We start from the raw sequence: 54258 nt of genomic DNA, 5'->3' as shown, positions 1-54258 counted from the left end.
TCGACCTGCCGACCAGGACAGCGAGGTGCTCCGTGGTCCCGGTGCGGGCGAGGTGCCGGGCTGACGTGGCCGCCGAGGGCGCCGGTGCCGCCCGTCACTGTAACAGGGCGGTGCCGGTCGCCACGGGTCGCGCCGGCGCGGCGGGGCCCGACGCGAGCCGCCGGACGTGGCAGCCGGTGTCGCGCAGCGCGATCTGGCGTCCTCGTCGCCCGCGCCCGCGAGGCAGTCGGTGAGGGCGCGCAGGACGGGTCCGGTGAGCTGCTCCGGCAGGTCGACGAGGCCGCCCCAGTGCGGCCGGCCGCCTCCAGCCCCATCACCCGCCCGGTGCCCACACCATGGCCTGCGCGGGATCGGCCGGTTCCGTCTCCTCGACGGCCACGCGCCGAACGTGACGAGCCACAGTGGGCGCGTCGACGCCCGCGTCGCCGAGGGCCTGGTGGAGGGTGAGGACGGCGGTGACGGCGCGCAGGTCGTCGGGCTCGGTGGGGACCGTACCGCTGGAAGGTCCGGTGGTTCCGGTGGTCCCGGAGGTCCCGGCGGCCCCGGCGGCGGAGATCCCGGAGGGCTGGTCCGGGTCCAGGGCCGACAGGGAGATCACCGCTGTGACGTCCTGTGCCTGCTCCACCAACTCCTCAGCCTCCGGGCGAGTTCGGTCCGGTCTGCGGCCGTCCGCGGATCGGTCGTGAGGTGCAGCACCGTGCCGCCGGCCTGCTCGACGGCGCGTCGGTCACCGCCTCCCGGCGCGGGTCGGTGCCGGATCCGACGACCAGGTAGCGGCGCCGGGAGAGCGGGGCCGCGGCCGGGCGAAGCGCCACTCGACGCGGCGCGCCAGCTCGGCCACGCGCGGCATCTCGGGCGCCAGCCAGCAACGCCGGTGCTCGAACGGGTAGTCGGCAGCGCGACCGGCGCCCTGCCGGGGACGACGGCGGACCAGTCGACTTTGGGTACGCCAGCCGCAGCGGCGCGGCCGAGCCTCGCGGACGAGGTGCCGTCTCACCGGTGTCCCGGTGGAGGGTGCCGAGGACCAGTGCCTCGGTCCCGACCGTTCGGCGGTCTCCTGGACACCGCTGGTGAGTAGCAGGGTGCGGGCCGACTCGACGAACGTGTCGCAGCCGTCGGTGAGGCGGCGTCGACCGCCTCGTCGAAGCGGACCCGGTTGCGGAGTGCTGTCGTACCGGTGCACAGCGCGCGTCCATGGCGCCGGTGTCGCAGCGTTCGCCGCGCAGCGTGGAGTGCACAGCGGTGGCGCCGTGGACGGCCGCGCGGCCTACGTCGGCCAGGTCGGTGAGGACGCGCTCGCGCACCCGTTCCATGTGGGGCGAGTGGGAGGCGTAGTCGACGGGGATGCGCCGGGCTCGGACGCCGTCGGCGGCGCAGCGCTCTCGAACGCGGTCAGCGCCTCGGGGTCACGAGCCACGACGACCGAGGCCGGGGAGTTGACCGCGGCGACGTCGATGCGGCCAGGCCAGTCGGCGATCAGTTCCCGTGCCCGGTCCTCGGCAGCGAGACGGAGGTCATGGCGCCGTCCCCGGCGAGTTCGGCAAGGGCGCGGGCGCGCAGCGCCACCACCCGCGCCGCGTCCTCCAACGACAGCGCGCCCGCCACGCAGGCAGCCGCGATCTCGCCTTGGGAGTGTCCGACCACGGCATCCGGCTCGACACCGCACGCCCGCCACAACCGCGCCAGCGAGACACCATCACCGCGAACAGCACCGGCTGCACGACCTCGACCCGCTCCAGCGAAGGCGCACCCTCCACCCCACGGATCACATCAACAACGGAGAACCCGGCCACCTCCGCCAGCGCCGCATCAGCACTCCGCCAACGCCTCCGCGAACACCGGCACTCTCGAGCAGCCTCGCGCCCCATCCCTTCCCACTGCGATCCCTGGCCCTGGGAACACCCACACCACACGCCGACCGCCACCACCACCGATACCGGTGAGGAGGTCGGGGGCCGGGAGTCCTTCCCGGAGGCGTCGCAGGAGGTCCTGGGCCGTCCCGTGGTCAGCGGCGAGGGCGACGGCGCGCCGTTCGTGGTGGGTGCGGCCGATGGCGAGGGAGCGGCCGACGCCCTCCAGCGCGTCCGATCCCGCCAGTACCGTCGCCATGCGGTCGGCTTGTGCGGCGAGGGCGGTCTCCTGTACGGGCGGACAGCACCAGCGGCACCACACCAGCCGCCTCCAACACCCCCACAGAAGCCACATCCGAGCCGACCGGCGTCGAAGGCGGCTCTCCACGATCACATGCGCGTTCGTACCGCTCACCCCGAACGCGACGACACCCCCGCCCGCCGCAACCGACCCGCCACCTGTGGCCAGTCCCGCGCCTCCCTGCAGCACCTCCACCCCACCCGACGACCAGTCCACATGCGACGACGCACCCGCGCATGCAACGACGCCGGCACCACACCACGCCCCAACGCCAACACCATCTTGATCACACCGGCCACACCTCGCAGCCGCCTGCGCATGCCCGATGTGCTCGACTTCAACGACCCCAACCACAACGGCCGTTCACGGTCCCGGCCCCGCCCGTAGGTCGCCACCAGTGCCTGGGCCTCGATCGGGTCGCCCAGCACCGTGCCCGTCCCGTGTCCCTCCACCACGTCCACATCAGCCGTGCCAGCGCCAGCGGCCGCCAACGCCCCGCGGATCACCCGCTGCTGCGCCACTCCGCTCGGCGCGGACAGGCCGTTGCTCGCCCCGTCCTGGTCTCACCGCACTCCCGCGCAGCACCGCCAGTACCCGGTGCCCGTGACGCCGGGCGTCCGACAACCGCTCCAGCACCACCAGACCCACGCCCTCGGCGAAGCCGAAGCCGTCCGCCTGCTCGGAGTAGGCCTTGCAGCGGCCGTCGGCGGCGAGCGCGCCCTGCGTGGCGAACTCGGTGAAGACCTCCGGGCCCGCCATCACCGACACACCACCGGCCACCGCCAGGGACGACTCGCCGTCCCGCAGCGAACGCGCCGCCAGATGCAACGCCACCAGCGACGACGAGCACGCCGTGTCCACCGTCAGCGCCGGACCCTCAAGCCCCAGCACGTACGCGACGCGGCCCGACGTGACGGCGGGTGAGCCGCCGGTGCAGCAGATAGCCCTCGCTGCTCTCGGGGAGCTCGACCCCGTGGCCGTACCCCTGGTAGGCGGCGCCGAGGAAGACGCCGGTGGCGCTGCCGCGCAGCGCGCGCGGGTCGATGCCGGCGTTCTCCATCGCCTCCCAGGTGACTTCGAGGATCTGGCGCCGCTGCGGGTCCATGGCGAGGGCCTCGCGCGGCGAGATCCCGAAGAACGCCGGGTCGAAGTCCCCCGCCGCGTCGAGGAAGCGACCCGTAGCGGGGTCCCGCGCCGTGCCGTCGGCGGCGGTGTCGCTCAGGCGGTCGAGGTCCCAGCCCCGGTCGTCGGGCAGTTCCGAGACGGCGTCGCGGCCTGCGGAGATGAACTCCCAGAGGTCGGAAGGGGAGTTGATGCCGCCGGGGAACCGGCAGCCCATCCCCACGATCACCACCGGGTCGTCGGCGCTCTCCGCACTCCGTGCGGGACCGGCCGCGGGTGCCGTGCCCGCGTCCTGCTCGGTGTCCGTGCCGTGTTCGGGGGTGAACAGGCGGTCGAGGAGGTAGTCGGCGAGCGCGGTGGCGTTGGGCCGGTCGAAGACGAGGGTGGACGCTTCGCGCAGGCCGGTCGCCGCGGTGAGCCGGTTCGCGCAGCTGCACGGCGGTCATCGAGTCGAACCCGGCGTCCCGGAAGGCCCGGTCCGGTTCGACGGCCCGGGCGTCGGGGTGTCCGAGCACGGCGGCGGCCTCGGCCCTGACCAGGCGCAGCAGGTGGTCCCTGCGCTCCTTCGCCGACAGCGGCAGCAGCTTCTCGCGCAGCCGCGAACTGCCCTCCGGAGCTTCCGCCTCGGGCCGCCGTCCTGCCCGGCCGGGGGCCGGGCGGGCGCCAGCTCGTCGAACAGCGGCCGGTGCCGGGCAGCGCCCATCAGGTCGAGGAACGCGGGCCGGTCGAGGTCGGCGACGGAGACGCAGGTCTCGCCGCGGTCGAGGCACGTGTCCAGCTCGGCGAGGGCCTGCTCGGGCGGCATCGGCCGGACGCCCTGGCTGCGCAGGAAGTCCTGGCCCGCGTCACCGGCCATGCCGGGACCGGCCCACAGACCCCAGGCCACGGACACGGCGGGCAGTCCGCGGTGCGCACGCCGCTGTGCGAAGCCGTCGAGGAAGGCGTTGGCGGCCGCGTAGGCACCGGCCCTGGCCGCGCCCCACACGCCGGCGTTCGACGAGAACAGGACGAACGCCTCCGCGTCCGTGCAGAGTTCGTCGAGGTGCGCCGTGCCGGTGGTCTTGGCGGCGGTGACGTGCGCGAACTCCGCCTCGGTGATGTCGTCGAGAGACGTGGACTGGGGACGCCCGCCGTGTGGAAGACGGCGTCGACGCTCCGGCCAGCGGCCCGTTCGGCGGCGAGCAGTGCGGCGAGCGCGTCCCGGTCGGTGACGTCGCAGGCGGCGAGGGTCACTCCGCAGCCCGACTCGCGGATGTCCGCGGCCAGTTCGGCGGCGCCGGGCGCGTCGGGTCCGCCGCGACTGGTGAGAATGAGGTGGGTGGCGCCCGTGCGGGCCAGGCGGCGGGCGACGTGGGCGCCGATGCCGCCGGTGCCGCCGGTCACCAGGACGGTGCCGTGCGGCGACCAGCCGGAGTCAACGGAGGGAGTGTCGGCCGGGGCGGGCACGAGGCGGGAACCCTCGCCCCGGTCGCCCGAGCGCCACCTGGTCCTCGTCGCGCGGTCCGGCGAGCACCGCAGTCAGCCGGGCGCCGAGGTCGTCGTCGGGTCCGGGCAGGTCGATCAACCCGCCCCAGCGCGTGGGGTGTTCGAGCCCGATGACCCGGCCGAGGCCCCACACGGCGGTCTGCGCCGGGTCGAGCTCGCCGTCGGTCTCCGTCACGGTCACGGCGCCGCTCGTCAGCACCCACAGGGGTACGTCGGCGCCCGCGTCACCCAGCGCCTGGGCGAGGGTCAGGGTCCGCAGCGCAGGCAGCTGCGCCGGGTCGACGGGCCCCTCCCCGCGGTGGCGTCCGGAGCGAGCAGGGACAGCAGGGACAGCACTGCCGTCGGCTCGTGCTCCGCCGCTTCCGTGGCCGCGCGCAGGGCGGTCGCGGTGGCGGTGCGGTCCCGGCCGTCGCCCACGTCGACGGTCGTGACCGTCGCGCCGGCGCGTTCGAGGGCCGTGCTGGCCATGTACGCCCCAGGCGTCCGGGACTTGGGATCCCGTCACGAGGAGGACGGGGCCGGTGAGCGGGGTTGTTTCAGGCGGCGTCCCGCCACTCCACACGGTAGCGGCGCCCTGCGTCGGCCGCCCCGGTCCTGCGGACGGGTGCCGCGTGCCAGAACAGGCGGTGCTGGAAGGGGTAGGTGGGCAGGTCGGCCACGGCTCCGGCGGCCGGCAGCGCGGGCCGCCAGTCGACGCGTACGCCGTGCACATGGGCCTCGGCGAGTGCGGCCAGGAACCGGTCGGGGCCGCCCGCGTCCCGGCGCAGGGTGGCCAGGACCACGGCGTCGGCGCCGACCGCGTCCACGGTCGCCTCGATGCCGGGGGTGAGGACGGGCTGCGGGCTCACCTCGACGAAGGCGTCGAAACCGGCCTCGGCCAGCCGTCGCGTACCGGTCTCGAAGCGGACCTGCTCGCGCAGGTTCCGGAACCAGTAGTCGGCGCCCATCAGGGCGGTGTCGATCGGTGCGCCGGTGGTCGTCGAGTACAGCGGCACGGATGCGGTCCTGGCCACGACGCCGGACAGGGCGGCCGTCAGTTCCTCGCGCAGCGGCTCGACCATGGGCGAGTGGGAGGCGTAGTCGACCGGGATGTTCTTGGCGCGGACGCCGTCGGCCGCGCAGGCCGCCAGGAGCGCGTCGAGTTCCGCGCGGGGACCGGCCACCACGACCGACCCGGGGCCGTTGACGGAGGCCACCGACAGGGCGCCGGCGTAGGGGGCGAGCAGCGCCTCGGCCTGCTCCTCGGTGCGGGCCAGGGAGACCATGCCGCCGGTGCCCGCGAGCGAGCGCAGCGCCTTGGCGCGGACGGCGACGACCGTCGCGGCGTCCTCCAGGGAGAGGGCGCCGGCGACGCAGGCGGCCGCGATCTCGCCCTGGGAGTGACCGATCACCGCGGCCGGTTCGACGCCGTACGAGCGCCAGAGCGCGGCCAGCGACACCATCACCGCGAACAGCGCGGGCTGCACGACGTCCACCCGCTCCAGGGGCAGGCCGTCGGCGATCACCTCGGTCAGCGACCAGTCGACGTGCGGGGCGAGGGCCTGCTCGCAGGCGCGCAGGGAGCGGGCGAACTCCGGATCCGACGCGAGGAGTTCGGCGGCCATGCCGGCCCACTGGGAGCCCTGTCCGGGGAAGACCATCGCGACCTTGCGGCCGGGCCTGGCCGGGCCGGTGCCGGTGACGGCCCGTGCGTGCGGTTCCTGCGCGGCGACGGCCCGCAGGGCGGCCACGGCGGCCTGGACGTCCGCGGGATCGGTGACGGCGACGGCGACGGCGGCGCGGTGGGCGAACACGGTGCGCCGGGTGGCGAGGGTGCGGGCCGTGTCCGGCAGGGGTGCGGCGCCGGGCCGCTCCAGGTGGGCGGCGAGCCGGGCGGCCTGGTCGCGCAGGGCGCCGTCGGTCCTGCCGGACAGGAGCAGCGGGTACGGTCCCGGCGTGGGGCGTTCGGGGTCCTGGCCCGCTTCGGACGTCGGGTGTCCGGGGTCCCGGCCCTGCTTCGGACGTCGGGTGTCCGGGGTCCCGGCCCACTTCGGACGGGTCGTCCGCGGCGGCGTCCGGCGCCTCCTCGACGAGGACGTGCGCGTTGGTGCCGCTGATGCCGAACGAGGAGACGCCCGCGCGGCGCGTGCGGCTGCCGGGCGGCCACGGCGTGCTCTCGCCGAGCGGGACGACGGCGCCGGTCTCCCAGTCGATGCGCGACGAGGGCGCGTCGAGGTGAGGAGGCGGGGCAGCCGGCCGTGCCGGAGGGCGAGCACCGTCTTGATCAGGCCCGCGACACCGGCGGCCGCCTGGGTGTGCCCGATGTTGGACTTCACGGAGCCGAGCCACAGCGGCCGCTCGGCGGGCCGTTCCGCGCCGTAGGTGTCCAGCAGGGCGTGCGCCTCGATGGGGTCGCCGAGGGTGGATTCCGGTGCCGTGCGCCTCGACGTAGTCGACGTCGCCGGGGCCGAGCCGGGCGTCGTCGAGGGCCTGCCGGATCACCCGTTGCTGGGCGGGTCCGTTGGGGGCGGTGAGACCGCTGCCGGCGCCGTCCTGGTTGACGGCGGAGCCGCGCAGCACAGCCAGGACGCGGCGGCCCTCCTGCCGGGCCGTGGACAGCCGTTAGCAGGACGAGAGAGAGGCCGGCGCCCTCGGCGAGCGCGAAGCCGTCGGCGGCCTCGGCGAAGGGCTTGCACACGGCCGTCCGCGGCGAGCCCGCCCTGGCTGCTGAACTCGGTGAACGCGCCAGGGGTGCTCATGACGGTGACGCCGCCCGCGAGCGCGGTCGTGCACTCCCCGCGGCGCAGCGCCTGCATGGCCAGATGGGTCGCGGTGAGGGACGAGGAGCAGGCCGTGTCCACGGTCAGCGCGGGACCTTCGAGGCCCAGTGCGCACGCCACCTCGGCCGGAGGCCACGCTGGATCGCGGTGCCCGCGCCCAGGTAGCCGAGGACGCCGGGCGACGCCTCGTCGGGGCGCGGCCCGTAGTCGACGGCGCCGACCCGGCGAAGACGCCGGTGGCGGTGCCGGCCAGCGACGCGGGTCGAGGCCCGCGCGTTCCAGTGCCTCCCAGGCGACCTCCAGGAGCAGCCGCTGCTGCGGGTCCATGGCGAGGGCCTCGCGCGGCGAGATGCCGAAGAAGTCCGCGTCGAAGCCGGCCGCGTCGTGCAGGAACCCGCCGGTGCGCCGGTCGGCGGAGTCGGTGTCCCAGCCCCGGTCGGTGGGCGGGCCCGACACGGCGTCGCCATCCCCGTCGATCAACTCCCAAAGTTCTTCTGGGAGTTGACGCCGCCGGGGAACCGGCAGCCCATGCCGACGACCGCGATCGGCCCACCGGCCCGGTACTCGGTCTCCCACGCGGCCGTGCGCTGACCGCCTCCAGGTCCCGACGGTGCGCCGCAGATAGCGGCGCAGCTTGCCCTCGGTGGTCTCCTGCTCCCCTGCTCATCGTCCCTCGTTCCCCTCACCGAACCGCTGATCGAGAAGTTCGAACAGTTCCTCGTCGTCGGCCTCGTCGATGACGCCGACGGCACCGGCGGCCGTGCCGGTCTCCGTGCCGCCCGCAGCGCTCCACCTGCCGAGCAGGGCGCTGTCAACCGCGCCTCGATCGCCCGGCGTTGGCCGGCGGTCTCCGCGGTGGCCGGCGCGTCCCTGAGTGCTGTCGTGCCAGCCGTCCAGCGCCGCCTCCAGGGCGTTCAGGTGCTCGATGACCGGGCGGCGCGGGTCCGTCTCCGCCCCGCCGGGCGCGCGTCCGCGAACAGCCGGCCGTCGACGTACGCGGCCACCGCCTCGGGCGTCGGGTGGTCGAAGACGAGGGTGCTCGGCAGCCGCAGGCCGACCGCGGTGCCCAGCCGGTTGCGCAGCTCGACCGAGGCCAGCGAGTCGAGCCGAGGTCCTTGAACTGCCGCCCCGGCGCCACCGATTCGGCCGTGTCGTACCCGGCGACCGCGGCGGCCTGCGCCCGTACGGCCTCCGTGAGAGGCGGCGATCCGCTCGGTCCTGGGCAGCGGCGCGAGACGCGCGGCGAGCCCGGCGCCGGTCGGCGCGGCGGCGGCCCGGCGCAGCGGCGCGTGCAGCAGCCCGCGCAGCACCTCGGGCACCGCGTCCGGCTCCTGCTCCCGTGACGTGTCCAGGTGCAGCGGGAAGAGGACCGGGTCGCCGCGCCGGATCGCGAGGTCGAACAGGGCCAGGGCGCGGGCGGTCGGCAGGGGCCGCATGCCGGACCTGGCCATCCGCCGGGTGTCCCGCTCGTCGAGGGCGCCCGTCAGACCGCTGGCCTCCTCCCACAGGCCCCAGCCGAGGGACGTCGCGGGCAGTCCGCGCGCCTGCCGGTGGCGGGCCAGCGCGTCCAGCGCGGCGTTGGCCGCCGCGTACGCGCCCTGTCCCGGTCCGGCCAGCACGGAGGCGCCGGAGCCGAACAGCGCGAAGAAGCTCAGCTCCCGCCGTGCGGTGAGGTCGTGCAGGTGCCAGGCGGCGTCGGCCTCGGCGCGAGGACCGCGGCCAGCGCGTCCGGCCGCAGGTCGGCGGCGAGGCCGTCCGCGAGGACGCCCGCGGTGTGCACGACGCCGGTCAGCGGGTGGTCGGCCGGGATGCCGTCGATGGCCGCCGCGAGCGCGGCACGGTCGGCGACGTCGCAGGCGAGCGTGGTCACGGTCGCGCCGAGCGCGGCGAGTTCCTCCTCGAACCGGGCGGCTCCGGGGGCGGCGGGCCCGCGGCGGCCGAGCAGCAGCAGGTGGCGTACGCCGTGCTCGGTCACGAGGTGGCGGGCCAGCAGCCGGGCCAGGGTGCCCGTGCCGCCGGTGACGAGGACGGTGCCGTCGGGGTCGAGGGGGGCCGGCTGGACGAGCACCAGCTTCCCGGTGTGCCGTCCGGTGCTCATGTGCTGGAGCGCGGCGGACGCCCTGCTGCAGCGGCCACGCCGTGACCGGGAGGCGGCCGATGCTGCCGTCGGCGACGCGGGCCGCGATCCCGGTCAGGATGGCGCCGAGCCGGTCGGGGCCCGCGTCGGCGAGGTCGAACGGCAGATAGCGGCCGGGAACTCGTCCGGGTCGCGCGGGTCGGTCTTGCCCATCTCGACGAACGCCCCGCCGTCCGCGAGGAGCCCGGCGGACTCGTCGAGCAGCGCGCCGGTCAGCGAGTTGACCACGACGTCCATGCCGCGGCCGCCCCGGAAGGACCGGAACCGCTCGCCGAACCCGGGTTCCCGGGAGGAGGCGATGTGGTCGTCGTCGAGGCCGAGTCCGCGCAGGACGTCGTGCTTGGCGGGGCTCGCGGTGGCGAAGACCTCCGCTCCGGCGAGGCGGGCCAGGCGGACCGCGGCGAGGCCGACGCCGGTGGCGGCGGCGTGCACCAGGACCGCCTGTCCCGGCCGCAGGCCCGCCAGGTCGTGCAGCGCGTAGTGGGCGGTGGTGAAGACGATGGGCAGGGCGGCGGCCTCGGTGCTGCTCCAGCCCCGCGGCACGGGCACCACCAGCCGGCGGTCGGTGACGGCCACCGGTCCGAAAGCGCCCTGGAACAGGCCCATGACGCGGTCGCCCACGGCGATGTCCGTGACGCCGGGTCCGGTGGCGGTGACGACTCCGGCGCCCTCGGTGCCCATGACGGCGGCGCCGGGGTACATGCCGAGGGCGATGAGGACGTCGCGGAGTTCACGCCGGTGGCGCGGAGCTCGACCCGTACTCGCCGGGGCCCGGCTGCCGTCCGGCGTCCGGGGCCGCCGCGAACGCGAGGGCGTCGAGGGAGGATCCGGTGGGTTCCAGGCGGGCGGGCGTCCGGGGCGGCAGCAGGGCCGCCGCGCCCCGGGTGGCGGCCAGCCGCGGCACCAGCGCGAGGTCGCCGCGCAGCGCCACCTGCGGGTGGTCGAGCACGGCGGGGAACCGGACGAGGGCCGCCGGGTCCGCGGCGCAGTCGACGAGCGCGAAGGTGCCCGGCGACTCCGCCTGGGCGGAGCGGACCAGGCCCCACACGGCGGCCTGGGCGGGGTCCAGCGTCCGTGTCGGCGGGTCCCGCGGCGACGGCGTGCCGGGTGAGGAACACCAGGCGGCCGGTGCGCTGCGGCGCGTCGAGCCAGGCGCGGACGAGTCCCGCCGCGTGCAGCACGCTCTCGCGCACGGAGCCGGCCGGGTCGTCGGCCCGCCACGGGAGGCAGCGCACGAAGACGGCGTCGGGTTCCGGTTCGCCGGTGGCGACCGCCGCGGCCAGGGCCGCCAGGTCGGGGTGGTCCTTGCCGAGTCCGGGCAGGCCGCCGCCGACGGTCGCGCAGCGCACGACCGCGTCGTCGGTCCGCGGCAGCGGCCGCCAGGACAGCCGGTAGAGGTCGTCGGCGCCCGCTTCCTCGGCGTCGCCGTGCCGCGGCGCGCCGCCGGCCGGGCGCACGGTGACGGCGCCGACCTGGGCGACCGGCGCTCCGGTGGGGTCGGTCACCGTCAGGCTCATCGCGGCGCCGTCGGCCGGGACCGCCGTCACGCGGACGGCCGTGGCTGACGCGTACAGGGTGGTGCCGCTCCAGGAGAACGGCAGGAACGACCCTTCCCGGTCGGCCAGGGAGCTCAGGCCGAGCGTCCGCGCCGCCGCGTCGAGGAGGACGGGGTGCAGCGGGTAGCCCGCGTCACCGGTCCCGTCGGGGCCGGCGGCGGCGGGGAGTTCGGCCTCGGCGAACACCTCGTCGCCGCGCTGCCAGGCGGCGCGCAGCGCCCGGAACGCGGGGCCGTAGGCGTAGCCCCGGTCGGCCAGGCGGGCGTAGGCGGCGTCGACGTCGAGGGGGCGGGCGTCCGGCGGCGGCCAGGCGGCCGGGGCCTCGGGCGGCGCCGCGGTCCTCGCCGAGGACACCGGTCGCGTGCCGGGTCCAGGGCGTGTCGGGGCCGCTTGCGTCGCGGGCGTGCACGTCCACGGTGCGGGTGCCGTTCGGGTCGGCGGCGCCGACGGTGACGCGGACGGCGGTGGCCGGGCCGAGTTCCAGCGGTGCGGAGAGCACCAGTTCCTCGACGGCGGGGGTGCCCGCGTGGCGGCCTGCCGTGAGGGCCAGGTCGACCAGTGCGCTGCCGGGCAGCAGCGTGCGGCCGCCGACGGCGTGGTCGGCCAGCCAGGGCTGGTTGCCGAGCACGATCCGGCCGGTGAGGACGTGTCCGCCGTCGGGCGTCTCCAGGGCCGTGGACAGGACGGGGTGCGCCACCGGGTCCATGCCGAGGGCGGCGGCGTCGCCGCGGGCGCGGCGGGGCGCGGCCAGTAGGAGGTGTGCTCGAACGGGTAGGTCGGCAGTCCGGTCGCCGTGCCGGCGGGGCCCGTGGCCGGGGTGAGGTCGACGGGCAGGCCGGCGGCGCGGGCCTCCAGCAGGCCGCGCAGGAAGGTGCGCGGTCCCGGGCGGTCGCGGCGCAGCGAGGCGAGGGTGACGACGTCGTCGCGGCCCAGGTCGTCGGCGGTGCCCTGGATGCCGGGAGCAGCACCGGGTGCGGGCTCACCTCGATGAACGTGTCGAAGCCCTGGGCGGTCAACTGCCGTACGGCGTCGTCGAGCCGGACCGTGCCGCGCAGGTTGCGGTACCAGTACGCCGCGTCGAGCCCGGCGGTGTCGAAGAGGTCGCCGGTGACGGTGGAGAAGAAGGGGACGGCGGCGGACCGGGCCTCGATCGTGCCGAGTCTCGTCGGCGAGCCGCCGCTCGATCCGCTCGACCTGCGGGGAGTGGGAGCCGTAGCCGACGGCGATCCGCCGCGGGGACAGGCCCTCGGCCCGCGGCGAGCGGACGAACGCGTCGAGGGCGGTGGCCTCTCCGGCGACGACGAGGGAGCGCGGCCCGTTCACGGCGGCCACGCTCAGCCGGCCGTCCCACGGTGCGAGGGCGGCCTCGATCTCGTCGGGTGTACCGGTGACGGAGGCCATGCCGCCCTGTCCGTCGAGTGCGCGCAGCACCTTGCTGCGCAGGGCCACGACCTTCGCGGCGGTGTCGAGGGTGAGGGCGCCGGCTATGCAGGCCGCGGCCATCTCGCCCTGCGAGTGGCCGACCACGGCGGCGGGTTCGACGCCGTGGGCCTGCCACAGCCGGGCCAGCGACACCATCACGGCGAACAGCAACGGCTGGACGACGTCGGGCCGTTCGTACGCGTCCTCGGGGCCCGCACCGCGCAGCGTGGCGAGCAGGTCCCAGTCGGTGTACGGGGCGAGTGCCGTCGCGCACTGCTCCATCGACGCGGCGAAGACCTCGGAGCGGTCGAGCAGGTCGCGGGCCATGCCGTCCCACTGCGAGCCCTGGCCGGGGAAGACCAGCACGGCCCTGCGGTCGGCGGCGGTGCGGGGCGGCACCACGTCGGCCGCGGCCTCGCCCGCCGCCAGCGCGTCCAGGGCGGCGCACAGCGCTGCCCGGTCGTCGCCGACGACTCCGGCCCTGACGTCGAACCGGGCGCGGCCGGCCGCGAGCGTACGGGCCGTGTCGGCGAGCGGGATCCGCGGTGCGGTGCGCAGGAGTTGGGCCAGTTCCCTGGCCTGGGCCGCGAGCGCGGCGGGTGTCCTGGCGGCCAGCGGGAGCGCCACGGCGTCGGCGGCGAGTCCGTGGCCGGCGGGCAGCCGGTCCGGCCCGGCGGCGTCCGGTGCGGGTGCGTCGGGGGCCTCTTCGACGAGGACGTGGGCGTTGGTGCCGCTGACGCCGAACGAGGAGACTCCGGCCCGGCGCACGCGGGGCCCCGCGGCCAGTCCGCGTTCTCCCGCTGGACCTCGACGGCCCCCGCCGACCAGTCGATCTCGGGGGAGAGTTCCTCGGCGTGCAGGCTGCGCGGGAGCACGCCGTGCCGCAGGGCGAGGACCGTCTTGATGACGCCGGCGACGCCCGCGGCGGCCTGGGTGTGGCCGATGTTGGACTTGACCGAGCCGAGCGCCAGGGGCCGTTGGCGGTCCGCCCCGTACGTGGCCTGGAGCGCGCCGGCCTCGATCGGGTCGCCGAGCCGGGTACCGGTGCCGTGCGCCTCGACCGCGTCGACGTCGGCGGCCGACAGCCGGGCGTCGGCGAGCGCCTGCCGGATGACGGCTTCCTGGGCCGGGCCGTTCGGGGCGGCCAGGCCGTTGCTCGCGCCGTCCTGGCTGGACGGCGCTGCCGCGCAGCACGGCGAGTACGGGATGCCCCGCTTCCAGGGCCTTGGAGAGGGGTTCGAGGAGCAGCGCGCCGGCGCCTTCGGCGAGGCCGAGCCGTCGGCCTCGGCCGCGAACGCGTTTGCACCGGCCGTCGGCGGCGAGGCCGCGCTGCCTACTGAAGTCCACGAACGTGTACGGGTCGGAGATCGACGGTGACGCCGCCCGCCAGGGCCATGGTGCACTCGCCGCTGCGCAAGGCCCGATCGCCAGGTGGATGCCGACCAGCGACGACGAGCAGGCCGTGTCGACGGTGAGGGCCGGGCCCTGCCAGCCGAAGACGTAGGCGAGCCGCCCGGACAGCACGCTGGCCGAGTTGCCGAGGCCCTGGTAGCCCTCGACGCGGGCGGCCTCGCTCTCCAGGAGCGGCATGTACGACTGTCCGTTGGAGCCGACGAAGACGCCGACGCGGCTGCCGCGCAGCTGGTCGGGGTCGATGCCGCGCGCGCTCCACGGCCTCCCAGGCGACTTCGAGCATGAGGCGCTGCTGGGGTCCATCGCGAGGGCCTCGCGCGGTGATGCCGAAGAAGTCGGCGTCGAAGCCGGCCGCGTCGGTGAGGAATCCGCCGCGGTCGCTGTAGCTGGTGCCGGGGTGGTCGGGGTCGGGGTGGACGAGGGCAGCCAGGTCCCAGCCGCGGTCCCGGGGCAGGCCGCCGGTGAGGTCCCGGCCGTCGGCGACGGCCCGCCACAGGTCGTCGGGCGACGCGATGCCGCCGGGAAGCGGCAGCTCCCATGCCGACGACGGCGATCGGTTCCTGCGCGGCGAGCGGCGCGGGGCCGGTCGTCGTCCCGGCGGGGTCGTCCGGGCGGGGTCCGGTGGCCAGCAGGGACAGCAGGTGGCGGGCGAGGCGGGTGACGGTCGGGTGGTCGAAGACGAGGGAGGCGGGCAGCCGCAGACCGGTGGCGGCGGCGAGCCGCTTGCGCAGTTGCACGGTGCCCAGGAGTCCAGGGACCCAGTTCGGTGAACGCCCGGCGGCCGTTGACGTCGTGGGCGCTGTCGTGGCCGAGGACGGCGGCGGTGGCCTCGGCGACCACACCGACCAGCAGGTCCTCCCGCTCGGCCGGGCTCAGGGCGGCGAGCTTGGCGGCGAGTTCGCCGGCCGGGCCGCTGTCGGGGCCGGTGACCGGTGCCGCGGGCTCCGGCGTCTCGCGCGCCTCGGCGATGTCCGCGAACAGCGCGGTCGGCCGGACCGCGCGCCGGCCCGCGGCGAAGGTGGGCCAGTCCACGTCGGACACGGCGACGGCCGTCGCCCGCGCGTCGAGGACGGACTCCAGGACGGCCAGGGCGCGGTCGGCGGCTCAGGGCGCGCAGTCCGCGCTGTGCCACCGGCCGGGCGGCGTCGGGGACTTCGGGGGCGTCGGGAACTCGGGGGACACCGGCGGCACCGGGGGCGTCGGGAGCGTCGGGCAGGGCCCAGGGCTCCAGGCCACGGCGACGCTCGGGTGGCCCGCGGCGCGCCGGTGCGCGGCGAACGCGTCAGAGCAGGCGCTGCCCGCCGCGTATCCGGCCATGCCCGCGCCGCCCCAGACCCCGGCCACGGACGAGCAGTGGAGTCTCCTGTTCCACCGGCTGTCCCGCCAGGACGCGGGCGAGCGTCAGGGCCGGTCCCGTCTTGGCGTGCACGGTGGCCGCGAAGTCCTCGGGGCCGGTCTCCAGGACCGGCCCGAACTGGAGTGCGGGTCGCGGCGTGCAGGACGGTGCCGACGGCGTGCGGGGCCGCTTCGACGGCGGCCCGGAGGGCGTCCTCGTCGGCCGTGCAGCGGGTGACCGTGGTGCCGCCGTCCCGGAGCGCGCCGATGAGTTCCTCGTCCGCCTCCCCGACCAGGACGAGGTGGCCGGCTCCGGCGTCGGCGGCCCACCGGGCGAGCCGCTGGCCGATCGGGCTGTCGGCCCCGGTGACGACGACGGTCCCGTGCGGGCGCGGGCCGGCTCTGGCGCCGGCCGGCAACGCGGTCCGCACAAGGCGTCGACCGTACACGTGGTCGTCGCGCAGGGCGAGTTGGTCTCGGCGGCGGGTGCGCCCTGCGAGGATGCCGGGCACCCGGGCGACGAGGGGTTCGGCCACGGCGCCGGGCGGCAGGTCGAGGACGCCGCCCCAGCGCTGCCGAGCTCAGACCGGCGACCCGGCCGAGGCCGTGCACGGCGGCCTGCGCGAACGACCCGTGGCGGCGTCGTCGGCGGGGGTCCGGGCGGCGCCCTGCGTGAGGCACCACAGCGGTAGCTTCGACGCCCGCGTCGCCGAGGGCCTGGAGGAGCGTCAGGGTGGCGACCGCTCCCGCCGGTACGCCGGTCAGGCCGCGGTGGTCCGACTCGTCGGCGGCGAGCAGAGGACACGACACCGCACAGTGCGGTACCGCCGGCCGTCGCGGCGGTGACGGCCGCGGTGACCGCGGCGCGGTCCTGGTCGGGTCGAGGACGCACGTCGGGGTGTGCCGCCTGCCTCGCGAGCGCGGCCGTCAGCGGTGCGGCGAAGGCGGGCGCGGTCGGCGGGTGACGACCAGCGAGTCCCGCGCGCGCTCGCGTCGGGTTCCGCCCGGCCCGGCGCGGGCAGCGGCGCTGCCACGCCTCGCCGTAGGTGACGTCACCGGCACCGCGGGCGGAGCGCGGCGACGGACGTCCAGTAGTGCTTGCGCTGGAAGAGGGTACGTGGGCAGCGGGACGTGCCGCGCGCCGGGGAAGAGCGGGCTGCCAGCGCGCGTCGACGCCCGCGACGTGGGCGCTCGCCGAGGACGCGAGGAACGACTCCGGGCCGCGGCGCGGCGCAGCGTGTGCCGACGACCACGGAGTCGCCCGGCTCCGGCCCCGCGCGTCGAGGGTCTCCTCGACCGTCGCCGCCAGCACCGAGGTGCGGGCTGATCTCGACGAAGGCGTCGTGGTGCGCGGCGGCGGCGAGCTCCACGACGTCGATACCGCAGGCGCACGGGTTCAGCGCAGGTTGCGGTACCAGTAGGAGGCGTCGAGCTCCTCGCCGCGCATCGGCGATCGGTCAGCGTCGAGTAGAACGCCACCTGCGCGCGGCCGGGCTTCAACTCCCTTGTGGCGTCGGCGAGTTCGTCGCGCGCACTGGTCCATCTGCGCGGAGTGCGACGCGTAGTCGACGTCGATGGCGCGGGCCTGAGCGCCCTGCTCGGCGCAGGCCGCCACGACGGCGTGCGCGGCGTCGGGTGCGCCGCGCGGCGACGACGGCGGCGGGGCCGTTGACGGCGAGCCACCTCGACGGCGCCCCGCCGCAGGGCGATCAGCTCCGCACGGCGGTCTCGTCGAGGGCGACGGCGGCCATCGCGCCCTGCCCGGCCACCGACCGCAGCAGCCGGCTGCGCAGCACGATGAGCCGCGCCGCGTCCTCCAGGGTGAGGATCCCGGCGACGTGCGCGGCGGCGATCTCGCCCTGCGAGTGCCCGGCCACCGCCGCGGGTTCGACACCGTACGAGCGCCACAGCGCTGCCAGCGGCACCATCACGGCGAACAGCGCGGGCTGCACCACGTCGACCCGGTCGAGCGGGGCGCCGGGCTCCTGGCGCAGCACCGCGGCCACCGACCAGTCCTGCCACGGTGCCATCGCCGCGTCGCAGGCGCGGATCGACTCGGCGAAGACCGGGGACCATTCCAGCAGGTCGGCGGCCATGCCGGCCGATTGCGAGCCCTGGCCGGGGAAGAGGAACACGGCGGAGCGCCCGCCCGATTCGACGGTCCCCCTGATCCGCGCCCGGCCGTCCGCCACCTCGCCGATGCCGAGGGCGGCCGCCTCGCGGGTACCGGCCAGGACCACCGCGCGGTGCTCGTGCCGGGCCCGGTCCACGGCCAACGACAGGCCCAGGTCGGGCAGTTGGACGGTCTCGTCGGCGACGACGGCGGACAGCCGGCGCGCGCCTGGGCGCGCTGAGGGCTTCGTCGGTCCGCGCGGAGACGACCAGCGGCACCGGGCCGTGCGGGGCCGAGGCGGGCGTCCCGGTCTCCCGCGGTTCGGCGGCCTGTAGCTTCCAGGGGCCTCCCCGAGGACGACGTGGGCGTTGGTGCCGCTGATGCCGAACGCGGAGACGGCCGCGTACCGGGGCCGCTCTCCGCGCGGCCAGGCCTGCTCCTCGGCGAGCAGGGCGACCGCGCCCGACGACCAGTCGACGTGCGGCGAAGGCTCCTGCGCGTGCAGGGTCCTGGGCAGCCGCTCGTGCCGCAGGGCGAGCACCATCTTGAGGATGCCGACCGCACCGGCGGCGCCTGGGTGTGGCCGATGTTCGACTTCGCGGAGCCCAGCCAGCAGCGGGCGCCGCGCGTCGCGCGGTGCCGGCCGTACGTGTCGAGCAGGGCGTGCGCCTCGATGGGGTCGCCGAGGGTGGTGCCGGTGCCGTGCGCCTCGACCGCGTCGACGTCGCCGGGGGCGATGCCCGCGTTGGCGAGCGCCTGCTCGATGACCTTGCGCTGGGCGGCCCTGCTGGGTGCGGACAGGCCGTTGCTGGCCCCGTCCTGGTTGATGCCGGTGCCGTGGACGACGGCGTGCACGGTGTGCCCGTTGCGCCGCGCGTCCGAGAGCCGTTCGAGGAGCAGCACGGCGACGCCCTCGCCGAAGCCGAAGCCGTCCGCCGTCGCGCCGAACGCCGCTTGGAGCGCGGCCGTCGGCGGCGAGGGCGCGCTGCTGCCGCGCGAGAGTCGATGAACACCTCGGGCCCCGCCATCACGGCGGCGCCGCCGCACGATCGCCGTCGCGCACTCGCGCGCCGCAGCGGCGCCACCGCCAGGTGCAGGGCACGAGAGAGGACGAGCAGGCGGTGTCCAGGGTGATGGCGGGCCTTCGAGCCCGAGGGTGTACGCGATCCGGCCGGACGCCACGGACGGCGCGACGCCGGTGACCGTGTACCCCTCGGCGTCCTCGGCGGAGCCCGCGGCGTCGCCGTAGTCCCGTGCCAGGGCGACGCCGAGGACACGCCGGTCTCCGTGCCGCGCAGCGCGTGCGGGTCGAGTCCGGCGTCCTCGACCAGCTCAGCAGGTCTCCAGCAGGAGCGCTGCTGCGGGTCCATCGCGGCGGCCTCGCGCGGGAGATCCCGAAGAACGCGGCGTCGAAGTCGCCCGCGCGCTCAGGAATCCCCCGTGCGCACATAGGTGGTGCCGGGGTGGTCGGGGTCGGGTGGTAGAGGCCGGTCAGGTCCCAGCCGCGGTCGTCGGGGAACCGGGACAGCCGTTCCTCGCCCGCCGCGAGCACGTCCCAGAAGCCCTCGGGGTGTCGATCCCGCCGGGCAGCCGGCAGGCCGTGCCGACGATCGCGATCGGGCCGGCCTCCAGCTCCTGGATGCGCTGCCGGGCCGCGCGCAGGTCGAGGGTCGCGCGACGCAGGTATGAAGCGACCTTGTCGTTGTCGTTCGTCACCGTGTTCAGTCCTTACCTGTTCGCCGTCGGCTGGCCGTTGTCGCCGAGCTCGCGCCCGAGGGCCTCCATCAGTTCGTCGAACCCGGCCTCGGCGAGGTCCGGCTCGGATCGGGCGCGACGCGGGATCCGCCGTCGTGGCCGGGGCCGCTCCGCAGGGCGGTCAGCACGCGGTCGAGGTGCCGGGCCACTTCGGCGCGCCGTGGCCCGGCCACCTGGCCGAGCCAGTGCCTCAGGCGGTCGAGGCCGCCGAGCGCCGCCGCGACGGCGTCGTCGACGCTGTCGGTACCGCCCGGACCACCCGTGTCCGCCGCGTCGTCGGGTCCGTGAACAGTTCGGTGCGCAGGTGGGCGGCGAGCGCGGCGGCGTTGGGGTGGTCGAAGATCAGGGTCGAGGGCAGAGCGAGCCCGGTGGCGCCGCTCAGGCGTCTTGCGCAGGCGGACGGCGCCCAGCGAGTCGAAGCCGAGTTCGCGGAAGGCCGTGTCCACCGCGACCGCGCGGACGTCCTCGTGCCCCAGGACCGCGGCGGCGTGGGAGCGGACCAGGTGGGCCAGTTCGTGGTGCTGCTCGCTTGCGGGCCGGCCGGTGAGCCGGTCGCGCAGGGCCGATCCGGCGGCCGGTTCCCCGGGTGCGGCGTCGGCGGCCCGGGCGCCGGGCAGCGCGTCGAGCAGCGGCCGGCGCCGCAGGGCCGTGAACGTCTCGGTGAACCGCGCCCAGTCGACGTCGGCGACGACCGCGGTGGCCGCGCCGTCGGCCAGTACCGATTCGAGGACCGCCAGTGCCCGGTCGCCGGGCATCGGGCGCACGCCCTGGTCGCGGAGCCGGGCGACGGCCTGCACATCGTCGGTCATGCCGCCCTCCGCCCACAGTCCCCAGGCCACGGACGTCGCGGCCAGGCCGTGGGCGCGGCGCTGCTGGGCGAAGGCGTCGAGAAGGCGTTGCCCGCCGCGTACGCGCCCTGTCCCGCGCTGCCCCACACGGCGGCGCCCGAGGAGAAGAGCAGGAAGAGGTCCAGGTCGGGGCAGGCGTCCGCGAGGTGGTGGGCGCCGTGCGCCTTGGCGGCCAGCACCTCCCGGTACTCCTCGACGGTCATGTCCCGTACCGGGGTTCGCTGGTTGAGTCCGGCCGCGTGCACGACGCCGGTCACGGTCGCGCCGTCGGCGCGCAGCCCGTCGACGAGTGCGGTCACCGCGTCGCGATCGCCGACGTCGCAGGCGTGGACGGTGACCCGGGCGCCCAGGGCGGTCAGTTGCGGCGACCAGGGCGGCCACGCCGGCGCCGCCTCGCCGCGGCGGCCGACCAGGGCCAGGTGCTCGGCGCCGCGGGCCGCGAGGCGGCGTGCGGTGAGCGCGCCGAGGCCACCGGTGCCGCCGGTGACGACGATCGTCCCCTGCGGCACGACGCCTTCGGCGGTGCCGGGCCGCTGGTCCGCGTCCTGCGGGGCGTCCTGCGGGGCGTCCTGCGGGGCGGGCAGCAGCCGGCGGGCGAGCACGGCGCCGGAGCGGATGGCGATCTGGTCCTCGGTCCCGGTCAACGCCCGCACGAGAGCAGGTCCTGTTGGGCTTCGGTCGGCTCCTGCGACAGGTCTACGAGGCCGGTGTGCCGGGCGCCGCGTTCGAGTGCGGCGGCCTGGCCGAGGCCCCACACCTGTGCTCCGGCCGGGCAGGTCACGGGGTCGTCGGCGCCGGTGCCGACCGCGCCGCGCGTCTGCCAGCCAGACGGGGGCCTCGGTGTCCGCCGCCGCCAGTTCGCGCAGCAGGACGAGGGTCGCCTCGGCCCCGGCGTCCAGGGTCCTCCCCGAGCGCCAGCAGCGAGAGCACTCCCGCGTAGCCGTCGGAACCGGGCGGGTCGGCGAGGGCGGCGCGTACGGCGGTGGCCACCGCGTGCAGGGTCGCCGACCGGGACGGTGACCGTGTGGGGCGGGGCCCCGTGGCCGGCGAGGGCGCCGGCCGCGGCGTCGCACCAGGCGTGCCCGGCCTGCGGACCGTCCGGCGCCGCGGGCACGAGCAGCAGCCAACGCCCGTCCAGGTCAGCAGAGTTGAGGCTCTCTGTGGTCTCCTGCCAGCCGACGCGGTAACGCCATGCGTCGGTCGCGGGGGCGGGTCCGGTCGCGTCGGGGAGCAGCCAGAAGCGTTCGTGGTCGAACGCGTAGGTCGGCAGGTCCACCGGTCCGTACGACCCGTCCGGCCTCTCGGTTCCGTCCGGTCCGGCGTCGCCGTGCACGGCCCGCCAGTCCACCGCGACACCGCCGACGTGCGCCTCGGCCACGGAGGTGAGGAAGCGTCCGGGGCTGTCGTCGCCCCGCCGCAGGGAGCCCACCACGGTGCTCGCGTCGCCGACGGTGGCCTGGATGCTCGCGCCGAGCACCGGGTGGGGGCTCACCTCGACGAACGCGTCATAGCCCGCATGGCCGAGCGTGCCGATGGCGTCCTCGAACTCGACGAGTGCGCCGCAGGTTCTCGTACCAGTACGCGGCGTCGAGGCCGGAGCCGTCGGTGAACTCGCCCCGCAGGGTGGAGTAGAGGGGGATGCCGGCCGCACGCGGGGTGATGCCGGCCAGCGGTGCGGTGACCGCGTCGCGCAGCCGTTCCACGTGGGAGGTGTGGGAGGCGTAGTCGACGGGGAGCAGTCGCGCGTCGATGCCCGCCTCGGCGCAGTGCTCCTGGAAGCGGCGCACCGCGTCGGGGTCACCGGCCACGACGACGGCGTCGGGCCCGTTGACGGCGGCCGTCTCCAGCGCGCCGGGCGCGACCGTCTCCAGCCCACCGGACGCGACCGTCTCCAGCCCGCCGGACGCGGCGTCGCGCAGCAGCCGCTCCGCCTCCGCGCGACCCACGCGGAGCGACAACATGGCTCCGTGGCCGCGCAGTTCGGCGAGGGCGCGGGCGCGCAGCGCCACCACCCGCGCGGCATCTTCCAACGACAGCGCGCCCGCCACACACGCAGCCGCGATCTCGCCCTGGGAGTGTCCGACCACGGCATCCGGCTCCACACCGCACGCCCGCCACAACCGCGCCAGCGACACCATCACCGCGAACAGCACCGGCTGCACCACCTCGACCCGCTCCAGCGAAGGCGCACCCTCCACCCCACGGATCACATCCACCACCGAGAACCCGGCCACCTCCGCCAGCGCCGCATCACACTCCGCCAACGCCTCCGCGAACACCGGCACTTCGAGCAGCCCGCGCCCCATCCCCTCCCACTGCGACCCCTGACCCGGGAACACCCACACCACACGCCGACCGCCACCACCACCGACACCACCGACACCTGTGACGGCACGCGACGTGGGGCGGCTCTCGGCGAGGGCGCGCAGGGTGTCCCCGGCGTCCGCGACGTCGCGTACGAGGGCCAGCGGCCCGCTGGTCGAAGGTCTGCCGCGACGAGGTGAGCGCCCTGGCCACGTCCGGCAGCGGGACGTCCTGCTGCCGCGTCAGGTGTGCGGCGAGGCGCCGGGCCTGGGCAGCGAGGGCGGTCTCCGTACGAGCGGACAGCACCAGCGGCACCACACCAGCCGCCTCCAACACACCCACAGAAGCCACATCCGAGCCGCCCGGCGCCGAAGGCGGCTCCTCCACGATCACGTGCGCGTTCGTCCCGCTCACCCCGAACGCCGACACCCCAGCCCGCCGCAACCGACCCGCCACCTGTGGCCAGTCCCGCGCCTCCCGCAGCACCTCCACCCCACCCGACGACCAGTCCACATGCGACGACGGCACCCGCGCATGCAACGACGCCGGCACCACACCACGCCCCAACGCCAACACCATCTTGATCACACCGGCCACACCCGCAGCCGCCTGCGCATGCCCGATGTTCGACTTCAACGACCCCAACCACAAAGGCTGTTGAGCGTCACGGTCCTTGCCGTACGTGGCGAGGAGCGCCTGCGCCTCGATCGGGTCGCCCAGCGACGTGCCTGTCCCGTGCCCCTCCACCACGTCCACGTCCGCCGCACCGAGACCGGCCGCCGCCAATGCCCCGCGGATCACCCGTTGCTGGGCGGGACCGCTGGGCGCGGACAGGCCGTTGCTCGCCCCGTCCTGGTTCACCGCACTCCCCCGCAGCACCGCCAGCACCCGGTGCCCGTGACGTCGCGCGTCCGACAACCGCTCCAGCACCACCAGACCCACGCCCTCGCCCATGCCGAAGCCGTCGGCGTCCTGGGAGTACGCCTTGCAGCGGCCGTCGGCCGACAGGGCGCCCTGTCGCGAGAACTCCGTGAACACGTCCGGGCCGGCCATGACCGACACACCACCGGCGACCGCAGGGACGACTCGCCGTCCCGCAGCGAACGCGCCGCCAGATGCAGCGCGCACCAGCGACGACGAGCACGCCGTGTCCACCGTCAGCGCCGGCCCTTCGAGCCCCAGTGCGTACGCGACGCGGCCCGAGGTGACGCTGGCGGTGGTGCCGGTGAGCAGGTAGCCCGCGACCTCGTCCCGGCCCTCGACCGGTCCGGTCGCGTATCCCTGGTGCGACATGCCGACGAACACCCCGGTGTCGCTGCCGCGCAGGGTCTCCGGCAGGATGCCCGCCTGCTCGAAGGCCTCCCAGGTGACCTCCAGGACCTGGCGCTGCTGCGGATCCATGGCGAGGGCCTCGCGCGGCGAGATCCCGAAGAACGCCGGGTCGAAGTCCCCCGCCGCGTCGAGGAAGTTGCCCATGGGGCGGTCCGCTCCGGCGCCCGGTGCGCCGCGCCGCTCCCAGCTCCCGGTCGTCCGGCGCCGGGCCCGAGGCGTCGCCGTCCGCGGAGAGGAACTCCCATAGCTCGGAAGGGGAGTTGATGCCACCGGGGAACCGGCAGCCCATCCCCACGATCACCACCGGATCGTCGGCGTCCCCCTGACCCCGTACGGGACCGGCCGCGGGCGCCGTACCCGCGTCCTGCTCGGACGTGGTCCCGCCGAAGAGTTCGGTTTCGAGGAAGGCCGCGACGGCGCGGGGGTGCGGGTGGTCGTAGACGAGGGTCGCGGGCAGCCGCAAGCCGGTGGCGGCGGTGAGCCGGTTGCGCAGTTCCACCGAGGCCAGCGAGTCGAAGTGGAGCTCGCGGAAGGCCCGTTCGGGTTCGATCCGGTCCGCGTCCCGGTGTCCGAGGACTGCCGCGGCGTGCTGTCGCACCAGGTCGAGGAGGGCCCGGCCGCGGTCGGCGGCGGGCAGCTCCGCCAGGCCGCCGCCGAGCGAGGACCCGGCCCCGCCGTGGGCGCGGCGCACGGCCTCCCCGCCGCCCGGGCCTCGGGCAGCCCGTCGAACAGCCGGGTGGGCCGCTGTGCGGTGATACGCGAGCAGGAAGGGCTCCCACTCGACCCCGATGATCATCGGGCAGACCTCGGCCCGGTCCAGGGCGGTCTGCAGGGCGTCGAGGGCCTCGTCGGGGGCCATCTCCACGACGCCGTGCCGGCGGAAGCGTTCCGCGACGGGGCCCTCCGCCATGCCGCTGCCGGCCCAGGTGCCCCAGGCCACCGACGTCGCGGGCAGCCCGGCGGCGCGCCGCTGCCTGGCCAGGCCGTCGAGGTAGGCGTTGCCGGGCGCGTAGCCGCCGAGGCCCGGTGCGCCGAACGCGGAGGCGAACGAGGAGAACAGGACGAACGCGGTCAGCGGCGCGTCGGCGGTGAGCTCGTGCAGATTCCGGGCGCCGAGGGTCTTGGCGCGGCCGGCCTGTTCGATGCGGTGGCCGGTCAGGGTGTCGAGGGTGCCGTCGTCCAGGGTGGCCGCGGTGTGGAACACGGAGGTGAGCGCGGCTGGTCGTCGGGCAGGCCGGCGAGCAGCGCGCGCAGTGCGGCGCGGTCGGTGATGTCGCAGGCCGCGACGGTCACCTCTGATCCGGACGCGCGTATCTCCTCGGCCAGTTCGCTCGGTTCCCGGGCGTCGGGTCCGCTGCGGCTGACCAGGACGATGCGCGGGCGCCGTGGCGGGCGAGCCAGCGGGCGACGTGCCGGCCGATGCCGCCGGTGCCGCCGGTGACCAGGGCCGTGCCGGTGGGCCGCCAGGTGTCCGGCGCGGCGGCGGGCGCGGTGGGTGCGGCCCGCCTCCAGCGGCGTACGAACACCTCCTGGTCCCGCAGGGCGACCTGGTCTCTCGCCGCTTCCGCCGGTCAGGACGCCGGCGAGCGAGTGGACGAGCTCGGTTGTGGATCCGGCGGACACGTCGATCAACCCGCCCCACAGATCCGGGTGTTCCAGCGCGACAACCCGTCCCAGACCCCACAGGGCTTCCCGCGCGGGGTCGCCGGGGCGCTCGTCGGCCGGGTGACCTGGACGTCCTCGGTGAGGCACCACATGGGGAGCCGTCGAGGCCCGAGTCGGTGAACGCCTGGGCGAGGCACGACGGTGTCGCCGAGCGACGGCAGGCCGAGCGGGGTACCGATGCCCGCGCCGCGCTCGTCGGCGGCGAGCAGGGACAGCACGCCGACGCGGTCCGCGCCCCGGGCGGCGTCGCGCAGGGTCCTCGTCAGGTCCGCCCGGTCCAGGCGGCGGCGCGGTCGGTGTTGTCAGCGTCGCCGGCGCGGTCGGCGCGATCGGTGCCGTCGGTGTCGAGCGCACGAGGTCCGCCACCGTCGCGCCGGCCGCTTCGAGGCGGTGCGCGCGGCGTCGGCGAGCGCTTCGGCTGCGCCTTCGTAGCGGACGACGAGCCAGTCGTGGAGGCCGTCGGCGGAGGGCCGCGGCGCGGGAGGGTGCGCTCCCAGTCGATGCGGTAGCGCAGCGCGTCGGCCGCGTCCCGCGCCGCCGCGCCGGGGCCGGTGGCGGTGGCGGTGTCCGGGGCGGGCTCCCACCAGAAGCGCTCGGGTTCGAACGGCGAGGTGGGCAGCGGCACCGGGCGCGCGGGCACGCCGAGAACACCGAGTCCCAGCGGATCGGGGACGCCCGCGGCCCACGCCGCCCCGAGGGAGCGGGCGAAGTCCTCGGGACCGCCGTGGCCGCGGCGGACGGTGCCGACCGTGGTCGGTCCGCCCCCGCGGCCTCTGCCGGTCTCTCCCGACGGCGGTGGTGAGCACCGGGTGGGCGCTGAGTTCGACGAAGGTGCGGTGTCCCTGCTCCACGAGCGCCCGTACGGCGGGGGCGAAGCGGACGGTCTCGCTGGAGGTTGCGGAACCAGTACGCGAGTCGAGCGTGCCGGGCCGCGCCAGTCACCGGTCACCGTGGAGAAGAAGGGCACGGCGCCGGACAGCGGTTCGATCCGCCCGAGCTCCTCGTGCAGGGCGGTGCGGGCCTCGTCCATGTGCGCGGTGTGCGAGGCGTAGTCGACGGGCAGGCGCTCTGGCCCGTACGCCCTCGGCGTGCAGGGCGGCGACGAGGTGGTTCAGGTCGTCGTCGGGGCCCGCCACCACCACGGAGCGTCCGTTCAGCGCGGCGGTCTCCAACCGGCCTTCGTAGGCGGCGAGTCGGCCGGTCAGGTCGTCGGGGTGGTGGCGACGGCGACCATGCCGCCGTGTCCGCGCAGCCCGGCGATGACGCGGCTGCGGACGGCGACGAGGCGGGCCGCGTCGTCAAGGGAGAGGGCGCCGGCGACGCAGGCGGCCGCGATCTCGCCCTGGGAGTGCCCGATGACCGCGGCCGGCTCGACGCCGTGGGCCCGCCACAGCGACGCGAGGGAGACCATCACGGCGAACAGGACGGGCTGCACCACGTCGACGCGGTCGGTGGACAGGTCAGTGGCCAGGTCAGGGGACGGGTCGGTGTCGGGCGGCCGTCCGCGGCGGCGGCCTCCGCGCGCAGGAACGGCAGGACGCGGAAGTCCAGGTGCGGCTCCAGGGCCGCGGCGCACTCGTCGAGGGCGCGGGCGAAGACCGGTGCGGTGTCGTAGAGCCGGACCGCCATGCCCGCCCACTGCCAGCCCTGGCCGGGGAAGACGAAGACGGGCGAGGACTGCGCCGGGCCGCGGCCACGTGCGGCGTCCAGCGGTGCGCCGTCGGCCAGCGCGTCGAGCGCGGTGAGCGCGTCGGCGGGTCCCGCCGGGACGAACGCGGCGCGGTGGCGGGCCGCCGCCCGGGTGGTGGCCAGCGAGAACGCCACGTCGGTCGTGGTGAGTTCGGGGTGGGCGCGCAGGTGCGCGGCGAGGCGGCCGGCCTGGGTGCGCAGTGCGGTCGCGCTGTGCGCCGACACGGTCCACGGCACCACTACGGCGGGGGTGCCGGGGGCGTCGTCCGCCGTGCGGGCGGCCGGTTCCTGCTCCGGGCCGCCTCGACGATGGCGTGGGCGTTGGTGCCGCTGATGCCGAACGACGAGACGCCGGCCCGGCGGGGGCCGGGTCCCGCGGGCCAGGCCATGGGTTCGGTGGGCAGGCGTACGTCGCCCTGCGACCAGTCGATCTCCGTGGCGGGGCGGTCGGCGTGCAGGGTCGGCGGGAGGGTGCCGTGACGCATCGCGAGGAGCATCTTGATGACGCCGGTGACGCCGGCGGCGGCCTGGGTGTGCCCGATGTTGGACTTCACCGAGCCCAGCCACAGCGGCCGGCCGGCGGGCCGGTCCGTGCCGTACGTCTCGATGACGGCGCGGGCCTCGATCGGTCGCCGAGCCGGGTGCCGGTGCCGTGCGCCTCGACGAGCGTCGACGTCGGCCGGGGCGAGTCCGGCCTCGGTGAGCGCCTGCCGGATCACCCGGCCTGGGCGCGGCCGTTGGGCGCGGAGAGGCCGTTGCTCGCGCCGTCCTGGTTGACGGCCACGGCGCGGATCAGGCCCACGACGGGGTGGCCGAGGCGCCGGGCGTCGGAGAGCCGTTCCAGCAGGAGCACGCCTGGCGCCCTCGGCCATCCCGAGCCGTCGGCGTCGGCGGAGAACGCCTTGCAGCGGCCGTCGGGGGCGAGCCGCGCCGAGCCGGCTGAAGTCGACGAGCATGCCGGGCGTCGGCATCACGGTCGCGCCGCCGGCGAGTGGCCAGGTCCGTCTCCCCGCGCGCAGGGAGCGGCAGGCGAGCTGGAGGGCCACGAGCGAGGACGAGCAGGCCGTGTCGACGGTGACGGCCGGGCCCTCCAGGCCGCAGGGTGTAGGCGATGCGCCCGGAGGCGACGCTGGTGGTGGTGCCGGTCACGAGGTAGCCGCCGACGTCCGCGCCGCCGTCGGCCATGCGGGGCCCGTACTCCTGGGCGATGACGCCGGTGAACACTCCGGTGCGGCTGCCGCGCACCGCCTCGGGGAGAGACCGGCGCGTTCGACGGCCTCCCAGCTGACTTCAGGAGGAGCCGCTGCTGCGGGTCCATGGCGAGGGCCTCGCGGGGCGAGATGCCGAAGAACTCCGTCGAAGTCGGTGGCGTCGTGCAGGAATCCGCCGGACCGCTGGCGCACCGTGCCCGGCCGGGTAGGGGTCCGGCGGGCGAGCGCCTCCAGGTCCCAGCCGCGATTGGTGGGCAGGCCCGCCACGGCGTCCCGGCCGTCCGAGAGCAGCTCCCAGAACTGCTCGGGGTGCGTACGCCGCCGGGCAGCCGCACGGCCATGGCGACGACCGCGACGAGGGTTCGTCCGGCGTGGGCCCGGCGCCCGGTTCCCCCTCGTGCCGGGCGGGCTCGGCGTCCGGTGCGGGGTGCTGGGCGCGCGGGCGCAGCGGTCGTACAGCGCGTCGGTGAGGGCGTGCGGGGTGGGATGGTCGAAGAGGGTGGCGATCGCGATGTCCTGGCCGATGGCCGCCGCGAGCCGGCCGCGCAGCTGTACGGCGAGGACGGAGTCGAGGCCGAGTTCGGCGAAGGTGCGGTCGCGGTCCGCGGGCTGTGTGCCGGCCCCGGTGGGCGCGCCGGTCACGGCGGCGGTCTCCGCGTCGACGAGGCGGGCCAGCCGCTGCCGTATCTCGTGCTCGGGCGCGTCCGGCGGAAGAGCCCCGGCCGGCCGGAGCCCGTGGACGGTGCGGCGGTGGCCGGCGGGTCGGGCAGCGGGGCGGCCAGATCCTCGTCGACGCCGGGGAAGGCGGCCGTCCAGTCGACCTCCACGCCGTGGGCGTACGCCTCCGCCGCCGCGGTCAGGAAGCGCCGCAGCCCGCCCTGGCCGCGCGCAGCAGCGTGGGCAGGACGGCGTGTTCCGCGCCCGCCGCGTCGAGGGTCTGCCGGACGGCGGCCGCGAGGACGGGGTGCGGGCTCACCTCGACGAAGACGCCCGCCCGGTCGGCGGCGCAGGTCCGCACCGAGCGCTCGAACAGGACCCGGTTGCGGAAGTTCTCGCACCAGTAGTCCGCGGTCAGTTCGCGGGTGTCGACGGCGGTGCCGGTGAGGCTGGAGTAGAAGGGGACGCTGCCCCCGCCCGGTGCGAACTCAGCCGAGGGCGGCGCGCAGTCCGCCCACGACGTCGTCCATCTGCGGGGAGTGCGCGGCCATCGCGACGCCGATCACCTGGGCGCGGACGCCTTCGGCGGTCAGCTCCGCCACGCAGCGCTCGATCGGGGCGGTCGCCCCGGCGAGCAGCACGGAGCGGGGGCCGTTGATCCCGGCCAGGACGAGGTCCGGGCCCCAGGAGGCGAGCGCGGTGCGATCTCGTCGGCGGGCAGGGCGATCGACGCCATGTCCCCGTTGCCGACGAGCGGCACGAGTTCCTTGCTCCACTGCGCCACCGCGCGGGCGCCGTCGGCGAGGTCCACGCTGCCCGCCGCGTGGGCGGCGGCGAGGTCGCCCATGCTGTGGCCGACGACGGCGTCGGGCCGGACGCCGAAGGAGCGCCACAGTTCGGCGAGGCGGCGCTCACCGCGTAGAGGGCGGGCTGCACGACCTCGACCCTGGGGGTGCCACCGGGGGCGGCGGCGGTGTCGAGCGCCTCGGTCAGCGACCAGCCGGACTCGGCGGCGAAGACCTCGGCGCAGCGGGCGATCGCGTCGGCGAACACCGTTGACTCGTCGACGAGTTCGCGCAGCATGCCGGGCCACTGGGAGCTCCTGGCCCGGGTAGACGAAGGCTGACGGGTGCGGGGGCGTCGGCCGCTCCGCGCGCGACCGCGGGAGTGCGGGCTGCCGTCGGCTGACGGCGGCCAGGGCGTCGAGGAGTTCCGCGCGGGTGGCGCCGACGAGCACGGCCCGGTGCGGCAGGCGCCGGTCGTGGCGGGCGAGCGCGGCGCCGAACGCGCGCGTCGACGCCGAGGTCCGGATGTGCGCGGAGGTGGTCGGCGAGCCGGCCCGCCCAGGCCCGCAGCATGCCGTCGTCGGCGCCCGACAGGACCCACGGCCTGGCTGCCCCTTCAACAGCTGCGGAATGGTTCTTACCGTGCCGGGGACTGCCGTTCACACCTGACTCCTAGTCTTCCGCGCATTACCAGGGAGTGGGCCTCCGCAAGACCTGGCCGACGGGGTGCGCGCATCACGGAAATATCAATCAACCGTGCGTCATAAACGCTCTACTACCGTTTATCAGCGGCCAGTTGAACGTACACCAGCCCACCTCACCGGCCAAGAAGTCTTTGCTTCACAAACCTGCCGCAATTTCGAGACTTCGCAGGTCACGGCGGTCGGCAAGGTGATGGTGCCCATACGAATCCCAGCGACCGGACATCAATCCTCAAGCTGCCCTGTAGTTGAGCTCAACTGGTGTGCGCGAGGATATGCCGGAACCGATTTCGGCCGGTCGCGAACGGCGACGGCAACTCCTGGACAGCGGCAACCAATTGAAGGGTCGGTGAGCCTTGCTACCCGCGCAAAAAGCCCACACGCTTACCTCTGCCGAGGCGCCCGACGGCCGGGGAGTTCTGGCCGAACGGCTGCCTTCGCTCACCGGGCTGAGGTTCTTCGCCGCGTTTCTGGTGTTCCTCTGCCATGCGCTCAGCCAGTTCAATCCGCAGACGGACTCCGTCTCGCACGACGTGGCGTACTTCCTGCTGCCGGCCGGTCCGGTCGGCGTCTCCTTCTTCTTCGTGCTGAGCGGTTTCGTCCTGACGTACGCGGCCCGGCCGGGCGACACGGTGCGGCGCTTCTGGCGGCGCCGCGTGGTGAGATCTATCCGAGCCACGTCGTGACCTGGTCGGCCGGTCTGGTCGTGGCCTGGGTGACCGGCGCCGTCGTGACCACGTCGACGACCGCCGCCGCCCTGCTGCTCGTCCAGGCCTGGTGGCCGGACATGATCCTCACCGCCACGGTCAGCGATCTCGTGGACGCTCGCCTGCGAGCTCTTCTTCTACCTGCTGTTCCCGTTCGCTGTACCGCTGCGCCGGCTGCCGCGGCAGCGGCCGTGGCCGGCCGCGGGGATCCTGGTGGCCCTGGTCACGCGCCGTACCGCACCTGGCCAAGCTGCTGCCCGGCGAGCCCATGCCGCTGGCCGGGTGGACGCTGACGCAGTTCTGGCTGGTCTACACGGCGCCTCCCGTGCGGCTCCTGGAGTTCGCGCTCGGCATCGTGCTCGCGCTCCTCGTCCGCGAGGGGATGTGGCCGCTGCTCAGCGTCAAGCTCGCCGCCGCCCTGTGCGTGGCCGGCTACGCGGTGGCCGGCGATCACCACGATGGTCACCGAACTGCCCCACCTGTGGGCGATGTCGAGCGCCACCGTCGTCCCGCTGGCCGTGCTCATCGCCACGGCCGCCCGGCGCGACCGGGAGAACCCGCCGTCCTGGCCCGCCGTCCGCGCCTGGTGCGCCTCGTGAACTCTCCTTCGCCTTCTACCTCGTGCACCACATGATCCTGACGGCGTTCTTCGCCGCGCTGCCGGACGACGTCCGGCCGGGTCTCGCCCACCCTGACCGGCATGGCGGTCGTGCGCTGTTCTTCGTCTGCTGGGGCGCCGCCTGGCTGCCGCACACCGGCGTCGAGCTGCCCGCCATGCGCCGCTGGAGCCGCCCGCGGGCGGCCTCCCGAGGATCCGACACGCCCCACCCGGCACCCGGGCACTCCGCGCCCCTCACCGGCGAAAGGACACCATGAACCAGCCGCACCTGCCCGAGGTCCTCGACCAGAGCAGCGAGCTCTTCCACACCGACCAGTACGCGACGTACCGGGACATCCTCGAACAGCGTCCCGTCACCAAGGTGCGCTTCTACGACGGCTCGTCCGTCTGGCTCGTGAACCGCTACGACGACGTGCGCGCGGCCTGAGCGACGACCGGCTAGAGCAACGATCCGACGAAGCAGTCGGACGTCGACCTGTCGGCGGCCACCGGCATCCCGGCCGACTTGGTCGAGTACTTCCAGCGGAACATGTTCCGCAGCGACGAGCCGGACCACGGCCGGCTGCGCAAGCTGGTCTCGGGAGTTCACGATGCGGCGCATCAACGCGCGCTGCGGCCGCGGATCCGGGAGATAGCCGAGGACCTGGTGGCGAAGTTCGCCGCCGCGGCGGCGGCGGCGACCTGGTGGGCGCGCTCGCCCGCCCGCTGCCGCTGACCGTCAGTGTGCGAACTGCTCGGCGTGCCCGAGGAGGACCGCACCGACTTCAGACCTGGTCCCAGCACGTCGTCGAGAGCAGCGGAGTTCGCCGAGCGCAACGCCGTCTCGTACCGCAGCCTCTTCGAGTGCATCCGCTCGCTGATCCGGCGGCGCCGCGACGAGCCGGGCGACGACCTGCTGTCGGCCCTGGTCGAGCTGCGCGACTCCGGGGACCGGCTGTCGAGGACGAGCTGATCTCCACGGCGTTCCTGCTGCTGGTGGCCGGCATCGAGACCACGGTCAACGTGCTGGGCACCGGGTCGTTCCTGCTCCTCGACCACCCGGACCAGCTGGCCCGGCTGCGCGCGGACGAGGGCCTCGCTTGGATCCACCGTCGAGGAGATCCTGCGCTACATGGCGCCCATCGAGATGACGAGCCGGCGCACCCTGGAGCCCGTCGAGATCGGCGGGCAGTCCATCGACGCGCAGAGCACGGTCCTGATCAGCATGGCGGCGGCCAGCCGCGGTCCGGCCCGGTTCCCCGACCCGCAGTCCTTCCGGGTCGACCGCAACGACGGCAGCCACCTCACCTTCGGCCACGGCATCCACTACTGCCTGGGCGCCGCGCTGGCGCGCGCGGAGGCCGAGGTCTTCTTCGACGTGCTCCTGACGCGCTTCCCGTCGCTGGAGCTCGCCGTCGACGCAGCGCCGAGCTGACGTGGCGTGCACAGTCTTCATGCGGGGTCCGCTCGAACTGCCCGTCCGCTGGCGGTGACCCCGTGAAGCGTGCCCTCACCGATCTCGCGCTCTTCGGCGGCCCGGAGGCCTTCCTGCGCCCGCTCATGGTGGGCGTGCCCACCATCGGCGACCGGGCACGGTTCCTGGCCCGCCTCGAATGGGCCCTGGACAGCGACTGGCTGACCAACGGCGGCCCGCTGACCACGGAGCTGGAGGGCCGCATCGCCGACCTGGCCGGCGTGCGGTACTGCGTCGCCACGTGCAACGCGACCGCGGCGCTCCAACTGGTGCTGCGGGCCTCGGGGTGACGGACAGGTCATCATGCCGTCGCTGACGTTCGCGGCGACGCCCCACGCGGCGGCCTGGGTGGGGCTCGAGCCGGTGTTCTGCGACGTCGACCCTGGTCACCGGCTGCCCCGACCCGGCGCGCGTCGCGGAGCTCGTCACGCCCGACACCGGCGCCGTCCTCGAGCGCGACCACCTGTGCCGGACGGCCCCGTCATCGAGCTGGAGAAGCTGGCCGCCGAGCACGGCGTGAAGCTGTTCTTCGGCGCCGCGCGCACGCCTTCGGCTGCACCGCCGGCGACCGGCCCGTGCTGGCGGCTTCGGCGACGCGTGGAGGCAGTGTTCATGGCCTGCACGCCACCAAGACGGTCGCATGGCGCGTTCGAGGGCGGCGCGGTGACCGCCGACGACGGCGAGAGCTCGCCGAACGGCTGGTGGCCCTGCGCAACTTCGGCATCGACCGGACCGGGTCGGTGACCGCCAGATCAGCGCATGAACGCCAAGATGAGCGAGGCCTCGGCCGCCATGCGAAAGCCTCACCTCTCTCGACGCCTTCGAGCGGACCCGCGAGCGCAACCGGGAGCAGAACCACGCCCTCTACACCTCGGAGCTGCGCGACGTCCGGCATCGAGGTGCTGGCCTTCGACGAGCACGAGCGCAACAACCACCAGTACACTGATCCTGCGCACCGACCGCGCCGTCACCGGTCTGCACCGCGACCGGCTGCGCAGGCTGCTGAGGCCGAGAAGGTCTTCCCCCGGCTGTACTTCTCGCCGCCCTGCCACCTGATGCCCGCCTACCGGACCGATCCCCCGCTCCGGCTCGAGCACACCGAGCGCCTGTCCGAGCAGGTGCTCGCGCTGCCCACCGGCCTCGGTGTCCTCCGAGGACATCCGCCGGGTGTGCAGCATCATCCGGCTCGCCGCCGAGCGCGGCGAGCAGATCGAGAGCGATGTGGGCGCAGGCAGTGCCCGCATGAGCGCCATCGGTCCGACGTCCGACCCGGAGGTAACAGTTCTCGTGGACACCGCCCAAGCGGTCACGCCCGCGCAGGCGATCGAAGACGTGGCACGTCCCGGCGGCGACCGCGCCGCGGCGATCCGCGCCCTGCGCTCCCGCCTCGCCGAGATCGAGCGACACCGGAGAGCGCGGGAGCGCGCCGAGCACCTCGTCGACCTGGCCGTGCGCTGCGGCTCCCATCGTTCACCACCCTGGAGCAGGCCCGGCACCTGCTGGGCGTGGACCGAGGCGGCCTTCGCGACGCTGCTCGGCCACTTCCACCGCGTCCCCGAACTCGGCACGGCCAGTCGAGCGGGGCCCGAGAAGTACTGGACCACCACCATCCTGCCGCTGGAACGGACGGGCGCCCTCGACGCGGTGGTGCACGGCCGCCCGGCGTTCTGCAGCGTCGGCCGCGACTCTGCCGGGCCGACCTGCATGTTCCGCCGCCACTCCTGCGACGATCGCGTCGCGGGCGCCCGCTACGGCGCCGCGTGCACTGGACGCCGGCAGCGCCATGTTCGCCTCCGTCATCGACGAGGTGCCCGACACCCAGCCGTCCACGGTGTACTTCTCCGGCGGCCTCGAACCGCTCGCCCAACCCCGGCCTCGGTGAACTGGCGGCGCGCGCGGGCACGCGCCTCGACAGCGATCGCTCTACACCAACGCGTTCGCCCTCACCGACCGCACCCTGGAGCGCCGGAGCCGGCACTGTGGTCGCCGCACGCGATCCGCACCTCGCTGTACGGCCTGAACGTGACACGGAGTGCGAGGCCACCACGGCCAAGCCGCGCGCCTTCGGGCGGGTCAGCGCCAACCTGGGGCGTTCATGGCGCAGCGCGAGCGGCGCGACGCCGCGGTGCGGCTCGGCCTCAACTACATCATCCTGCCGGAAAGCGCGGGCCGCGACCGGCTCATGGACCTGGTGGACTTCGTGGCCGACCTGAACGAGCACGCCCCCGGCCGGCTCCCTGGACTCTCGTGACGGTCCGCGAGGACTACTAGCAGCGTGCCGATGCGGACGGCGCGCTCGCCGAGGCCGAGCGCGCCCGGCTGCGCGACGCGCTGCGACTTCACCGCTGCACGCGAAGGAGCGCACCCCCGCGCTCCACATCGATCTGTAGCGCCCTGGAGAGCCTGCTGCAGCGGCGTGGACACCAGGCTGCTGCGGATCACGCCGCAGACCATGCGCGCCGCGCACGCGCAGGTCGCCGTGCAGCGACCTGCTGGGCACGACGTCTACCTGTACCGCGAGTCGGGGTTCCCCGAACTCGCGGGCGCGGACACGCTACATCGCGGGGCGCGTCACGCCGGACAAGAGCCTGCACGACGTGGTCCGTGAGTCTCGTCGAGCGCCATCCGCACATCGAGCCGCGGCCCGGCGACGAGTACTTCCTCGACGGTTTCGACCAGGCCGTGACGGCCCGCCTGAACCAGAGATGGAGCAGGTGATCATCGCCGACGGCAGGAGGCGCACCGCCTGCTGGGCGCGGCCACCGGGCGTGACCGCGCCGCGCGGCCTCAGCGGGTCGCGACCCGCTCCGCCAGGGCGGAGGCCACGTCCTGTGCGCTCGGCGCGGGCCTCGGCGCGCAGTGCGCGGGCCCGTCCAGTGAACGCGGGTCGGCCAGCACCCGGGCCAGCGGCGCCGCGGAGCTCCTCGGCGCTCACCTCGCCCTCCCAGCCCAGGTGCAGGCCGGCAGCCCGCGGCGCCGTCTGCAGCGCGCGCAGGACGGAGTCCCACAGGTACGGCACTGCGCGACCTGCGGCACCCCGTGTAGTAGAGGGCCGTGGACCAGTGCCGTTGCGCCGCCGTGGTGGACGACGGCGGAGCAGCCCTCCAGGAGCACGTCCATCGGGGCGGAGTCGACGACCCGGACGTTCTCCGGCAGCGCCCGGCCTTCGCCAGGGCGGCGGCGTCGGCGGTGACGACGAGTTCGGCGTCGACCTCGGCGAGGACCGTCAGATAGCGGTGGAAGACCTCCGCGGCGGTGAAGCCGCTCCCGGTCGACGGTGGTCACGCACACCCGGCGCCGCGGCCCCGGCTCCTTCAGCCAGTCGGGCACGACGGCCCGGCCGTTGTACGGCAGGTACCGCAGTCCCTCGGCCGGCAGCCCCAGGTCGAGCCGGAAGCGCTCCGGCAGCATGTCGACCGAGAACTGGCCGACCACCAGCTCCTCGTCGTACGCCACCCCGTGGCGTCCGGCGGCCTCGGTCAGCCAGTCGCGCAGCGGGTCGGGGCGCTGCTCCGCGGGCCGTTCGGCGAGCGCCTTCACGAACTCCTGGCGGAAGTGGGCGTTCAGGTCGCTGGCGCTGAGCACCCGGGCGTGGGCGGCGCCGCAGGCCCGGGCGGCGATCGCCCCGGCGAACGTGTACGGCTCCCACAGGACCAGGTCCGGCTGCCACGCGCGGGCGAACCCGACGAGGTCCCGGACGAACGACTCGTCGTTGATCACCGAGTAGAAGTAGGGCACGGACAGGTCGTAGAGGTTGAACAGGTAGTCCCAGTCGAAGTCCTCGGGGCGGGACAGGTCGATGTCGGCGGAGTACTTCTGCAGCTCCGCGCCCTTCTCCTGCATCGCTTCGAGCAGCCGGTGGTCGTCGCCGACCGGCACGGCGGTCAGTCCGGCCCCGGTGATCGCGTCGGCGAAACCGGGCTGGCTGGCCACCCGCACGTCGTGCCCCGCGGCACGCAGGGCCCCCGCGAGCGGCACGAAGCCATGGAAGTGCGAGGTGTGCGCGAAGGCCGCGATGAGCACACGCATGAACAACTCCCCCAAAGATCCAGGCAATTGACGAACAGTGGCCGATTGTGCCGCGCCGCCCCGGCCCTGAACACGGACAGCGGTCCGCGCTGGACCCGCAGCCGAGCGCCCCTTGAGCGACGCCACGACGACACGCACCACGAAGGCCACGCGCCGTGCGGGCCACCCGACATGAAGAGAGGCACTGCCATGACCGGTCCCCTGTCCCCCGGCGCCGGGCGGGACGCGTCCCGCCGACCGCTGGTCGTCGTCCTGGGTGCCTCCGGGTACATCGGTTCCGCCGTGCTGCGGGAGCTGTCCCGCCGGCGGATCCGGCTGCGGGCGGTGGCCCGCGGCCCGTTCGCCGCACCGGCGGGCGGCCCGGCGGTCACCGAGGTGGTGCGGGCCGACCTGACCGAGGAGGGGGCCGTCGCCGCCGCGGTCGACGGCGCCGACGCGGTGATCCATCTGGTCGCCCACATGACGGGCCGCGGTGCGTGGCGGTCCGCCGCGTCGGACCCCGCGGCGGAGCGGGTGAACGTGGGCCTGGTACGGGACGTGCTCGCGGCCTGCGCGGCGCCGCCCGGCGGCGGGCCCGGCCCGGTCGTGCTGCTGGCCGGCACCAACCAGGCGGCGGACGGCGGCGGCCCGCAGCGCAGCGCGTACGCCCGGCACAAGGCGGCGGCCGAGCGGCTGTTGCTCGACGCCACGGCCCGGGGCACCGTCCGCGGTCTCGCGCTGCGGCTGCCCACCACGGTCGGCAGCGAGGCGGGGGTGGCGCCCTCGATGGCCCGCCGGGCCCTGGCCGGCGAGCCGCTCACCCTGTGGCACGACGGCAGCGTGCGGCGCGAGTTCCTCGACGTGGCCGACGCCGCCCGCGCCTTCGCCCTCGCGCTCGACCACGCGGCGGACCTCGACGGCCGTGCCTGCGCGGTGGGCGGCCACGCCGTCGCGCTCGGCGACCTGTTCCGGGCCATCGCCGACAGCGCGGCGCAGCACACCGGGGGCCCGCCCGTCCCGGTGCTCTCGGTGGAGCCGCCCGCGTACGCGGAGACCGGCGACTTCCGTGACCTGGACGTGGACTCCTCTCTGTTCCGCGACGTGACGGGGTGGCGGCCCGAGGTGCCGCTGCGCCGGGCCGTCGACAGTGTCGTCGCGGCGTCGGCGACCGCGTCAGCGCCGGGCCGCGGCGCGGACGGCCTCGACCAGCCGGGCCTGCTCCACCAGGGCGTCGCCCGCGAGGGGTGACGGGACCGGCGCGCCCGACCGGACGCCCTCGACGAAGTCCGTCACCACGGTGCGGAACTGGTCGTGCGGGGGCACGGTCAACTCCTCGCGGGCGCCGTCCCGTTCGAGGTGGATCACGGCGGGGTGGTCCGCGGGCGGCGTATAGGCGCGGGGCACGGTGATGCGGCCCTCGGAGCCGGTGAGCTCGTACCGGCCGCGGTAGGCGTGCCGCAGGCCGAAGGCGACCTGGGCCACCGTGCCGTCGGCCGCCGTGAGCAGCGCCGCCCCGTCGGTGTCGACGCCGGTGTGCGGGTCCGGGCCGAGGTGTGCGCCGGCCACGTCGAGGCCGGGTCCGAGGTAGCGCAGGGCGGTGCGCAGGGGGTAGCCGCCGATGCCGGTGAGCGCGCCGCCGTCGAGGTCGCGGCGGTGGCGGATGTCGTCGGCCGGTTTGCCGGGGATGGTGAACTCGGCGGTCAGGGACCGGAGTCGGCCGATCCGTCCGGCGGCGAGCAGATCGTCGACCAGCCGGTGCTGGGGGTGGCACAGGAACATGTAGTTCTCAAACAGCACGCGGCCGCGGTCCCGGGCGAGGTCCCGCAGCTCCGCCGCCTCCCGGGCGCTGCCCGTCATCGGCTTCTCGCACAGGACGTGCTTGTCCTGCCGCAGGGCGCGCCGGGCCCAGTCGGCGGTGAGGGAGGGCGGCAGCGGGACGTAGACGGCGTCCACGTCGGACCGGTCGAGGACGGCCTCGTACCCCGTCACCGGTTCGCCGCCGAACCGCCCGGTGAACGCGGCGGCCTTGGCCGGGTCCCGGCTGCCGACCGCCACGACGTCCACCGAGGGATGGGCGGCGAGCGCGGGGAGCATCCGCCGCCAGGCGATGTCCGCGCAGCCCAGGACGCCCATCCGGACCCGCTCCACGACCCGCTCCCCCGCTCTCCCGCTAGCCCAGGGCGCTCTCGACGAGGTCGGCGGCCCGCCGGGTCCCGCCCTCGGCGAGCAGTTCGGCGCGCAGCTCGGCGGAGCGGCGCCGGACCTCCGGGTCACCCGTGAGCTCCAGGAGCGCGGTGCGCAGCGCGTCGGCGGTGGCGTCGGCGGTGTCGATGCGCCGGGCCACGCCGAGCGCGACGAGCTGGTCGGCGTTGCCGAACTGCTCGGCGCCCTGCGGTACGGCGATCATCGGCACGCCGGTGTACAGCCCTTCGCTGCTCCCGCCCATCCCGGCGTGGGTGACGAAGGCGTCGGCCTGCTCCAGGATCGCCAGCTGCGGCACCCAGTTGTGGACCTCGACGTTCGCGGGGACGTCGCCCAGTTCCGCGGCGTCGGTCTGCTTGCCGATCTGGAGGACGACGTGCCAGCCGGCCAGGTCCCCGAAGGCGGCCAGGCACTGGCGGTAGAACTCGACCTGGTGGGTGTAGGCGGAGCCGAGGGAGACCAGCAGTACGTTCTCCGCGTCGGCGGGGCGGGTCCAGCCGCCCTGGTCGGAGCGGTCCCCGAGGCACGGGCCGACGAAGGTCACCACGTCGGTGTCGACCTGGTCGGCGTTGGGCTGCATGGCCTTCGTGATCAGGGCGACGGTGCGGGCGGGCATGCCGCTGAACGCGTCGACGTCCAGCGTGGTCGCCCCGTTCCCGGCCAGCCAGGAAGCGAACTTCTCCCGGTACGCGTCCGCGCCCGGCAGTTTCATCAGCTGGTCGCCGACCTGCTCCTGGTAGCCCTTCCACGCGACGAACGTCGGGGAGAGCTGGACGAGGGGGCGGCCCTGCGACTCGGCGAGCGCCCGGCCCGCGTAGGACCCGATGTCGTACAGGTAGAGGTCGGCGGGGTCCTCGTCGTAGTGCGCGTGCAGCTGGGTGAGCGTCTGCACCGCGTCGTCGAGGAAGAGGGTCATCGCCGCGATCGGGTCCGTCGGCCAGTTGTTGTCGGCGACGGGGAGGGTGGTGGTGACGGGGACGAATTCGGCACCGGTGGCGGTGATCAGGTCGGCGACGACGGGGTCGGCGGCGTACGTCACCCGGTGTCCTCGCGCGACGAGTTCACGGATGACCTCGATGCCGGGCAGAACGTGGCTGACGATGGGGCTGCCGACCATCGCGATGTGGTGACGGGGCATGACTGAGTACTCTTTTCGGTGCTACGGCGTATTCGCAGACACTAACCACAGCCGTCGATTCCCGAGAAGTGCCGCCGACAACAGCCGAAAACCACCGGATCTTGTCCGATTCCCAGCGGCCACTCGCCTCACCTGCGCAAAAGGCTCTGCTAAGGTCTTTTGTGTGATTCTCACTTTCGCCGCCGCAGGCTTCTACTACATCTGACGCCGTCCGACGGGCAGTTCTGCTCCGGGCGTTCCCAGGCACGGCCGTACCGCTTCTCCAGCGGTCTTCCGGCGATCCTCCAGTGGTTCTCGAGCGGTGCTCCACTGCGGTTCGAGCCTGCCTCCCTCCCGTTCGAGCAGTGTGCCCGCTCCGGTCGATTCTGCGGACCTACGGACGAAACGGCGTGCGAATCCATGCATGACTCCTCTTTCACGAATACGGCTGTCCACTCGACGGCGAACTCCGCTGCGTTCCAGGTGGTCCTGGACGACATCGGGCATTCCCGCGGCACCCGCCGCCTCCTTGACGGGGTGCACCAGTCGGTGGCCCTCGGTGAGCGCATCGGCGTCATCGGGGAGAACGGATCGGGCAAGACGACCCTGCTGCGGCTGATCGCGGGGGTCGACAAGCCCGACGACGGCCGGGTCCTGGTGCGGGCCCCGGGCGGCACCGGCTATCTGCCGCAGACCCCCGAGCTGGCGCCCGACGACACGGTGCGGGACGCCATCGACCACGCCCTGGCCGAACTGCGCGCCCTGGAGCGCGCGTTGCGCCGCTGCGAGGCGGCCATGGCCGAGGCGTCCGACGACGAACTGACGGACCTGCTCGCCGAGTACGGCGACCTCACGGAGGCGTTCGAGGCGCGGGACGGCTACGCGGCCGACGCCCGGGTGCGGGCGGCGATGCACGGCCTCGGTCTGGCGGCCGTGGACACCACGCGGCGGCTCGGCAGCCTGTCGGGCGGTGAGCAGGCCCGGCTCGGCCTGGCCTGCGTACTGGCGGCCGCACCGCAGTTGATGCTGCTCGACGAGCCCACGAACCACCTGGACCGGGCGGCCCTGGAGTGGCTGGAGGAGCATCTGCGCGCCCACCGCGGCAGCATCCTCGTCATCTCCCACGACCGGGTCTTCCTGGAGCGGGTGGCCACCGCGCTGTGGGACGTGGACGGCGAGCGGCGCACGGTCCACCGGCACGGCGGCGGCTACTCCGGCTACCTCAAGGCGAAGGCCGCGCTGCGGCTGCGCCGGGAGCAGCAGCACCAGGAGTGGCAGGAGGACCTGGCCAGGCAGCGCGAACTGACCCGGGCCGCGGCGAGCCACGCGGCGGCCGGGCCGCGGGCCAACGCCGACCGGACCAACGGCCGGCACCAGCGCAGCGTGGAGAAGCAGATCTCCGCGCGGGTGCGCAACGCGAAGGAGCGGCTGCGGCGCCTGGAGGAGAACCCGGTCCCCCGCCCGCCCCGGCCGATGCGCTTCGCGGCCCGCATCCAGGGCGGTGACGCGACGACGGGCGCCCCGGTGGCCGCCGGGCTGCACCGGGTCGAGGTGGCCGGGCGGCTGCACGTACCGGACTTCGAGGTGGGTCCGGGCGAGCGCGTCCTGATCACCGGGCCCAACGGGGCGGGGAAGTCGACCCTGTTGCGGGTGCTGGTCGGCGATCTGGAGCCGGACCGGGGCACCGCCGCCCGTCCGGAGCGCACCGGCTGGCTGCCGCAGGAGACGACGGTCACCGACCCGGACGCCAGTCTCCTGGACGCGTTCCGTGCGGGCCTGCCCGGTGACGTCGAGGGGCACCGCGGGGCGCTGCTCGGCCTGGGGCTGTTCCGGCCGTCGGACCTGGCGACGTCGGTGGCCGGGCTCTCCGTCGGCCAGCGCAGGCGGCTGGCCCTGGCCCGGCTGCTGCACGAGCCCGCCGACCTGCTGGTGCTCGACGAGCCGACGAACCACCTGTCGCCGGCGCTGGTGGAGGACCTCGAAGAGGCCCTGTCGCACTACCGGGGAGCGCTGGTCGTCGTCTCGCACGACCGGATGCTGGAGCGGCGGTTCACCGGGCGCACAGTGCGCCTGGAGAACGGATCGATCCGCGACTGACGCGGCTGTTCCGTCGTACCGCCCCGTGGGACGGTACGACGGAGCGATCACCCCCCAACTCGCCCGGGGGACACCGGCATCGCCGTGCACACGCTCCGGCTTTTCTGACCCACCGGCGAAAGGAACAGCCTTCTCATGGCCAAGGACGGATTCACCGATCCGCACATCGTCCCCCACGAGTCGGACCAGGAACGCGACGCGCGTGAGCGGCTCACGAAGCTTCTCGTCGACACCCCCATCCCGCCCCAGTACCTGATCGACAACCTGCCCGTCTATCTGCGCCGCCACCAGCTCGCCGACCTGCTCTCCATGGACGCGCTGTACCGGATGCTGCCCGAGGTCCCGGGCGTCGTCATGGAGTTCGGCGTGCTGCACGGCCGCCACCTGGCCACGCTGACGGCGCTGCGCAGCATCTACGAGCCGTACAACTCGCTGCGCCGCATCATCGGCTTCGACACGTTCACCGGGTTCCCTGACGACATCAAGGACGTGGACAAGGTCAGCACCAGTGCGGTCGCCGGCCGTTTCGCGGTGCCGGAGAACGAGGTCGACCACCTGCGCGAGGTGCTGGCGGCGCACGAGGCGTCCGAGCCGTTCGGGCACACGCAGCGCTCCTTCGTCGTCCAGGGTGACGTGCGCGAGACCGTTCCGCAGTACCTGGCGGACAATCCGGAGACGATCATCGCGCTGGCCTACTTCGACCTGGACCTCCACCAGCCCACGAAGGAGCTCCTGGAGGCGATCCGCCCGCACCTGACCAAGGGGAGCATCCTCGCGTTCGACGAGCTGGCCCACCCGAAGTGGCCCGGTGAGACGACCGCGCTGCGGGAGGTCTTCGGTCTGGACTGCGGTCCGCTGCGCCAGCTGCCCGGCCGCGAGCCGCCGGTCATCTACATGAAGTGGGGCGAGTGAGCCGGGTGACCATGACGGAACTCGCCATCGAGGGCGCCCACGCGTTCACGCCGGAGGTCTTTCCCGACCGGCGGGGCCTGTTCGTGACCACGTTCCAGCAGCCGCGGTTCACGGAGACGACCGGGCACGCGTTCCCCGTCGTCCAGACCTGCCAGAGCGAGTCGGCCCGCGGCGTGGTGCGCGGCGTGCACTTCACGGCGACGCCGCCGGGCATGGCCAAGCACGTGTACTGCGGGCGCGGCCGGGCGCTGGACTTCGTCGTCGACCTACGGGTGGGGTCGCCCACCTTCGGCACCTGGGACACGGTCGAGCTCGGCGCGGGAAGCTTCCGGTCGACGTACCTGCCGGTCGGCGTGGGCCATGCCTTCGTCGCGCTGGAGGACGACACCACGATGGTCTACCTCATGTCCGGGCCGTACGTGGCGGAGAACGAGCTCGCCGTCTCCCCGCTCGACCCGGAGCTGGCGCTGCCGCTCGCGCTGAACGGCGTGGAACCGGTGATGTCCGACCGTGACGTCGCGGCGCCCACCCTGGCGCAGGCGCTGGCGGCGGGCATCCTGCCGGACTACGAGACCTGCCGTGCGCTGGAGGCGGCGCTGTAACGGCCCGCCACCGCACGAACGTGACCGCCGGGGCAGCGCGCCCCGGCGGTCACGTGTCGTACGTTCCGTGTTCCGTGTTCCGTGTTCCGCGTCAGTAGCGGTAGTGGTCCGGCTTGTACGGGCCCTCGACCTCGACACCGATGTACGCGGCCTGCTCGGGCCGGAGCGTCGTGAGCTTCACGCCGAGCGAGTCCAGATGGAGACGCGCGACCTTCTCGTCCAGGTGCTTGGGGAGCACGTACACGCCCACCGGGTACTCGGACTGCTTCGTGAACAGCTCGATCTGGGCCAGCGTCTGGTCCGCGAAGCTGTTGGACATCACGAACGACGGGTGGCCCGTCGCGTTGCCCAGGTTCAGCAGACGACCCTCGGACAGCACGATCAGGACCTTGCCGTCCGGGAACGTCCACGTGTGGACCTGCGGCTTCACCTCGTCCTTGACGATGCCGTCGATCTGCGCGAGACCGGCCATGTCGATCTCGTTGTCGAAGTGACCGATGTTCCCGACGATCGCCTGGTGCTTCATCCGGGCCATGTCCGAGGCCATGATGATGTCCTTGTTACCGGTCGTCGTGACGAAGATGTCCGCCTTGTCGACGACCTCGTCCAGCGTCGCGACCTGGTAGCCGTCCATCGCCGCCTGCAACGCGCAGATCGGGTCGATCTCCGTCACGATCACCCGGGCACCCTGGCCGCGCAGCGACTCCGCGCAGCCCTTGCCCACGTCGCCGTAACCGAAGACGACCGCGGTCTTGCCGCCGATCAGGACGTCCGTGGCGCGGTTGATGCCATCGATCAGCGAGTGCCGGCAACCGTACTTGTTGTCGAACTTCGACTTCGTCACCGCGTCGTTCACATTGATCGCGGGGAACAGCAGCGAACCCTCACGCTGCATCTCGTACAGGCGGTGGACACCGGTCGTGGTCTCCTCCGTCACACCGCGGATCTCGGAGGCGATGGCGGTCCAGTCGAGCGTGCTGTTCTCCAACAGGGCGCGGACGACGGCCATCTCCTCGTTGGACGCCTCGGGCAGCTTGCCCGTCTTCTGCCGCTCGACGCCCAGGTGGACGAGGAGGGTGGCGTCACCGCCGTCGTCGAGGATCATGTTCGGGCCCGTCTGGCCGGGCCAGGTCAGCGCCTGCTCGGTGCACCACCAGTACTCCTCCAGGGTCTCGCCCTTCCAGGCGAAGACCGGGATTCCGGCGGCGGCGATGGCCGCGGCGGCGTGGTCCTGGGTGGAGAAGATGTTGCAGGAGACCCAGCGGACCTCGGCGCCCAGCGCGACGAGCGTCTCGATGAGGACGGCCGTCTGCACCGTCATGTGGAGGGAGCCGGTGATCCGGGCGCCGGCCAGCGGCTGGGCGGCGGCGTACTCCTTGCGGATCGACATCAGCCCGGGCATCTCGTGCTCGGCGAGCGTGATCTCCTTGCGGCCGAACTCGGCGAGGGAGAGATCTGCGACCTTGAAGTCGGTGAACTCAGCTGACATGAAGGCTCCTTGAGCTGTTCAGTACGTTGCGGTGGATGTCCAGGGCCGCGGTGGATTTGTTGAGCGTGATGTAGTGCAGGCCGGGGGCGCCTTCGGCGAGCAGCCGCTCCGCCATGGCGGTGGCGTGGTCGACACCGATCCGGTAGGCGTCGTCGGGCCGCTCGCGGGCGGCTTCGAGGCGGTGGGCCAGGTCCTCGGGGAAGGCGGCGTCGGAGAGTTCGGCGAACCGCCGGATCTGGCGGGCGTCGGTGGCCGGCATGATCTCCGGGATGACCGGGGTCGTGCAGCCGGCGGCGGCGAGCCGGTCCCGCAGCCGCAGGTAGTCCTCCACGTCGAAGAACATCTGGGTGATGGCGTAGTCGGCGCCCGCCCGGCACTTGGCCACGAAGTGCCGGATGTCGCTGTCCCAGTCCGGGGACCGCGGGTGCTTCTCGGGGAAGGCCGCGACGCCGATGGTGAACTCCCCCAACGACCGTACGAGTTCGACGAGTTGGTAGGCGTGGGTGTAGCCGTCCGGGTGCGCGGTCCACGGCCCCTTGGGGTCGCCGGGCGGGTCGCCGCGCAGGACGAGGACGTCGCGCACCCCGGCGTCCGCGTACTGGCCGATGATGCGGCGCAGTTCGGCGACCGAGTGGCCGACGGCCGTCAGGTGCGCCACGGGGCGCAGCGTCGTCTCGGCCACGATCCGCTTGGTGACGTCGATGGTGCGCTCGCGCGAGGAGCCGCCGGCGCCGTAGGTGACGGACACGAAGTCGGGGGCGAGCGGTTCGATGCGGCGGACGGCCTGCCACAGGGACTGCTCGCCCTTGGCCGTCCTGGGCGGGAAGAACTCGAAGGAGAACGTCGTCATGCACGGCCTCCCGCGTTGAAGTAGCTCGCCTCGGGGTGGTGGATCACGATCGCGTCGGTGGACTGCTCGGGGTGGAGCTGGAACTCCTCGCTGAGCTGGACGCCGATCCGCTCCGGCTCCAGGAGCTGGGCGATCTTGGCGCGGTCCTCCAGGTCGGGGCAGGCCGGGTAGCCGAGTGAGTAGCGGCAGCCCTGGTACTCGGTGCGGAACATGCCGTCCATCGCGGCCGGATCGCTGCCGTCGATGCCGAGTTCGGTGCGGACGCGGGCGTGCCAGTACTCGGCGAGCGCCTCGGCCAACTGGACGGACAGACCGTGCAGTTCGAGGTAGTCGCGGTAGGAGTCGGACGCGAACAGCCCGGCGGTCGCCTCGCCGACCCGCGACCCCATCGTGACGACCTGGAGGCCGACCACATCGGTCTCCCCCGACTCCTCCGGGCGGAAGAAGTCGGCCAGGCACAGGCGGCGGCCGCGGCGCTGGCGGGGGAAGGTGAAGCGGGTCCGCTCGTTGCCCACGTCGTCCAGGATGATCAGGTCGTCGCCCTTGGACACACAGGGGAAGTAGCCGTGGACCACGGCCGCTTCCAGCAGGTTCTCCGTGCGCAGCCGGTCGAGCCACATGCGCAGCCGCGGCCTGCCCTCGCTCTCGACGGTGTCGCCCTTGAGCCCCCACTGGCCCTTGAACAGCGCGGCCTCGTCGAGCCAGGAGGCGTACTCCTTGAGCTGGATGCCCTTGATGACGCGGGTGCCCCAGAACGGCGGCTCGGGGACCGGGTTGTCGACGGCGACGTCCGAACGGCCGAGGTCCTGCGGCTCTTCGAGGACCAACTCCCTCTTGGGCACGCGGCGTTGCTTGAGTTCGGGGAGGGTGGCGCCGGGCACACCGCGCTTGACCGCGATCAACGCGTCCATCAACCGCAGACCCTCGAACGCGTCCCGCGCGTAGCGGACTTCGCCCTCGTAGATCTCGTGCAGATCCTGCTCGACATACGCCCGGGTCAGCGCGGCCCCGCCCAGGATCACCGGGAAGTCCGCGGCCAGCTTGCGCTGGTTGAGCTCCTGAAGGTTCTCCTTCATGATCACGGTCGACTTCACCAGCAGACCCGACATCCCGATCACATCGGCCCGGTGCTCCTCGGCCGCCTCCAGGATCGCCGAGACCGGCTGCTTGATGCCCAGATTCACCACGTTGTAGCCGTTGTTCGACAAGATGATGTCGACCAGGTTCTTACCGATGTCATGCACGTCGCCGCGGACCGTGGCCAGCACGATGGTGCCCTTGCCCTCGGCGTCCGACTTCTCCATGTGCGGCTCCAGATAGGCCACCGCGTTCTTCATCACCTCGGCGGACTGGAGGACAAAGGGCAGCTGCATCTGGCCGGAGCCGAACAGCTCACCGACGACCTTCATGCCCTCCAGCAGCGTGTCATTGACGATCTCCAGCGCCGGCCGGGACTGCAGCGCCTCGTCGAGATCCGGCTCCAGGCCGTTCTTCTCCCCGTCGATGATCCGCCGCTGCAACCGCTCCTCCAGCGGGAGGGCGGCCAGCTCCTCCGCCTTGCCCGCCTTCAACGACTTCGCGGTGGCACCCTCGAACAGCGCCATCAGCTTCTGCAGCGGGTCATACCCCTCGGCCCGCCGGTCATAGATCAGATCGAGGGCCGTCTGCACCTGCTCCTCGTCGAACCGGGCGATCGGCAGGATCTTGGAGGCGTGCACGATCGCCGAATCCAGCCCGGCCTTCACACACTCGTCCAGGAAGACGGAGTTCAGCACGATGCGGGCGGCCGGGTTCAGGCCGAACGAGATGTTGGAGAGGCCCAGGGTGGTCTGCACGTCCGGGTGGCGCTTCTTCAGCTCCCGGATCGCCTCGATCGTCGCGATACCGTCCTTGCGGGACTCCTCCTGCCCGGTGCAGATCGTGAACGTCAGACAGTCGATCAGGATGTTTGACTCATGAATGCCCCAGTTCCCGGTCAGATCGGCGATCAGCCGCTCGGCGATCGCCACCTTGTGCTCGACCGTCCGGGCCTGCCCCTCCTCATCGATGGTCAGCGCGATCAGCGCCGCCCCATGCTCCCGGGCCAGCCCGGTCACCTTCGCGAACCGGGACTCCGGACCGTCCCCGTCCTCGTAGTTCACCGAGTTGATGACCGCACGGCCACCCAGCTTCTCCAGCCCGGCCCGGATCACCGGCACCTCGGTCGAGTCCAGCACGATCGGCAGCGTGGAGGCGGTCGCGAACCGGCCCGCCAGCTCCTCCATGTCCGCCACACCATCACGGCCCACATAGTCGACACACAGGTCGAGCATGTGCGCGCCCTCACGGATCTGCTCGCGGGCCATCTCCACACAGTCGTCCCAGCGGCCCTCCAGCATGGCCTCACGGAACTTCTTCGACCCGTTCGCGTTCGTCCGCTCACCGATCGCCATGTACGCCGTGTCCTGCCGGAACGGCACCGTCTGATACAACGACGCGGCACCCGGCTCGGGCTGCGGCGAGCGCTGGGGCGGGGTCATGTCGCGGACCCGCTCCACCACCTGGCGCAGATGCTCCGGCGTCGTGCCGCAACAGCCGCCCACCAGCTGGAGGCCGTAGCTGTTGATGAAGTTCTCCTGCGCGTCCGCCATCTCCGGCGGGGTCAGCGGGAAGTGGGCGCCGTCCTTGGTCAGGATGGGCAGGCCCGCGTTCGGCATGCACATCAGGGGCGTCGCGGAGTGCTGTGCGAGGTAGCGCAGGTGCTCGGTCATCTCGGCGGGGCCGGTGGAGCAGTTCAGGCCGATGAGGTCGATGCCGAGCGGCTCCAGGGCGGTCAGCGCGGCGCCGATCTCCGAGCCGAGCAGCATCACGCCGGTGGTCTCGAAGGCGAGGGAGCAGATCAGCGGGACGGAGACGCCGAGGGCGTCCATGGCGCGGCGGGCGCCGACCAGGCTCGACTTGGTCTGGAGGAGGTCCTGGCTGGTCTCGACGACGAGCGCGTCGGCGCCGCCGGCGAGCAGACCCTCGGCGTTCTGCTGGTAGCCGTCGCGGATCGTGGCGTAGTCGATGTGGCCGAGCGAGGGCAGCTTGGTGCCGGGGCCGATCGAGCCGAGGACCCAGCGCTGCCGGCCGTCCTTCGCGGCGAACTCGTCGGCGACCTCGCGGGCGATCCGGGCGCCGGCCTCGGACAGCTCGACGATCCGGTCGGCGATCTCGTACTCGCTCGCGGCCGTGACGTTCGCGCCGAACGTGTTGGTCTCCACGCAGTCCACGCCCACGGCGTAGTACGCCTCGTGCACCGAGCGCACGATGTCGGGGCGCGTGACGTTGAGGATCTCGTTGCAGCCCTCCAGCTGCTGGAAGTCGTCCAGGCTCGGGTCCTGCTCCTGGAGCATCGTGCCCATCGCGCCGTCGGCCACCACCACACGCGTGGCGAGGGCTTCGCGGAGGGTTCCGGGAGAGGCCGTCACGAGTGGTCGCCGCCCTCTCGGGAGACGGCCGCCAGGTGCGGGGCGATCGCCGCGGCGGCATCGGCGCCGTACGCGGCCGTGAGGTTGGCGAGGAGCCGGTCGGGGGTGGCGTCGTACGACTGGGAGCCGACCGTGCGGATCGCCTCCGCGGCCACCGCGCAGCCGAGCCGGGCCGCGGCCGTCAGGGCCAGGCCCCGGGCGGTGGCGGCGAGGAAGCCGGCCCGGAACGCGTCGCCGACGCCCGTCGGGTCGGTGACCGGGACGTCGGGCACGGCGGGCACGCGCAGGGACGTGCCGTCGGCGCGTTCGGCGCGGGCGCCGTCGCCGCCGAGCGTGGTGATCCAGGTGCCGACCCGGTCGAGGACGTCGTCGTGCGTCCAGCCGGTACGTTCGAGCAGCAGGGCCGCCTCGTACTCGTTGGTGAACAGCCAGCGGGCGCCGGCCACCAGGTCGCGGGCCTGCGGGCCGTCGAGACGGGCCAGCTGCTGCGAGGGGTCGGCGGCGAACGGGATGCCGGTCTCGCGGCACTGCCGGGTGTGGCGGAGCATCGCCTCGGGGTCGTTGGGCGCGATCAGGACCAGGTCGGGGCGGGCGCCGTCGCCGACCAGCGCGGTCAGGTCGATGTCGCGCGCCTCGGCCATGGCGCCCGCGTAGAACGAGGCGATCTGGTTGGCGTCCTGGTCGGTGGTGCACATGAAGCGGGCGGTCTGCCGTTCGCCGGAGACGAGGACGCCGCCGGTGTCGACGCCGTGCTCCTTGAGCCACACCTCGTACGGCCCGAAGTCGGTGCCGACGGCGCCGATCAGGAGCGGTTCGAGGCCGAGGCCGCCGAGCCCGAAGGCGATGTTGGCGGCGACGCCGCCGCGCCGTACTTCGAGGTCGTCGACGAGGAACGACAGCGAGACATGGTCCAGCTGACCGGGGATCAGCTGGTCCGTGAATCTGCCGGGGAACACCGTCAGATGGTCCGTGGCGATCGACCCGGACACCGCGATACGCACGTGAGCACTCCCGTTGGGTACGAGGACCGACCGGGGCTGCCTGGCCCTGCGGTCGAGCGGCCGGTCTGGGGCCGGCCGTCGGTGGATGGCGGGCGGCGGGTCAGATGCCGGCCGCGGCCTTCAGCTGTGCGGCGCGGTCGGTCCGCTCCCAGGTGAAGTCGGGCAGTTCGCGGCCGAAGTGGCCGTAGGCGGCCGTCTGGGAGTAGATCGGGCGGAGCAGGTCGAGGTCGCGGATGATCGCGGCCGGGCGCAGGTCGAAGACCTCGGAGATGGCCCGCTCGATGGTGGCCTGCGGGGCGGCCGCGGTGCCGAAGGTCTCGACGAACAGACCGACCGGCTCGGCCTTGCCGATGGCGTACGCGACCTGGACCTCGCAGCGCGTGGCGAGGCCGGCGGCGACGACGTTCTTGGCGACCCAGCGCATCGCGTACGCGGCCGAACGGTCCACCTTCGACGGGTCCTTGCCGGAGAAGGCGCCGCCGCCGTGCCGGGCGTAGCCGCCGTACGTGTCGATGATGATCTTGCGGCCGGTGAGGCCGGCGTCGCCCATCGGGCCGCCGATCTCGAAGCGGCCGGTCGGGTTGACCAGGAGGCGGTAGCCCTCGGTCTCCAGCTTGATGCCGTCCTGCGCGAGGGCGTCGAGGACGTGCTCCACGACGTGCTCGCGGATGTCGGGCGTGAGCAGCGAGTCCAGGTCGATGTCACTGGCGTGCTGCGAGGAGACGACGACCGTGTCGAGGCGGACCGGGCGGCTGCCCTCGTACTCGACGGTGACCTGCGTCTTGCCGTCCGGGCGCAGGTAGGGGACGGTGCCGTCCTTGCGGACCTCGGTCAGGCGGCGGGAGAGGCGGTGGGCCAGCTCGATCGGCAGCGGCATCAGGTTCGGGGTCTCGTTGCTGGCGTAGCCGAACATCAGGCCCTGGTCGCCGGCGCCCTGCTCGTCCAGCTCGTCCGTCCCGGCGGCGCGGGAGGCTCCCTCGACGCGCTTCTCGTACGCCGTGTCGACGCCCTGCGCGATGTCCGGGGACTGCGCGCCGATGGAGACGGAGACGCCGCAGGAGGCGCCGTCGAAGCCCTTGCTCGACGAGTCGTAGCCGATCTCCAGGATCTTGTCGCGCACCAGCTGGGCGATCGGCGCGTACGCCTGGGTGGTGACCTCGCCGGCCACGTGCACCTGGCCGGTGGTGATGAGCGTCTCGACGGCGACGCGGGACGTCGGGTCCTGGCTGAGCAGCGCGTCGAGGATCGTGTCGCTGATCTGGTCGGCGATCTTGTCGGGGTGGCCCTCGGTCACGGACTCCGAAGTGAACAGACGACGGGACATGGCTCTCCAGATGTCGTGTAGGGGGTGTGCGCGGGCGTGCGGCACGGCGGGGAAACGGCGCTGCCACTGTCTCCGGACCGGCTTGGGCCGGGCATGGGAACCGGTGGAGTGCCCCCATGGCGGCGCACGAGGCGCGGTCGAGGAACGGCGGAGACGGCCGGTGTCACGCCGCCACTTCCGCGTTGGCGTGGTCGCCGACGAGCAGTTGGTGTCCGGCGGCGGACCGGCCGATGCGGGCCCAGCGGCCGATGATCGAGTGGTCGAGGGCGGGCACGCCGTCGACGGCGGCGCCCTCCAGGAGGATCGAGTCGGCGATGGCGGACTCCCGCAGGACGCAGTCGCGGCTGACGGCGACGTAAGGACCGACGGTGCAGTCGGTGACGGTGCTGCCCGCGGCGATCACCAGCGGCCCCACCAGGTGGCTGCCGCGCACCCGGGCCCCCGGTTCGATCACGACGGGGCCGCTGACGGTGCTGGCGGCGTCGACGTCGCCGTGCACGGCGGGTCCCGGCAGCCGGCCGAGCAGTTCCCGGTTGCAGTCGAGCAGGTCCTCCGGCTTCCCGGTGTCCTTCCAGTAGCCGTCGTAGTGCTCGGCGCGCACCACGGCGCCGTCGTCGGCGAGCCGCTGGATCGCGTCGGTGATCTCCAGTTCGCCGCGCGCGCTCGGCCGCAGTCCGGCGACCGCGCGGTGGATGCGGGACGTGAAGAAGTAGACGCCGAGCACGGCGAGGTCGGTGGCGGGCTCCGCGGGCTTCTCGACCAGCCGGTGCACCCGGCCGTCGGCATCGGTCTCCGCCACCCCGTAGGCCCGTGGGTCGGCGACCGGCTGCACGAGGAGCAGCGCGTCGGACGGTTCGGCGGCGAAGGCGTGGGCGGCCTTCGCGATGCCGTCCGCGAACACGTTGTCGGCGAGGTACATGACGAAGTCGTCGTCGCCGAGGAAGTCGGCGGCGAGCTGGACGCAGTGGGCCAGGCCCCGTGGGCTGTCCTGGTGCAGATAGGTGAGGTCGAGGCCGAACGCCGAACCGTCACCGGCCACCTGGGAGATCTCCGCGGCGTGGGTGCCGACGACGACGGCCGCCTCGGTGACGCCCGCGTCACGGATGTTCTCCAGACAGTGCGTGAGCACGGGCTTGTTGGCCACGGGCAGCAGTTGCTTGGCGGTCGAGTGGGTGAAGGGACGTAGTCGGGACCCCGTCCCCCCTGACAGTATGAGCGCCTTCATGTTCCGCAACTGTGCTGGTGGTTCCTCAAGGAGGGCTTGACGCAGCCCGGAGCGCGGGGGGTCAGGGGACGGGCTCCGCGGGTCTCCAGGCCGTCGTCCACCGGGCCTCGAGCGGCGCCCCGCAGCATGCCCGCATGGCCTCATCGAAGACCCCGACGCCCCGCGCCGACCGGGGGGACACCTCCTTCGACCGGTGGCTGGACGAGCAGCGCCGCAGGCATCGCCACACCGTGCGGCGGGTGCCGCTGGACACGCTGCCGGGCTGGACGTTCAGCCGGGACACCGGCGATCTGGTGCACTCCTCCGGCCGGTTCTTCTCCGTCTCCGGGCTCCGCGCCACCACCGACTTCGGCACCGGCGGGCAGCGGCCGCTCAGCTGGACCCAGCCCGTCATCGTGCAGCGCGAGGTGGGGCTGCTCGGCATGCTGCTCAAGGAGTTCGACGGCGAACTGCACTGCCTGCTCCAGGCGAAGATGGAGCCGGGCAACCTGAACGGGCTCCAGTTGTCGCCGACCGTGCAGGCGACGCGCAGCAACTTCACGGGAGTTCACCGGGGCCGTCCCGTGCCATACACGGAGTACTTCACCGGGGACCGGTGCGGCGGGCGGGTGCTCGCCGACTCGCTCCAGTCCGAGCAGGGCTGGTGGTTCTTGCACAAGCGGAACCGCAACGTGGTCGTGGTGACCGACGACGAGGTGCCCGAGCTCGACGGGTTCCGCTGGCTGTCGCTGCGGCGGGTCGGTGCGCTGCTGCTCCGCGACCA

At 74.1% G+C, this 54258-nt stretch carries 54 protein-coding genes and 26 pseudogenes (2 of these 80 running past the window's edge); 18 read left to right on the top strand and 62 right to left on the bottom strand.

Features of this window, described 5'->3' with window-relative positions; genetic code table 11:
- The 19 genes and pseudogenes from RBJ77_RS59185 to RBJ77_RS59095 form a co-directional block, all read right to left on the bottom strand.
- A protein-coding gene (locus RBJ77_RS59185; protein ID WP_372352488.1) for a KR domain-containing protein crosses the window boundary here: on the bottom strand, positions 1-21 show its beginning. The gene continues 804 nt to the left of window position 1, outside the view; only the first 21 of its 825 coding nucleotides appear in the window; its start codon is at positions 19-21; its stop codon lies off the left edge, out of view.
- 292 nt (positions 22-313) lie between these two features.
- Positions 314-625 carry a hypothetical protein gene (locus tag RBJ77_RS59180; protein WP_372352476.1) on the bottom strand — a complete coding sequence of 104 codons (312 nt, stop codon included), beginning with the start codon at positions 623-625 and terminating at the stop codon, positions 314-316.
- A 7-nt stretch (positions 626-632) separates the two neighbouring features.
- A pseudogene (locus RBJ77_RS59175) lies at positions 633-1376 on the bottom strand (hypothetical protein); the annotation flags it as partial.
- 100 nt (positions 1377-1476) lie between these two features.
- Complete coding sequence (locus RBJ77_RS59170) at positions 1477-1686, bottom strand: acyltransferase domain-containing protein (protein WP_372352487.1); 210 nt, start codon at positions 1684-1686, stop codon at positions 1477-1479.
- Between the two features lie 20 nt (positions 1687-1706).
- Positions 1707-1913: pseudogene (locus RBJ77_RS59165) on the bottom strand (acyltransferase domain-containing protein); the annotation flags it as partial.
- A 348-nt stretch (positions 1914-2261) separates the two neighbouring features.
- Positions 2262-2657 carry a hypothetical protein gene (locus RBJ77_RS59160; protein WP_372352475.1) on the bottom strand — a complete coding sequence of 132 codons (396 nt, stop codon included), beginning with the start codon at positions 2655-2657 and terminating at the stop codon, positions 2262-2264.
- A pseudogene (locus tag RBJ77_RS59155) lies at positions 2614-3490 on the bottom strand (polyketide synthase). Before RBJ77_RS59155 ends, RBJ77_RS59160 begins: the two are co-directional and overlap by 44 nt.
- Positions 3491-4198: 708 nt before the next feature.
- Positions 4199-4656, bottom strand: a pseudogene (locus RBJ77_RS59150) (SDR family NAD(P)-dependent oxidoreductase); the annotation flags it as partial.
- A 31-nt stretch (positions 4657-4687) separates the two neighbouring features.
- Positions 4688-4939 carry a hypothetical protein gene (locus RBJ77_RS59145; RefSeq protein ID WP_372352474.1) on the bottom strand — a complete coding sequence of 84 codons (252 nt, stop codon included), beginning with the start codon at positions 4937-4939 and terminating at the stop codon, positions 4688-4690.
- Positions 4940-5004: 65 nt separating this feature from the next.
- On the bottom strand, positions 5005-5226 hold the full coding sequence (locus RBJ77_RS59140; RefSeq protein ID WP_372352473.1) for a hypothetical protein: 222 nt from the start codon (positions 5224-5226) through the stop codon (positions 5005-5007).
- Positions 5227-5294: 68 nt separating this feature from the next.
- Positions 5295-6647: an acyltransferase domain-containing protein gene (locus RBJ77_RS59135; protein ID WP_372352486.1), complete on the bottom strand. Its 1353-nt coding sequence runs from the start codon at positions 6645-6647 to the stop codon at positions 5295-5297.
- A gap of 202 nt (positions 6648-6849) precedes the next feature.
- Positions 6850-6903 (bottom strand): annotated as a pseudogene (locus RBJ77_RS59130) (hypothetical protein); the annotation flags it as partial.
- A 131-nt stretch (positions 6904-7034) separates the two neighbouring features.
- Positions 7035-7127, bottom strand: a pseudogene (locus tag RBJ77_RS59125) (hypothetical protein); the annotation flags it as partial.
- Between the two features lie 94 nt (positions 7128-7221).
- A pseudogene (locus RBJ77_RS59120) lies at positions 7222-7317 on the bottom strand (hypothetical protein); the annotation flags it as partial.
- Between the two features lie 158 nt (positions 7318-7475).
- Positions 7476-7973: pseudogene (locus tag RBJ77_RS59115) on the bottom strand (beta-ketoacyl synthase N-terminal-like domain-containing protein); the annotation flags it as partial.
- Between the two features lie 458 nt (positions 7974-8431).
- Positions 8432-8953, bottom strand: coding sequence for a beta-ketoacyl reductase (locus tag RBJ77_RS59110; RefSeq protein ID WP_372352485.1), 522 nt, complete (start codon positions 8951-8953; stop codon positions 8432-8434).
- Between the two features lie 120 nt (positions 8954-9073).
- Positions 9074-9615 (bottom strand): annotated as a pseudogene (locus RBJ77_RS59105) (SDR family NAD(P)-dependent oxidoreductase); the annotation flags it as partial.
- Positions 9616-9708: 93 nt separating this feature from the next.
- On the bottom strand, positions 9709-10335 hold the full coding sequence (locus tag RBJ77_RS59100; protein WP_372352484.1) for a zinc-binding dehydrogenase: 627 nt from the start codon (positions 10333-10335) through the stop codon (positions 9709-9711).
- 49 nt (positions 10336-10384) lie between these two features.
- On the bottom strand, positions 10385-10702 hold the full coding sequence (locus RBJ77_RS59095; protein ID WP_372352472.1) for a hypothetical protein: 318 nt from the start codon (positions 10700-10702) through the stop codon (positions 10385-10387).
- A 52-nt stretch (positions 10703-10754) separates the two neighbouring features.
- Between RBJ77_RS59095 and RBJ77_RS59090 the strand changes: the two genes are divergently transcribed.
- Positions 10755-11219: a hypothetical protein gene (locus RBJ77_RS59090; protein ID WP_372352471.1), complete on the top strand. Its 465-nt coding sequence runs from the start codon at positions 10755-10757 to the stop codon at positions 11217-11219.
- On the opposite strand, the pseudogene RBJ77_RS59085 reads toward RBJ77_RS59090, so the two are convergent.
- The 32 genes and pseudogenes from RBJ77_RS59085 to RBJ77_RS58930 form a co-directional block, all read right to left on the bottom strand.
- Positions 11106-11528 (bottom strand): annotated as a pseudogene (locus RBJ77_RS59085) (polyketide synthase dehydratase domain-containing protein); the annotation flags it as partial. The gene RBJ77_RS59090 and the pseudogene RBJ77_RS59085 overlap by 114 nt on opposite strands.
- Before the next feature lie 139 nt (positions 11529-11667).
- A pseudogene (locus RBJ77_RS59080) lies at positions 11668-11916 on the bottom strand (hypothetical protein); the annotation flags it as partial.
- Between the two features lie 301 nt (positions 11917-12217).
- A pseudogene (locus RBJ77_RS59075) lies at positions 12218-12361 on the bottom strand (hypothetical protein); the annotation flags it as partial.
- A gap of 70 nt (positions 12362-12431) precedes the next feature.
- Positions 12432-13334, bottom strand: a pseudogene (locus tag RBJ77_RS59070) (acyltransferase domain-containing protein); the annotation flags it as partial.
- Positions 13335-13543: 209 nt separating this feature from the next.
- Positions 13544-13780 (bottom strand): annotated as a pseudogene (locus tag RBJ77_RS59065) (hypothetical protein); the annotation flags it as partial.
- 133 nt (positions 13781-13913) lie between these two features.
- Positions 13914-14348, bottom strand: a pseudogene (locus tag RBJ77_RS59060) (beta-ketoacyl synthase N-terminal-like domain-containing protein); the annotation flags it as partial.
- Positions 14349-14442: 94 nt separating this feature from the next.
- A pseudogene (locus RBJ77_RS59055) lies at positions 14443-15177 on the bottom strand (hypothetical protein); the annotation flags it as partial.
- Positions 15150-15362: a KR domain-containing protein gene (locus RBJ77_RS59050; RefSeq protein ID WP_372352483.1), complete on the bottom strand. Its 213-nt coding sequence runs from the start codon at positions 15360-15362 to the stop codon at positions 15150-15152. The pseudogene RBJ77_RS59055 and the gene RBJ77_RS59050, both read right to left, overlap by 28 nt.
- Positions 15363-15589: 227 nt before the next feature.
- Positions 15590-15811 (bottom strand): annotated as a pseudogene (locus RBJ77_RS59045) (KR domain-containing protein); the annotation flags it as partial.
- Positions 15812-16776: 965 nt separating this feature from the next.
- Entirely contained in the window at positions 16777-16995 is a 219-nt protein-coding gene (locus RBJ77_RS59040) for a hypothetical protein (RefSeq protein WP_372352470.1), read from the bottom strand.
- Positions 16996-17089: 94 nt separating this feature from the next.
- Positions 17090-18037 (bottom strand): acyltransferase domain-containing protein, encoded by a 948-nt coding sequence (locus RBJ77_RS59035; protein ID WP_372352469.1) that lies wholly within the window; start codon positions 18035-18037, stop codon positions 17090-17092.
- An 86-nt stretch (positions 18038-18123) separates the two neighbouring features.
- Positions 18124-18540, bottom strand: a pseudogene (locus RBJ77_RS59030) (beta-ketoacyl synthase N-terminal-like domain-containing protein); the annotation flags it as partial.
- 266 nt (positions 18541-18806) lie between these two features.
- A pseudogene (locus RBJ77_RS59025) lies at positions 18807-19045 on the bottom strand (beta-ketoacyl synthase N-terminal-like domain-containing protein); the annotation flags it as partial.
- Positions 18985-19209, bottom strand: a complete 225-nt coding sequence (locus RBJ77_RS59020) for a polyketide synthase docking domain-containing protein (RefSeq protein ID WP_372352208.1) — start codon at positions 19207-19209, stop codon at positions 18985-18987. The pseudogene RBJ77_RS59025 and the gene RBJ77_RS59020, both read right to left, overlap by 61 nt.
- A gap of 68 nt (positions 19210-19277) precedes the next feature.
- On the bottom strand, positions 19278-20057 hold the full coding sequence (locus tag RBJ77_RS59015; protein ID WP_372352468.1) for a beta-ketoacyl reductase: 780 nt from the start codon (positions 20055-20057) through the stop codon (positions 19278-19280).
- The gene (locus tag RBJ77_RS59010) at positions 20054-20740 is read right to left on the bottom strand and encodes an SDR family NAD(P)-dependent oxidoreductase (RefSeq protein WP_372352467.1); all 687 of its coding nucleotides are present in this window, start codon (positions 20738-20740) and stop codon (positions 20054-20056) included. The genes RBJ77_RS59015 and RBJ77_RS59010 overlap by 4 nt, the downstream gene beginning before the upstream one ends.
- Entirely contained in the window at positions 20737-21630 is an 894-nt protein-coding gene (locus RBJ77_RS59005; RefSeq protein WP_372352482.1) for a hypothetical protein, read from the bottom strand. Before RBJ77_RS59005 ends, RBJ77_RS59010 begins: the two co-directional genes overlap by 4 nt.
- On the bottom strand, positions 21602-22402 hold the full coding sequence (locus RBJ77_RS59000; protein ID WP_372352466.1) for an acyltransferase domain-containing protein: 801 nt from the start codon (positions 22400-22402) through the stop codon (positions 21602-21604). The genes RBJ77_RS59005 and RBJ77_RS59000 overlap by 29 nt, the downstream gene beginning before the upstream one ends.
- Positions 22350-25258, bottom strand: a pseudogene (locus tag RBJ77_RS58995) (type I polyketide synthase); the annotation flags it as partial. The pseudogene RBJ77_RS58995 and the gene RBJ77_RS59000, both read right to left, overlap by 53 nt.
- A 102-nt stretch (positions 25259-25360) precedes the next feature.
- Positions 25361-25615, bottom strand: coding sequence for a hypothetical protein (locus RBJ77_RS58990; RefSeq protein WP_372352465.1), 255 nt, complete (start codon positions 25613-25615; stop codon positions 25361-25363).
- 44 nt (positions 25616-25659) lie between these two features.
- Positions 25660-26427 carry a hypothetical protein gene (locus RBJ77_RS58985; protein ID WP_372352464.1) on the bottom strand — a complete coding sequence of 256 codons (768 nt, stop codon included), beginning with the start codon at positions 26425-26427 and terminating at the stop codon, positions 25660-25662.
- A gap of 171 nt (positions 26428-26598) precedes the next feature.
- Positions 26599-26835 (bottom strand): acyltransferase domain-containing protein, encoded by a 237-nt coding sequence (locus RBJ77_RS58980; protein ID WP_372352463.1) that lies wholly within the window; start codon positions 26833-26835, stop codon positions 26599-26601.
- On the bottom strand, positions 26808-27311 hold the full coding sequence (locus RBJ77_RS58975) for an acyltransferase domain-containing protein (protein ID WP_372352462.1): 504 nt from the start codon (positions 27309-27311) through the stop codon (positions 26808-26810). Before RBJ77_RS58975 ends, RBJ77_RS58980 begins: the two co-directional genes overlap by 28 nt.
- 14 nt (positions 27312-27325) lie before the next feature.
- Positions 27326-27805: a ketoacyl-synthetase C-terminal extension domain-containing protein gene (locus tag RBJ77_RS58970; RefSeq protein ID WP_372352461.1), complete on the bottom strand. Its 480-nt coding sequence runs from the start codon at positions 27803-27805 to the stop codon at positions 27326-27328.
- Positions 27802-27939 (bottom strand): hypothetical protein, encoded by a 138-nt coding sequence (locus RBJ77_RS58965; protein WP_372352489.1) that lies wholly within the window; start codon positions 27937-27939, stop codon positions 27802-27804. The genes RBJ77_RS58970 and RBJ77_RS58965 overlap by 4 nt, the downstream gene beginning before the upstream one ends.
- A gap of 30 nt (positions 27940-27969) precedes the next feature.
- Positions 27970-28132, bottom strand: a pseudogene (locus RBJ77_RS58960) (beta-ketoacyl synthase N-terminal-like domain-containing protein); the annotation flags it as partial.
- Positions 28057-28638: a beta-ketoacyl synthase N-terminal-like domain-containing protein gene (locus tag RBJ77_RS58955; RefSeq protein ID WP_372352481.1), complete on the bottom strand. Its 582-nt coding sequence runs from the start codon at positions 28636-28638 to the stop codon at positions 28057-28059. The pseudogene RBJ77_RS58960 and the gene RBJ77_RS58955, both read right to left, overlap by 76 nt.
- A 127-nt stretch (positions 28639-28765) precedes the next feature.
- Positions 28766-28939, bottom strand: a pseudogene (locus RBJ77_RS58950) (acyl carrier protein); the annotation flags it as partial.
- A complete protein-coding gene (locus RBJ77_RS58945) occupies positions 28936-29124 on the bottom strand; it encodes a hypothetical protein (RefSeq protein ID WP_372352460.1) in 189 nt (62 codons plus the stop codon). The gene RBJ77_RS58945 and the pseudogene RBJ77_RS58950, both read right to left, overlap by 4 nt.
- 29 nt (positions 29125-29153) lie before the next feature.
- A pseudogene (locus RBJ77_RS58940) lies at positions 29154-29387 on the bottom strand (acyltransferase domain-containing protein); the annotation flags it as partial.
- 55 nt (positions 29388-29442) lie between these two features.
- On the bottom strand, positions 29443-29613 hold the full coding sequence (locus RBJ77_RS58935; protein ID WP_372352480.1) for an acyltransferase domain-containing protein: 171 nt from the start codon (positions 29611-29613) through the stop codon (positions 29443-29445).
- Positions 29544-30037: pseudogene (locus RBJ77_RS58930) on the bottom strand (acyltransferase domain-containing protein). The gene RBJ77_RS58935 and the pseudogene RBJ77_RS58930 overlap by 70 nt, the downstream one beginning before the upstream one ends.
- Positions 30038-30796: 759 nt before the next feature.
- On the opposite strand from RBJ77_RS58930, the gene RBJ77_RS58925 reads away from it, so the two are divergent.
- Positions 30797-31126: an acyltransferase family protein gene (locus tag RBJ77_RS58925; protein ID WP_372352459.1), complete on the top strand. Its 330-nt coding sequence runs from the start codon at positions 30797-30799 to the stop codon at positions 31124-31126.
- Here RBJ77_RS58925 and RBJ77_RS58920 read toward each other — a convergent pair.
- Both RBJ77_RS58920 and RBJ77_RS58915 read right to left on the bottom strand, forming a co-directional pair.
- Entirely contained in the window at positions 31107-31229 is a 123-nt protein-coding gene (locus RBJ77_RS58920) for a hypothetical protein (protein ID WP_372352458.1), read from the bottom strand. The genes RBJ77_RS58925 and RBJ77_RS58920 overlap by 20 nt on opposite strands.
- Positions 31230-31370: 141 nt before the next feature.
- On the bottom strand, positions 31371-31613 hold the full coding sequence (locus RBJ77_RS58915) for a hypothetical protein (RefSeq protein ID WP_372352196.1): 243 nt from the start codon (positions 31611-31613) through the stop codon (positions 31371-31373).
- On the opposite strand from RBJ77_RS58915, the gene RBJ77_RS58910 reads away from it, so the two are divergent.
- From RBJ77_RS58910 to RBJ77_RS58860, 11 genes and pseudogenes are all read left to right on the top strand, one after another.
- On the top strand, positions 31606-31746 hold the full coding sequence (locus RBJ77_RS58910) for a hypothetical protein (RefSeq protein ID WP_372352195.1): 141 nt from the start codon (positions 31606-31608) through the stop codon (positions 31744-31746). The genes RBJ77_RS58915 and RBJ77_RS58910 overlap by 8 nt on opposite strands.
- A gap of 31 nt (positions 31747-31777) precedes the next feature.
- Complete coding sequence (locus RBJ77_RS58905; protein WP_372352457.1) at positions 31778-32023, top strand: hypothetical protein; 246 nt, start codon at positions 31778-31780, stop codon at positions 32021-32023.
- A complete protein-coding gene (locus tag RBJ77_RS58900; protein WP_372352456.1) occupies positions 32020-32193 on the top strand; it encodes a hypothetical protein in 174 nt (57 codons plus the stop codon). The genes RBJ77_RS58905 and RBJ77_RS58900 overlap by 4 nt, the downstream gene beginning before the upstream one ends.
- Before the next feature lie 78 nt (positions 32194-32271).
- Complete coding sequence (locus RBJ77_RS58895) at positions 32272-32481, top strand: hypothetical protein (protein ID WP_372352455.1); 210 nt, start codon at positions 32272-32274, stop codon at positions 32479-32481.
- Between the two features lie 6 nt (positions 32482-32487).
- Positions 32488-32718 (top strand): hypothetical protein, encoded by a 231-nt coding sequence (locus RBJ77_RS58890; RefSeq protein ID WP_372352454.1) that lies wholly within the window; start codon positions 32488-32490, stop codon positions 32716-32718.
- Positions 32719-32862: 144 nt separating this feature from the next.
- Positions 32863-33180: pseudogene (locus RBJ77_RS58885) on the top strand (cytochrome P450); the annotation flags it as partial.
- Between the two features lie 62 nt (positions 33181-33242).
- A complete protein-coding gene (locus RBJ77_RS58880; RefSeq protein WP_372352453.1) occupies positions 33243-33509 on the top strand; it encodes a DegT/DnrJ/EryC1/StrS family aminotransferase in 267 nt (88 codons plus the stop codon).
- Positions 33510-33522: 13 nt separating this feature from the next.
- On the top strand, positions 33523-33963 hold the full coding sequence (locus RBJ77_RS58875; protein WP_372352452.1) for a DegT/DnrJ/EryC1/StrS family aminotransferase: 441 nt from the start codon (positions 33523-33525) through the stop codon (positions 33961-33963).
- Positions 33921-34298, top strand: a pseudogene (locus tag RBJ77_RS58870) (hypothetical protein); the annotation flags it as partial. The gene RBJ77_RS58875 and the pseudogene RBJ77_RS58870, both read left to right, overlap by 43 nt.
- 1016 nt (positions 34299-35314) lie before the next feature.
- Positions 35315-35470, top strand: coding sequence for a hypothetical protein (locus tag RBJ77_RS58865; protein ID WP_372352451.1), 156 nt, complete (start codon positions 35315-35317; stop codon positions 35468-35470).
- Between the two features lie 165 nt (positions 35471-35635).
- The gene (locus RBJ77_RS58860) at positions 35636-35827 is read left to right on the top strand and encodes a hypothetical protein (protein WP_372352450.1); all 192 of its coding nucleotides are present in this window, start codon (positions 35636-35638) and stop codon (positions 35825-35827) included.
- Between the two features lie 323 nt (positions 35828-36150).
- Here RBJ77_RS58860 and RBJ77_RS58855 read toward each other — a convergent pair whose 3' ends face one another.
- Positions 36151-37248 (bottom strand): nucleotide disphospho-sugar-binding domain-containing protein, encoded by a 1098-nt coding sequence (locus tag RBJ77_RS58855; protein ID WP_372352449.1) that lies wholly within the window; start codon positions 37246-37248, stop codon positions 36151-36153.
- Positions 37249-37437: 189 nt separating this feature from the next.
- Here RBJ77_RS58855 and RBJ77_RS58850 point away from each other — a divergent pair, with 189 nt between their 5' ends.
- Positions 37438-38475: an NAD-dependent epimerase/dehydratase family protein gene (locus RBJ77_RS58850; RefSeq protein ID WP_372352448.1), complete on the top strand. Its 1038-nt coding sequence runs from the start codon at positions 37438-37440 to the stop codon at positions 38473-38475.
- On the opposite strand, the gene RBJ77_RS58845 is transcribed toward RBJ77_RS58850, so the two are convergent.
- Both RBJ77_RS58845 and RBJ77_RS58840 read right to left on the bottom strand, forming a co-directional pair.
- On the bottom strand, positions 38401-39375 hold the full coding sequence (locus RBJ77_RS58845) for a Gfo/Idh/MocA family protein (RefSeq protein WP_372352447.1): 975 nt from the start codon (positions 39373-39375) through the stop codon (positions 38401-38403). The two genes, RBJ77_RS58850 and RBJ77_RS58845, sit on opposite strands and share 75 nt — an antisense overlap.
- Positions 39376-39397: 22 nt before the next feature.
- Entirely contained in the window at positions 39398-40567 is a 1170-nt protein-coding gene (locus RBJ77_RS58840) for a macrolide family glycosyltransferase (RefSeq protein WP_255978852.1), read from the bottom strand.
- Between the two features lie 399 nt (positions 40568-40966).
- Between RBJ77_RS58840 and RBJ77_RS58835 the strand changes: the two genes are divergently transcribed.
- The 3 genes from RBJ77_RS58835 to RBJ77_RS58825 all read left to right on the top strand — a co-directional run bounded on the left by RBJ77_RS58835 (position 40967) and on the right by RBJ77_RS58825 (position 44157).
- On the top strand, positions 40967-42643 hold the full coding sequence (locus tag RBJ77_RS58835) for a TlrC/CarA/OleB/SrmB family ABC-F type ribosomal protection protein (protein WP_372352446.1): 1677 nt from the start codon (positions 40967-40969) through the stop codon (positions 42641-42643).
- A gap of 135 nt (positions 42644-42778) precedes the next feature.
- Positions 42779-43555, top strand: coding sequence for a class I SAM-dependent methyltransferase (locus RBJ77_RS58830; RefSeq protein WP_255978856.1), 777 nt, complete (start codon positions 42779-42781; stop codon positions 43553-43555).
- A gap of 11 nt (positions 43556-43566) precedes the next feature.
- Complete coding sequence (locus RBJ77_RS58825) at positions 43567-44157, top strand: dTDP-4-dehydrorhamnose 3,5-epimerase family protein (RefSeq protein ID WP_305128589.1); 591 nt, start codon at positions 43567-43569, stop codon at positions 44155-44157.
- A gap of 91 nt (positions 44158-44248) precedes the next feature.
- On the opposite strand, the gene ahcY is transcribed toward RBJ77_RS58825, so the two are convergent.
- From ahcY to RBJ77_RS58795, 6 genes are all read right to left on the bottom strand, one after another.
- The gene (gene ahcY / locus RBJ77_RS58820; RefSeq protein ID WP_372352445.1) at positions 44249-45646 is read right to left on the bottom strand and encodes an adenosylhomocysteinase; all 1398 of its coding nucleotides are present in this window, start codon (positions 45644-45646) and stop codon (positions 44249-44251) included.
- Positions 45636-46496 carry a methylenetetrahydrofolate reductase [NAD(P)H] gene (gene metF, locus RBJ77_RS58815; protein WP_372352444.1) on the bottom strand — a complete coding sequence of 287 codons (861 nt, stop codon included), beginning with the start codon at positions 46494-46496 and terminating at the stop codon, positions 45636-45638. Before metF ends, ahcY begins: the two co-directional genes overlap by 11 nt.
- On the bottom strand, positions 46493-49945 hold the full coding sequence (gene metH / locus RBJ77_RS58810) for a methionine synthase (RefSeq protein ID WP_372352443.1): 3453 nt from the start codon (positions 49943-49945) through the stop codon (positions 46493-46495). The genes metF and metH overlap by 4 nt, the downstream gene beginning before the upstream one ends.
- Positions 49942-50946 (bottom strand): carbohydrate kinase family protein, encoded by a 1005-nt coding sequence (locus RBJ77_RS58805; RefSeq protein ID WP_372352442.1) that lies wholly within the window; start codon positions 50944-50946, stop codon positions 49942-49944. Before RBJ77_RS58805 ends, metH begins: the two co-directional genes overlap by 4 nt.
- 100 nt (positions 50947-51046) lie before the next feature.
- A complete protein-coding gene (metK, locus tag RBJ77_RS58800) occupies positions 51047-52270 on the bottom strand; it encodes a methionine adenosyltransferase (RefSeq protein ID WP_372352441.1) in 1224 nt (407 codons plus the stop codon).
- A 163-nt stretch (positions 52271-52433) separates the two neighbouring features.
- The gene (locus tag RBJ77_RS58795; protein ID WP_372352440.1) at positions 52434-53495 is read right to left on the bottom strand and encodes a glucose-1-phosphate thymidylyltransferase; all 1062 of its coding nucleotides are present in this window, start codon (positions 53493-53495) and stop codon (positions 52434-52436) included.
- Between the two features lie 134 nt (positions 53496-53629).
- On the opposite strand from RBJ77_RS58795, the gene RBJ77_RS58790 reads away from it, so the two are divergent.
- On the top strand, positions 53630-54258 hold the 5' portion of the coding sequence (locus RBJ77_RS58790) for an NDP-hexose 2,3-dehydratase family protein (RefSeq protein WP_372352439.1). Its footprint extends 766 nt past the window's final position; the window shows 629 of its 1395 coding nt (coding positions 1-629); the start codon lies at positions 53630-53632; its stop codon lies beyond the right edge, outside the window.

The organism is Streptomyces sp. KL116D (genome assembly GCF_030766975.1).
Lineage (GTDB): Bacteria > Actinomycetota > Actinomycetes > Streptomycetales > Streptomycetaceae > Streptomyces > Streptomyces longispororuber_A.
Note: the sequence above shows the minus strand (reverse complement) of the source record. Positions and strands in the feature narration are given on the sequence as shown.

What these genes read in the sequence shown, in the direction of transcription:
- RBJ77_RS59140 (WP_372352473.1), bottom strand. Translation starts at nt 5,226, where the DNA reads ATGGCCAGCACGGCCCTCGAACGCGCCGGCGCGACGGTCACGACCGTC.
- RBJ77_RS59110 (WP_372352485.1), bottom strand. Translation starts at nt 8,953, where the DNA reads ATGCGGCCCCTGCCGACCGCCCGCGCCCTGGCCCTGTTCGACCTCGCG.
- RBJ77_RS59100 (WP_372352484.1), bottom strand. Translation starts at nt 10,335, where the DNA reads ATGGGCACCGAGGGCGCCGGAGTCGTCACCGCCACCGGACCCGGCGTC.
- RBJ77_RS59050 (WP_372352483.1), bottom strand. Translation starts at nt 15,362, where the DNA reads ATGGCCGGATACGCGGCGGGCAGCGCCTGCTCTGACGCGTTCGCCGCG.
- RBJ77_RS59035 (WP_372352469.1), bottom strand. Translation starts at nt 18,037, where the DNA reads ATGGTGCTCGCCCTGCGGCACGAGCGGCTGCCCAGGACCCTGCACGCG.
- RBJ77_RS59015 (WP_372352468.1), bottom strand. Translation starts at nt 20,057, where the DNA reads ATGACCGACGATGTGCAGGCCGTCGCCCGGCTCCGCGACCAGGGCGTG.
- RBJ77_RS59000 (WP_372352466.1), bottom strand. Translation starts at nt 22,402, where the DNA reads ATGGGGCGCGGGCTGCTCGAAGTGCCGGTGTTCGCGGAGGCGTTGGCG.
- RBJ77_RS58985 (WP_372352464.1), bottom strand. Translation starts at nt 26,427, where the DNA reads ATGGACGAGGCCCGCACCGCCCTGCACGAGGAGCTCGGGCGGATCGAA.
- RBJ77_RS58955 (WP_372352481.1), bottom strand. Translation starts at nt 28,638, where the DNA reads ATGGCCGTGCGGCTGCCCGGCGGCGTACGCACCCCGAGCAGTTCTGGG.
- RBJ77_RS58920 (WP_372352458.1), bottom strand. Translation starts at nt 31,229, where the DNA reads ATGTCCGGCCACCAGGCCTGGACGAGCAGCAGGGCGGCGGCGGTCGTC.
- RBJ77_RS58910 (WP_372352195.1), top strand. Translation starts at nt 31,606, where the DNA reads ATGGTCACCGAACTGCCCCACCTGTGGGCGATGTCGAGCGCCACCGTC.
- RBJ77_RS58905 (WP_372352457.1), top strand. Translation starts at nt 31,778, where the DNA reads ATGATCCTGACGGCGTTCTTCGCCGCGCTGCCGGACGACGTCCGGCCG.
- RBJ77_RS58900 (WP_372352456.1), top strand. Translation starts at nt 32,020, where the DNA reads ATGAACCAGCCGCACCTGCCCGAGGTCCTCGACCAGAGCAGCGAGCTC.
- RBJ77_RS58875 (WP_372352452.1), top strand. Translation starts at nt 33,523, where the DNA reads ATGCCGTCGCTGACGTTCGCGGCGACGCCCCACGCGGCGGCCTGGGTG.
- RBJ77_RS58865 (WP_372352451.1), top strand. Translation starts at nt 35,315, where the DNA reads ATGGCGCAGCGCGAGCGGCGCGACGCCGCGGTGCGGCTCGGCCTCAAC.
- RBJ77_RS58855 (WP_372352449.1), bottom strand. Translation starts at nt 37,248, where the DNA reads ATGCGTGTGCTCATCGCGGCCTTCGCGCACACCTCGCACTTCCATGGC.
- RBJ77_RS58850 (WP_372352448.1), top strand. Translation starts at nt 37,438, where the DNA reads ATGACCGGTCCCCTGTCCCCCGGCGCCGGGCGGGACGCGTCCCGCCGA.
- RBJ77_RS58840 (WP_255978852.1), bottom strand. Translation starts at nt 40,567, where the DNA reads ATGCCCCGTCACCACATCGCGATGGTCGGCAGCCCCATCGTCAGCCAC.
- RBJ77_RS58835 (WP_372352446.1), top strand. Translation starts at nt 40,967, where the DNA reads ATGCATGACTCCTCTTTCACGAATACGGCTGTCCACTCGACGGCGAAC.
- RBJ77_RS58830 (WP_255978856.1), top strand. Translation starts at nt 42,779, where the DNA reads ATGGCCAAGGACGGATTCACCGATCCGCACATCGTCCCCCACGAGTCG.
- RBJ77_RS58825 (WP_305128589.1), top strand. Translation starts at nt 43,567, where the DNA reads ATGACGGAACTCGCCATCGAGGGCGCCCACGCGTTCACGCCGGAGGTC.
- ahcY (WP_372352445.1), bottom strand. Translation starts at nt 45,646, where the DNA reads ATGTCAGCTGAGTTCACCGACTTCAAGGTCGCAGATCTCTCCCTCGCC.
- metF (WP_372352444.1), bottom strand. Translation starts at nt 46,496, where the DNA reads ATGACGACGTTCTCCTTCGAGTTCTTCCCGCCCAGGACGGCCAAGGGC.
- metK (WP_372352441.1), bottom strand. Translation starts at nt 52,270, where the DNA reads ATGTCCCGTCGTCTGTTCACTTCGGAGTCCGTGACCGAGGGCCACCCC.
- RBJ77_RS58795 (WP_372352440.1), bottom strand. Translation starts at nt 53,495, where the DNA reads ATGAAGGCGCTCATACTGTCAGGGGGGACGGGGTCCCGACTACGTCCC.